This window comes from Enterococcus sp. AZ177 (assembly GCF_050544585.1).
GTDB lineage: Bacteria > Bacillota > Bacilli > Lactobacillales > Enterococcaceae > Enterococcus_L > Enterococcus_L plantarum.
Genome location: NZ_CP172944.1, coordinates 1728949 through 1786619, shown reverse-complemented (window position 1 = coordinate 1786619; position 57671 = coordinate 1728949). Strand labels below are relative to the sequence as shown.

General features: G+C 35.4%; 59 protein-coding genes, 1 tRNA gene and 1 pseudogene (1 of these 61 running past the window's edge). 44 read left to right on the top strand and 17 right to left on the bottom strand.

All coding sequences use genetic code 11. The features are described from left to right. Positions 1–202 precede the first annotated feature (202 nt). The 7 genes and pseudogenes from IGJ34_RS08720 (at position 203) to IGJ34_RS08690 (ending at position 4737) form a co-directional block, all read left to right on the top strand. Positions 203–1570 (top strand): Nramp family divalent metal transporter, encoded by a 1368-nt coding sequence (locus IGJ34_RS08720; protein WP_430597238.1) that lies wholly within the window; start codon positions 203–205, stop codon positions 1568–1570. A 116-nt stretch (positions 1571–1686) separates the two neighbouring features. Further along, positions 1687–2211 carry a ribosome maturation factor RimM gene (gene rimM / locus IGJ34_RS08715; protein WP_111247820.1) on the top strand — a complete coding sequence of 175 codons (525 nt, stop codon included), beginning with the start codon at positions 1687–1689 and terminating at the stop codon, positions 2209–2211. Next, complete coding sequence (gene trmD / locus IGJ34_RS08710) at positions 2201–2950, top strand: tRNA (guanosine(37)-N1)-methyltransferase TrmD (RefSeq protein ID WP_181429478.1); 750 nt, start codon at positions 2201–2203, stop codon at positions 2948–2950. Before rimM ends, trmD begins: the two co-directional genes overlap by 11 nt. A 144-nt stretch (positions 2951–3094) precedes the next feature. Continuing rightward, a complete protein-coding gene (rplS, locus tag IGJ34_RS08705; RefSeq protein ID WP_010761540.1) occupies positions 3095–3442 on the top strand; it encodes a 50S ribosomal protein L19 in 348 nt (115 codons plus the stop codon). Positions 3443–3726: 284 nt separating this feature from the next. Further along, positions 3727–3825 (top strand): annotated as a pseudogene (locus tag IGJ34_RS08700) (cold-shock protein); the annotation flags it as partial. Between the two features lie 86 nt (positions 3826–3911). Continuing rightward, positions 3912–3988: transfer RNA gene (locus IGJ34_RS08695), tRNA-OTHER, on the top strand. 371 nt (positions 3989–4359) lie between these two features. Next, a complete protein-coding gene (locus tag IGJ34_RS08690; protein ID WP_069654773.1) occupies positions 4360–4737 on the top strand; it encodes a YxeA family protein in 378 nt (125 codons plus the stop codon). 129 nt (positions 4738–4866) lie between these two features. On the opposite strand, the gene IGJ34_RS08685 is transcribed toward IGJ34_RS08690, so the two are convergent. From IGJ34_RS08685 to IGJ34_RS08675, 3 genes are all read right to left on the bottom strand, one after another. Beyond that, positions 4867–5298, bottom strand: coding sequence for a hypothetical protein (locus IGJ34_RS08685; protein WP_240485875.1), 432 nt, complete (start codon positions 5296–5298; stop codon positions 4867–4869). A 653-nt stretch (positions 5299–5951) separates the two neighbouring features. Further along, positions 5952–6170: a DUF378 domain-containing protein gene (locus IGJ34_RS08680; protein WP_430597237.1), complete on the bottom strand. Its 219-nt coding sequence runs from the start codon at positions 6168–6170 to the stop codon at positions 5952–5954. Positions 6171–7249: 1079 nt separating this feature from the next. Further along, positions 7250–9667 carry a hydroxymethylglutaryl-CoA reductase, degradative gene (locus tag IGJ34_RS08675; protein ID WP_430597236.1) on the bottom strand — a complete coding sequence of 806 codons (2418 nt, stop codon included), beginning with the start codon at positions 9665–9667 and terminating at the stop codon, positions 7250–7252. A 184-nt stretch (positions 9668–9851) separates the two neighbouring features. Between IGJ34_RS08675 and IGJ34_RS08670 the strand changes: the two genes are divergently transcribed. From IGJ34_RS08670 to IGJ34_RS08655, 4 genes are all read left to right on the top strand, one after another. Beyond that, entirely contained in the window at positions 9852–11003 is a 1152-nt protein-coding gene (locus IGJ34_RS08670; RefSeq protein WP_206850157.1) for a hydroxymethylglutaryl-CoA synthase, read from the top strand. Positions 11004–11266: 263 nt separating this feature from the next. After that, complete coding sequence (locus tag IGJ34_RS08665; RefSeq protein ID WP_430597235.1) at positions 11267–12112, top strand: aldo/keto reductase; 846 nt, start codon at positions 11267–11269, stop codon at positions 12110–12112. 35 nt (positions 12113–12147) lie between these two features. Continuing rightward, positions 12148–13110: an aldo/keto reductase gene (locus tag IGJ34_RS08660; RefSeq protein WP_430597234.1), complete on the top strand. Its 963-nt coding sequence runs from the start codon at positions 12148–12150 to the stop codon at positions 13108–13110. Between the two features lie 63 nt (positions 13111–13173). Then, positions 13174–13542 carry a nuclear transport factor 2 family protein gene (locus IGJ34_RS08655; protein ID WP_430597233.1) on the top strand — a complete coding sequence of 123 codons (369 nt, stop codon included), beginning with the start codon at positions 13174–13176 and terminating at the stop codon, positions 13540–13542. 86 nt (positions 13543–13628) lie between these two features. Here IGJ34_RS08655 and IGJ34_RS08650 read toward each other — a convergent pair whose 3' ends face one another. Genes IGJ34_RS08650 through IGJ34_RS08640 form a run of 3 tightly spaced genes read right to left on the bottom strand, consistent with a single transcriptional unit; the run spans position 13629 to position 14461 of the window. Next, positions 13629–13799, bottom strand: a complete 171-nt coding sequence (locus IGJ34_RS08650) for a hypothetical protein (protein WP_430597232.1) — start codon at positions 13797–13799, stop codon at positions 13629–13631. Next, positions 13750–14019 carry an SDR family NAD(P)-dependent oxidoreductase gene (locus IGJ34_RS08645; protein WP_430597231.1) on the bottom strand — a complete coding sequence of 90 codons (270 nt, stop codon included), beginning with the start codon at positions 14017–14019 and terminating at the stop codon, positions 13750–13752. The genes IGJ34_RS08650 and IGJ34_RS08645 overlap by 50 nt, the downstream gene beginning before the upstream one ends. Further along, a complete protein-coding gene (locus IGJ34_RS08640) occupies positions 14003–14461 on the bottom strand; it encodes an SDR family NAD(P)-dependent oxidoreductase (protein ID WP_430597230.1) in 459 nt (152 codons plus the stop codon). The genes IGJ34_RS08645 and IGJ34_RS08640 overlap by 17 nt, the downstream gene beginning before the upstream one ends. Positions 14462–14610: 149 nt before the next feature. Here IGJ34_RS08640 and IGJ34_RS08635 point away from each other — a divergent pair, with 149 nt between their 5' ends. From IGJ34_RS08635 to IGJ34_RS08555, 17 genes are all read left to right on the top strand, one after another. Next, entirely contained in the window at positions 14611–15003 is a 393-nt protein-coding gene (locus IGJ34_RS08635) for a MerR family transcriptional regulator (protein ID WP_069654783.1), read from the top strand. A 187-nt stretch (positions 15004–15190) separates the two neighbouring features. Beyond that, a complete protein-coding gene (locus IGJ34_RS08630) occupies positions 15191–15955 on the top strand; it encodes a carboxymuconolactone decarboxylase family protein (RefSeq protein WP_430597229.1) in 765 nt (254 codons plus the stop codon). An 18-nt stretch (positions 15956–15973) separates the two neighbouring features. Continuing rightward, positions 15974–16957 carry an aldo/keto reductase gene (locus tag IGJ34_RS08625; RefSeq protein ID WP_206850150.1) on the top strand — a complete coding sequence of 328 codons (984 nt, stop codon included), beginning with the start codon at positions 15974–15976 and terminating at the stop codon, positions 16955–16957. A gap of 32 nt (positions 16958–16989) precedes the next feature. Next, positions 16990–17625 (top strand): NAD(P)H-binding protein, encoded by a 636-nt coding sequence (locus IGJ34_RS08620; RefSeq protein ID WP_430598529.1) that lies wholly within the window; start codon positions 16990–16992, stop codon positions 17623–17625. A gap of 13 nt (positions 17626–17638) precedes the next feature. Further along, entirely contained in the window at positions 17639–17977 is a 339-nt protein-coding gene (locus IGJ34_RS08615; protein WP_206836318.1) for a MerR family transcriptional regulator, read from the top strand. 24 nt (positions 17978–18001) lie between these two features. After that, positions 18002–19054 carry an NAD(P)-dependent alcohol dehydrogenase gene (locus IGJ34_RS08610; protein ID WP_206836320.1) on the top strand — a complete coding sequence of 351 codons (1053 nt, stop codon included), beginning with the start codon at positions 18002–18004 and terminating at the stop codon, positions 19052–19054. A 64-nt stretch (positions 19055–19118) separates the two neighbouring features. Next, positions 19119–19310, top strand: a complete 192-nt coding sequence (locus IGJ34_RS08605) for a TMEM175 family protein (RefSeq protein ID WP_206836323.1) — start codon at positions 19119–19121, stop codon at positions 19308–19310. A gap of 93 nt (positions 19311–19403) precedes the next feature. After that, positions 19404–20288 carry a LysR family transcriptional regulator gene (locus tag IGJ34_RS08600; protein WP_206836326.1) on the top strand — a complete coding sequence of 295 codons (885 nt, stop codon included), beginning with the start codon at positions 19404–19406 and terminating at the stop codon, positions 20286–20288. A 114-nt stretch (positions 20289–20402) separates the two neighbouring features. Further along, positions 20403–20930 carry a flavodoxin gene (locus IGJ34_RS08595; protein ID WP_430597228.1) on the top strand — a complete coding sequence of 176 codons (528 nt, stop codon included), beginning with the start codon at positions 20403–20405 and terminating at the stop codon, positions 20928–20930. Positions 20931–20933: 3 nt separating this feature from the next. Beyond that, positions 20934–21341: a cupin domain-containing protein gene (locus tag IGJ34_RS08590; RefSeq protein ID WP_111247119.1), complete on the top strand. Its 408-nt coding sequence runs from the start codon at positions 20934–20936 to the stop codon at positions 21339–21341. A 29-nt stretch (positions 21342–21370) separates the two neighbouring features. Further along, complete coding sequence (locus IGJ34_RS08585; protein WP_206836331.1) at positions 21371–21685, top strand: carboxymuconolactone decarboxylase family protein; 315 nt, start codon at positions 21371–21373, stop codon at positions 21683–21685. A 45-nt stretch (positions 21686–21730) separates the two neighbouring features. Further along, positions 21731–22891 carry an MFS transporter gene (locus IGJ34_RS08580; RefSeq protein WP_430597227.1) on the top strand — a complete coding sequence of 387 codons (1161 nt, stop codon included), beginning with the start codon at positions 21731–21733 and terminating at the stop codon, positions 22889–22891. Between the two features lie 4 nt (positions 22892–22895). Then, complete coding sequence (locus tag IGJ34_RS08575; protein WP_430597226.1) at positions 22896–23246, top strand: hypothetical protein; 351 nt, start codon at positions 22896–22898, stop codon at positions 23244–23246. Beyond that, positions 23234–23608, top strand: a complete 375-nt coding sequence (locus IGJ34_RS08570; protein WP_340689588.1) for a dihydrofolate reductase family protein — start codon at positions 23234–23236, stop codon at positions 23606–23608. Before IGJ34_RS08575 ends, IGJ34_RS08570 begins: the two co-directional genes overlap by 13 nt. Positions 23609–23631: 23 nt before the next feature. Then, positions 23632–24369: an SDR family oxidoreductase gene (locus IGJ34_RS08565; protein ID WP_430597225.1), complete on the top strand. Its 738-nt coding sequence runs from the start codon at positions 23632–23634 to the stop codon at positions 24367–24369. A 182-nt stretch (positions 24370–24551) separates the two neighbouring features. Beyond that, positions 24552–25244: an alpha/beta hydrolase gene (locus tag IGJ34_RS08560; RefSeq protein WP_430597224.1), complete on the top strand. Its 693-nt coding sequence runs from the start codon at positions 24552–24554 to the stop codon at positions 25242–25244. A 728-nt stretch (positions 25245–25972) separates the two neighbouring features. After that, positions 25973–28201, top strand: coding sequence for an ATP-binding cassette domain-containing protein (locus tag IGJ34_RS08555; RefSeq protein ID WP_430598528.1), 2229 nt, complete (start codon positions 25973–25975; stop codon positions 28199–28201). 76 nt (positions 28202–28277) lie between these two features. Here IGJ34_RS08555 and IGJ34_RS08550 read toward each other — a convergent pair whose 3' ends face one another. Continuing rightward, positions 28278–28934 carry a DUF998 domain-containing protein gene (locus tag IGJ34_RS08550; protein WP_430597223.1) on the bottom strand — a complete coding sequence of 219 codons (657 nt, stop codon included), beginning with the start codon at positions 28932–28934 and terminating at the stop codon, positions 28278–28280. A 274-nt stretch (positions 28935–29208) separates the two neighbouring features. Between IGJ34_RS08550 and IGJ34_RS08545 the strand changes: the two genes are divergently transcribed. Further along, entirely contained in the window at positions 29209–30657 is a 1449-nt protein-coding gene (locus IGJ34_RS08545; protein WP_206850143.1) for a DEAD/DEAH box helicase, read from the top strand. A gap of 349 nt (positions 30658–31006) precedes the next feature. Beyond that, positions 31007–32821, top strand: a complete 1815-nt coding sequence (locus IGJ34_RS08540) for a penicillin-binding transpeptidase domain-containing protein (RefSeq protein WP_430597222.1) — start codon at positions 31007–31009, stop codon at positions 32819–32821. 18 nt (positions 32822–32839) lie between these two features. Here IGJ34_RS08540 and efbA read toward each other — a convergent pair whose 3' ends face one another. After that, positions 32840–34546: a fibronectin-binding protein EfbA gene (gene efbA, locus IGJ34_RS08535; RefSeq protein WP_206836350.1), complete on the bottom strand. Its 1707-nt coding sequence runs from the start codon at positions 34544–34546 to the stop codon at positions 32840–32842. A gap of 500 nt (positions 34547–35046) precedes the next feature. Continuing rightward, positions 35047–36165 (bottom strand): 5-methyltetrahydropteroyltriglutamate--homocysteine S-methyltransferase, encoded by a 1119-nt coding sequence (locus tag IGJ34_RS08530; RefSeq protein WP_430597221.1) that lies wholly within the window; start codon positions 36163–36165, stop codon positions 35047–35049. 412 nt (positions 36166–36577) lie between these two features. On the opposite strand from IGJ34_RS08530, the gene IGJ34_RS08525 reads away from it, so the two are divergent. The 5 genes from IGJ34_RS08525 (at position 36578) to IGJ34_RS08505 (ending at position 40953) form a co-directional block, all read left to right on the top strand. Next, positions 36578–37222 carry a hypothetical protein gene (locus IGJ34_RS08525; RefSeq protein WP_430597220.1) on the top strand — a complete coding sequence of 215 codons (645 nt, stop codon included), beginning with the start codon at positions 36578–36580 and terminating at the stop codon, positions 37220–37222. 112 nt (positions 37223–37334) lie between these two features. Continuing rightward, on the top strand, positions 37335–37922 hold the full coding sequence (locus tag IGJ34_RS08520) for a GNAT family N-acetyltransferase (RefSeq protein ID WP_206850133.1): 588 nt from the start codon (positions 37335–37337) through the stop codon (positions 37920–37922). Between the two features lie 353 nt (positions 37923–38275). Next, positions 38276–39265, top strand: a complete 990-nt coding sequence (gene trpX / locus IGJ34_RS08515) for a tryptophan ABC transporter substrate-binding protein (RefSeq protein ID WP_430597219.1) — start codon at positions 38276–38278, stop codon at positions 39263–39265. A gap of 18 nt (positions 39266–39283) precedes the next feature. Further along, entirely contained in the window at positions 39284–40171 is an 888-nt protein-coding gene (locus tag IGJ34_RS08510) for an ABC transporter permease (protein WP_069654814.1), read from the top strand. After that, positions 40168–40953 (top strand): ABC transporter ATP-binding protein, encoded by a 786-nt coding sequence (locus IGJ34_RS08505; RefSeq protein WP_430597218.1) that lies wholly within the window; start codon positions 40168–40170, stop codon positions 40951–40953. Before IGJ34_RS08510 ends, IGJ34_RS08505 begins: the two co-directional genes overlap by 4 nt. Before the next feature lie 29 nt (positions 40954–40982). Here IGJ34_RS08505 and IGJ34_RS08500 read toward each other — a convergent pair whose 3' ends face one another. Together IGJ34_RS08500 and IGJ34_RS08495 are read right to left on the bottom strand one after the other, a co-directional pair. Next, complete coding sequence (locus tag IGJ34_RS08500) at positions 40983–41432, bottom strand: threonine/serine exporter family protein (RefSeq protein ID WP_111247107.1); 450 nt, start codon at positions 41430–41432, stop codon at positions 40983–40985. Between the two features lie 12 nt (positions 41433–41444). Then, complete coding sequence (locus IGJ34_RS08495; protein ID WP_069654817.1) at positions 41445–42206, bottom strand: threonine/serine exporter family protein; 762 nt, start codon at positions 42204–42206, stop codon at positions 41445–41447. A gap of 240 nt (positions 42207–42446) precedes the next feature. Between IGJ34_RS08495 and IGJ34_RS08490 the strand changes: the two genes are divergently transcribed. After that, the gene (locus tag IGJ34_RS08490) at positions 42447–42635 is read left to right on the top strand and encodes a hypothetical protein (protein ID WP_069654818.1); all 189 of its coding nucleotides are present in this window, start codon (positions 42447–42449) and stop codon (positions 42633–42635) included. Between the two features lie 39 nt (positions 42636–42674). On the opposite strand, the gene IGJ34_RS08485 is transcribed toward IGJ34_RS08490, so the two are convergent. Further along, positions 42675–43448 carry a Cof-type HAD-IIB family hydrolase gene (locus tag IGJ34_RS08485; RefSeq protein ID WP_430597217.1) on the bottom strand — a complete coding sequence of 258 codons (774 nt, stop codon included), beginning with the start codon at positions 43446–43448 and terminating at the stop codon, positions 42675–42677. Between the two features lie 150 nt (positions 43449–43598). Here IGJ34_RS08485 and IGJ34_RS08480 point away from each other — a divergent pair, with 150 nt between their 5' ends. Together IGJ34_RS08480 and IGJ34_RS08475 are read left to right on the top strand one after the other, a co-directional pair. Further along, a complete protein-coding gene (locus tag IGJ34_RS08480; protein ID WP_069654820.1) occupies positions 43599–44318 on the top strand; it encodes a response regulator transcription factor in 720 nt (239 codons plus the stop codon). After that, positions 44319–45788 carry a sensor histidine kinase gene (locus IGJ34_RS08475; RefSeq protein WP_069654821.1) on the top strand — a complete coding sequence of 490 codons (1470 nt, stop codon included), beginning with the start codon at positions 44319–44321 and terminating at the stop codon, positions 45786–45788. Positions 45789–45827: 39 nt separating this feature from the next. Here the strand turns inward: IGJ34_RS08475 and IGJ34_RS08470 are convergent, their stop codons facing one another. The 3 genes from IGJ34_RS08470 to IGJ34_RS08460 all read right to left on the bottom strand — a co-directional run bounded on the left by IGJ34_RS08470 (position 45828) and on the right by IGJ34_RS08460 (position 49300). Continuing rightward, positions 45828–46379: a hypothetical protein gene (locus IGJ34_RS08470; RefSeq protein ID WP_069654822.1), complete on the bottom strand. Its 552-nt coding sequence runs from the start codon at positions 46377–46379 to the stop codon at positions 45828–45830. A 4-nt stretch (positions 46380–46383) separates the two neighbouring features. After that, positions 46384–47094 carry a hypothetical protein gene (locus tag IGJ34_RS08465; protein ID WP_206836368.1) on the bottom strand — a complete coding sequence of 237 codons (711 nt, stop codon included), beginning with the start codon at positions 47092–47094 and terminating at the stop codon, positions 46384–46386. 97 nt (positions 47095–47191) lie between these two features. Beyond that, a complete protein-coding gene (locus IGJ34_RS08460; RefSeq protein ID WP_430598527.1) occupies positions 47192–49300 on the bottom strand; it encodes an LTA synthase family protein in 2109 nt (702 codons plus the stop codon). Positions 49301–49606: 306 nt separating this feature from the next. Here IGJ34_RS08460 and IGJ34_RS08455 point away from each other — a divergent pair, with 306 nt between their 5' ends. Continuing rightward, entirely contained in the window at positions 49607–50779 is a 1173-nt protein-coding gene (locus IGJ34_RS08455; protein WP_430597216.1) for a class I SAM-dependent rRNA methyltransferase, read from the top strand. Between the two features lie 81 nt (positions 50780–50860). Here IGJ34_RS08455 and IGJ34_RS08450 read toward each other — a convergent pair whose 3' ends face one another. Further along, the gene (locus IGJ34_RS08450) at positions 50861–51757 is read right to left on the bottom strand and encodes a LysR family transcriptional regulator (protein ID WP_069654825.1); all 897 of its coding nucleotides are present in this window, start codon (positions 51755–51757) and stop codon (positions 50861–50863) included. Between the two features lie 312 nt (positions 51758–52069). Here IGJ34_RS08450 and IGJ34_RS08445 point away from each other — a divergent pair, with 312 nt between their 5' ends. From IGJ34_RS08445 to ybaK, 5 genes are all read left to right on the top strand, one after another. Continuing rightward, positions 52070–54127 carry an FAD-dependent oxidoreductase gene (locus tag IGJ34_RS08445; protein WP_430597215.1) on the top strand — a complete coding sequence of 686 codons (2058 nt, stop codon included), beginning with the start codon at positions 52070–52072 and terminating at the stop codon, positions 54125–54127. Between the two features lie 17 nt (positions 54128–54144). After that, complete coding sequence (locus tag IGJ34_RS08440) at positions 54145–55023, top strand: shikimate dehydrogenase (protein ID WP_069654827.1); 879 nt, start codon at positions 54145–54147, stop codon at positions 55021–55023. Positions 55024–55039: 16 nt separating this feature from the next. Then, entirely contained in the window at positions 55040–56242 is a 1203-nt protein-coding gene (locus IGJ34_RS08435) for an MFS transporter (RefSeq protein WP_111247928.1), read from the top strand. Between the two features lie 14 nt (positions 56243–56256). Next, positions 56257–57012, top strand: a complete 756-nt coding sequence (gene aroD, locus IGJ34_RS08430; RefSeq protein WP_069654829.1) for a type I 3-dehydroquinate dehydratase — start codon at positions 56257–56259, stop codon at positions 57010–57012. A 100-nt stretch (positions 57013–57112) separates the two neighbouring features. Continuing rightward, positions 57113–57601, top strand: coding sequence for a Cys-tRNA(Pro) deacylase (ybaK, locus tag IGJ34_RS08425; protein WP_069654830.1), 489 nt, complete (start codon positions 57113–57115; stop codon positions 57599–57601). A gap of 22 nt (positions 57602–57623) precedes the next feature. Here ybaK and IGJ34_RS08420 read toward each other — a convergent pair whose 3' ends face one another. Further along, on the bottom strand, positions 57624–57671 hold the end of the coding sequence (locus IGJ34_RS08420) for a ribonuclease HI family protein (protein WP_069654831.1). Its footprint extends 348 nt past the window's final position; the window shows 48 of its 396 coding nt (coding positions 349–396); its start codon lies beyond the right edge, outside the window; the stop codon is at positions 57624–57626.

Here is a 57671-nt window from a genome sequence, read left to right as displayed (position 1 = left end):
GTTGTAAGAAGGAACTTATTATGTGTATTATACAAAGAATTATTATGAAAAACATCCTACTTTAGCCCTAAATGAGAAAATTACTAAGTAATTCCTATTTACAAGAAACAATGAGAGGATTATAATTGTTTTAAAGATTAAGGTGTGCCTAAAAATATAATAGTATAAACCTGATGATTTATAGTTGGAAGAAGGATTAAGGATGAAGAAAGAAAAAAATGAAGCAGAGAAGTTATTGGACTATGCAAATGGGCCTAGTTTAGAGGAGATCAATAATACTGTTGATGTACCGAAAAATGCTAATTTTTGGCGAACATTGATGGCTTATAGTGGACCTGGGGCTCTGGTAGCGGTCGGATATATGGATCCCGGGAATTGGATCACATCGATTGCTGGTGGTGCGGAATATAAATATGCATTACTGAGTGTCATCTTATTATCTAGCTTGATTGCTATGTTGCTTCAAAGTATGGCAGCTAAACTAGGTATCGTAACGGGAAGAGATTTGGCTCAAGCGACTAGAGAACATACAAGCAAAAAGACAGGATTTGTATTATGGATCATTACTGAACTCGCAATTATGGCAACAGACATTGCTGAGGTAATTGGTGGCGCTGTTGCTTTACAATTATTATTTGGTTTCCCATTATTGATCGGTGTACTGATTACGACGTTTGATGTCCTTTTATTGTTGCTATTGACGAAACTAGGTTTTAGAAAAATTGAAGCGATCGTAGCGTGTTTGATTGCCATTATCTTTTTTGTGTTTGCGTATGAAGTTGCATTAGCTGATCCAAACATTGGTGAAGTCTTGCGTGGTTTTATTCCTGATACTAGAATAGCTAGTGACAAATCGATGCTATTTTTAGCACTAGGAATCGTTGGAGCAACTGTAATGCCCCATAATTTATATTTGCATTCATCTATTGCACAAGCAAGAAAATTCGATCGTAATGATGATAAAGCAAAAGCAAAAGCTATCCGTTTTACAATTTGGGATTCCAATATCCAATTAACGGTTGCATTTATTGTCAATTGTTTGTTGTTGATTTTAGGTGGTGCATTGTTTTACGGGACAAAAAGTGATTTGGGTAAGTTTGTGGACCTGTATGATGCGTTGAAGAACCCTAATATTGTTGGAAACATTGCGAGCCCTGTTTTGAGTATTCTGTTTGCCGTAGCATTGCTTGCATCTGGTCAGAATTCAACGATAACTGGGACACTTTCTGGTCAAATCGTTATGGAAGGGTTTATTCACTTAAAAATGCCGCTGTGGATGCGTAGAGTCGTAACACGTTTGATTGCGATCGTACCGGTAATTATCTGTGTGATTCTTTATGGCGGCAGAGAATCAGCGGTAGAAGATTTACTGTTATATACTCAAGTATTTTTAAGTATAGCTTTGCCAATCTCAATCATTCCTTTAACGATGTATACAAGTGATAAAAAAATCATGGGCCGATTCGCTAACCCAATGTGGGTCAAAGTTTTGGCTTGGATCATTGCGATTATCTTGACAGCATTGAACTTATTCTTGATTTACGGAACGTTAACAGGAGTAAATGCTTAGAATAGAAAAAGAAAGCGATTCTTATTGGGGTGGCTTTCTTTTTGCATATATAATAGAATTTGGTTTGCAGAAATGGTAGAATGAACAAGACTAAAATTTTGAAATGAGGGTTTTAAGTGACTGAATATTTAAATGTTGGAAAAATCGTCAATACTCAAGGCTTAAAAGGCGAAGTACGAATAATTTCCCAAACGGATTTTCCAGAACTACGCTATAAAAAAGGATCAGTTTTGACATTATTTCAAGAAAAAAAGGCACCAATTGAATTAACGATCAAAACGCACAGAAAACATAAAAATTTTGATATTGTAACATTTGAAGATCATCTTTCTATCAACGATGTTGAGAAATATCGTGATGGGATACTAAAAGTGTCAAAAGATGGTTTGAAGGATTTACCAGGAGATGAATTTTATTATCACGAAATCATTGGGTTGACGGTTATCGATGAAAACGATGAAGAACTTGGTAAAATCAAAGAAATTCTTTCACCAGGAGCAAATGATGTCTGGGTTGTTCAAAGACCGAAAAAAAAAGATGCATTGATTCCTTATATCGAATCTGTTGTTAAGTCTGTTGATATTGAAGAAGGAGTCGTTCGTGTAGAAATTCCAGAAGGTTTGATCGATGATGAAAATTGATGTGTTAACGCTTTTTCCACGAATGTTTGAAGGTCCGATGGGGGAATCAATCATTGGAAAAGCTGTAGAGAAAAATTTACTGGAAATCAATGTTTCTAATTTCCGTGATCATTCTGATAATAAGCATCAGTCGGTTGACGATTATCCTTATGGTGGTGGAGCAGGAATGCTGCTAAAAGTTCAACCAATTTTTGACAACTTAAGAAGAATCGAAGAGGCATCACCAGAAATTAAAAAACGTGTGATCTTGCTAGATCCAGCGGGGAAACGTTTTGACCAAAAAATGGCGGAAGAGTTTTCCGAAGAGGAGCATTTAATTTTTATTTGCGGCCATTATGAAGGGTACGATGAGCGGATTCGTTCTCTTGTTACGGACGAAGTTTCATTAGGAGATTATGTTTTAACTGGTGGAGAATTAGGTGCAATGGTCATGATCGATGCAACTGTTCGTTTACTTCCAGATGTTTTAGGAAATAAATTATCTGCGCAAACAGATTCTCATTCAACAGGATTGTTGGAACATCCACAATACACACGTCCAGCTGAATTTAATGGAATGAACGTGCCAGAAGTCCTAACGAATGGCAATCATAAATTGATTGCGGAATGGCAATTGAAAGAATCATTGCGTAGAACGTATTTAAGACGTCCAGATATGCTGGAAACTCTTGAACTTGACGATGAAATGAAAAAATTCCTTGCAGAAATCATCAAGGAAGAAAAGTCCCCAAGTGAATAGAAATCGAACCATCTTTAAAGAAAAATTCCTTTACAGCTTAGATGAGCTATGTTAAACTATTTCAGTGAGTGCAAAGCGCTCAACTATTACGATATTCCGCTGTGGCATAGGCCATAAGAATGTTTGGAATGAGGAGAAAAAAGAATGAATCCATTAATTCAAGAATTAACACAAGAACAATTACGTACGGATATCCCTGCGTTTCGTCCTGGAGACACTGTTCGCGTACATGCGAAAGTAGTTGAAGGAACACGTGAACGTATCCAATTATTTGAAGGAGTTGTTATCGGACGCCGCGGCGCTGGTATCAGCGAAACTTATACAGTACGTAAAATTTCAAACGGTGTTGGTGTGGAACGTACTTTCCCATTACACACACCACGTGTTGCTCAAATCGAAGTAGTTCGCTATGGTAAAGTTCGTCGTGCGAAACTTTATTACTTACGTGCATTACATGGTAAAGCAGCTCGTATTAAAGAAATTCGTCGTTAAAAACTTGTTATTAATTAACAGTGAACCCCTTGTTTATCAAGGGGTTTTATTTTTTTGCTCGTTTTCTTAAGTGTTGTTTGGATTTTAAAATATATTTTTCCAAAAGCAAAAGGGGGCAAAAAAGGGGCAAGGGGCTATGAGCCCTTTTTTATTTTACCGTTGTACTCGTGTTACATAAAAAAAACAATCTAATTTGAGTAATATATTCACACTGTAAAACTCCTTTTGCCAAATGCTATAAATTACAAAAAAACGTATCATATTCATATTAGGAGTAAACGTATATGAATAAAGGGACAGTAAAAAGGTTTAACTCAGACAAAGGTTTTGGTTTCATCACTGGTGAAGCTGGTAATAACATATTTGCACATTTTTCAGTAATCCCACACTGAAAACCATATATACTAACCAAGAACACCCATCTATGTTTTCTTACAATCATCAGCTGCCCATTTATTGGGCGGTTTTCGTACCCTTAGCTCAGTTGGTCAGAGCAGACGGCTCATCATAACCGTCCGGTCGCAGGTTCGAGTTCTGCAAGGTACATTATAGTAAGTGAGTACATGCTTTGCACAGCCAAACTTATTAGTATATACTAATCATATTCTAATAAAGTGGTATTATGAATACTCCTTGTAAAATGCCGTCCATGCGATCGGGCGGCATTTTATATTTGATGAAAAACTGCTATTAAGTTGTACTATTAGTAGGTATTATATGCCTGTCCACTTTGCAAGAGTGATTCAGTATGCCGTCTCTAACAAGGCGGTTTTTTTGTGAAAAGAATTTATAATTTGATACACCTATAGTGAAGCTATTTATAGAATAAAGTTACAAAATTGTTAGAAGAATACATGGTTAAAATTGTTTCCGTAGTGTTAAACTATACTAAATTAAATTATATGAGGTGAATCATTATGAATAAAATACTTGGATTGATTGGTCTTATTGCATTATGCGCTATTGGTTACTTTGCTTTTGATTACTACAACCAAACATATAATACTACGGTAGCGTATGCGAAGGTCCCAACGGATGTTCCTGAAATTTCAGACACTCTGGATATTGATGGTAAAAAGGTAAAAGATACCTACTCTTATAAGTACAATGTCACATTCGTGAAAGAAAACGGAGACAAACAAGAGATGGATTTTGAGTTGTTCGGGAAAAACCCAAAACCATTTGAATCAGGGGCATACATTAAAGCAGAAATAAGCAAAGAAAGAGTAAATAGTCCAACTCAAATTTCGGAAAATGAAGTTCCGAACAAAGTGAGAGAAGAACTCGATAACTAAAATTTAAGTGAAAAGACCCTAGCGTTTCCGAGGGCCTTTTATTGTGTTCGGGAAAATCCTGACAAACCTAACTGATTCATATAAAAATTAACCTTACGATAATATACGCAAGGAGGGGAGAAAATTATTTTATGCAATTGATTTTAATGATTTTAAGACAAATTCACGAATAAAACTATCAGGATTGCGAACGAAGAATTTCTCTATAACCAGATGATTTCTACTGTTGTAATAACCATGAACAGATACTTCATATTTGCCTTCATCTAAAAATAAAATTAAATTTGCTAACTCTTTTTTTCTAACTATACAGTTGATATTCTCGAAAGAGCGAAGTGTAAAACGAATTTTGGTATCTGGAAACATTTTAATTACTCTAATTTTATCAATTACACCTACATAACTATTCTTTTTAATAAAGTGCACCTTCCTTACATATAAGTAAAATATAAACTTATCCAATTCGACCTCGTTTATTCCCTTTTGTCCACTACACTGTGAATAGTACTGAAACTCTTCGTAAGATAATAATCCTGCTTCACACTTGTCAATTATGTTCATGTCTTTTCCCCTCTTTTTTTAGTAACCAATCATCGAATGGATAATCAATTTTTCTGGTTTCCATTTTAAAGTCAGTTAACTTGTAGACTTTGCTAGTAGATAGTAGCGAATACTGATTCGGATAGATGTATTCAAAGACTATGAAGTGATCAATTTTTTCTAACAGAAATGCTGCAAGGTAATCTCGTTTCTTTACAGGAGGAAAAGACCAAAAATTGTAAATAGTTCCTTCTATGTTTATTCGCTTAGAGGGTAACTTCCTAAAGGGAATAAGATGAAACGAGTAACAATATTGAGCTGGTCGTATATGCTCGTTAAGATGTACAGTTTTTACATATCTCATTATCATCACCTTGAGAACATTATACGAACTTTTGTTCTCTTTGTCTAGTAGAATAAGATATTTTACAACAAAAGTTTAAAGAAGCTATAACAGAAGAAATATTAGAAGAGGCAGAACAAGTAAAAGAGCAGTTTGACGAGATTAAAACAAACAAGACGTAGAACGCATACAACTCCGTAATACTCTTCAAACTACCCACGAGATGAACAAATTCTAAAGTATCCTCGTATTTTTTGAGATGAGATTTTTTATTTTCTGAAAAAGAAAAAGCAACCACCTTTTTCGGTAGCTGCTGCAGAGTAACGATTATTTACATTGTATCTACTTTATCTTTATTAGCAATCAGTGGAAATAATTTTAAACAATAAATCGCAGATATACCTACTAATACATACACAATTTTAGCAAGGATAGTAGTTGGTCCACCAAAGATTGCAGCTACTAAATCAAATTCAAAGAGTCCGACCAATAACCAATTCAATCCCCCAACGATAACTAATGCTAATGCAACTGAGTCTAAAGCTTTCATAAGTATTCCTCCTTCTTTAATATTTTTAAGTATAAGTCATAAGGAAGAATTTTTCATATACAATGCTCATGAGAATTATCTTTTTGAAAAATTTAATTAATATGATAGTATGTTTTAGGTGTTTTTTTCGTTTAAATAATCTTTTTTGATGGGATGGTTTGTAGATAAAGAAAAAGTACTTCAGAGGCCTGAGATAAAAAAAGTTTGGGGCCACTTAAGGTAAGGATTAGTTGATATAGGAATCTCACAAGTTTTACAAAGTTCTAACATCCAGCATGAGATTGCAGATAAAACTAGTAATAGCTATGTAGTTTGGCATACATAGCTTAAGGTTGAAACGAAAGGAGCTATCTTAACTCCAGCTAAAGTGCAAAATAGAGGATCGGTTCCACCAAAAGCTATTTTTCGTAGCAGAGGAAGCTTATTCAATAATCCAGAGTAGTGGATATAAATGAGAAGTATGATGACAATACTTCCCCTTTTTTTATTGTTGACATATGATGCAAATACACTTTAAAACTTACGTGTATTATATGGTAAAGCAGCCCGTATTAAAGAAAATCGTTGTTGAAAACGTGTTAGTAATTACCAATGAATCCCTTGTTTATCAGGAGCTTTATTGTTTTGTCTTTTTATTTTTTTAATATTATATTAGACACATTCATCTATTCTTTGCATGTATCATCCGTTATAAGGTAGCTAAACAAAAAAACGATGAACGATAAACCCTATGACGAGTGAAAAAATAAAGTAAGATAAAGCAATATATAGATATAATTTCTCCCTTGTTGTTTTGTACTTAATGAATGATAAGATACCTAAAGTAAAGAAAATTATTGATAAAATCACACTTCTCACCTCAAAACTAATTGTAACAGCTTAAAATAAAAATTAGCAAAAATTAGGGGTTTCGACAAAGTAAATTCTAATGGGAGAGAGAATAGAAGGTAAGAAGGCATATTGTTTAACAGTAAGGTAGTATTTTTAGATGTTTTGATGATGACAAGGCAACTATAAAAACCGAAACAAGGAGCTTAAGAAGATCAGTTCCTGGTTTCGGTTTATTTTTGTTTGCTCTATTATTGTCTCAATTCTAATAGAAATGCCAAAGCTTTCTCTTGATTCATCAAGCCAGTTTTTAGCTTTTCTGCGATGATGTCTACTTCTGGACCTTTTGCGCCAACGGACATAGCCAAAGAACGAGCTTGTAAAGACATATGACCTTGTTGGATGCCTTCTGAGACTAAAGCGCGTAAGGCAGCCAAGTTTTGTGCTAACCCAACAGCTGCGATAACTTCAGTCAATTCTTTTGCATCTGCGACATTTAAAATTTCTAAAGCAGCTTGGGCTTTTGGTAAAACACTAATAGCACCACCAACAGTTCCAATCGCTAAGGGGAATTCTATTTCGCCTTTTAAGCCATGCTCAGTCAGTTTCCATCGACTTAATCCGTGATAGCCATTTGTAGAGGCATAAGCATGTGCTGCGGCGGCTACTGCGCGAGTATCATTACCAGTTGCTAAAACTACAGCTTCGATACCATTCATAATGCCTTTATTGTGTGTGGCAGCACGATAGGGATCTAATTGGGCAAATCGAGAAGCTGCCACAATTCTTTCTGCAACGAATCTGCCAGCTTCTAAATCACCTGTCTTACTTAAACTACCAAATGAAATGTCACACGTCGCTGTGACAATAGATTCCGTTGCATAATTGCTTAAAATACTAAATAATTGTTCATTTTCTAACCGTTGACGGAATAAATCTGCGACCCCTTCTAAAATGGAATTCAGGATATTAGCGCCCATAGCGTCTTTCGTATCAACGAGTAAATCTACCGATACAAAGTTAGTGTCTTCTGGGAAATGACGAATTTGAATTCTTTTTAAACCCCCGCCTCGTTTTACGATAGAGGGATAACTTTTTTCAGCTTGTTTGAAAATCTCATCTGAAAGCTGGTTGATGTTTTCTTCTAACAACGCAGGCTCTGTAACATTCATAAAAACGATTTGCCCACGCAAAAGGCTTTCGGTTAATTCGCTTTGAATACTTCCAGAATTTCGAATCATTTTAGCACCATTGCTGCATGCAGCAATAACCGAAGGTTCCTCTGTTGCCATCGGAACTTGATAGGTTTTATTATTCACTAAAATTTCTGGAACAATTCCCATTGGCAAAGCCATTTCACTGATTTGATTTTCAATCAAGTGATTTGCAGTATCTGCATCTAAAGATACGTTTTCCAATTCTTGTCTGCTATCTGAAGAAAGATGACCCGTGTCTTGTAAAAACAATAAGCGTTCTTCTTTTGATAGTTGATAAAACTTTTTATCAGTTTCTCTTTTTTGTGGGCGTTCTATTAGTATAGCAAGTCCAAGACCACCACCAACACAGAGAGAAGCAACACCGTACTTAGCATCCTTATCTTCTAATTGGTATGTTAAAGTGGTTACGATTCGAGTCCCAGAAGCACCAATCGGATGGCCTAAACTAATACCACCGCCCCATATATTGAGTTTTTCTTCGGGAATGTCCAATTCATTTTGAACAACAATGGAAGAGGCGGCGAAAGCTTCGTTGATTTCAAATAAATCAATGTCTTCAATCGTTAAATCATTGCGTTTCAATAAGGTTTGGATGGCTTTAATAGGGGATATGCCCATTATGCTTGGATCGATCCCAACTTCTGTAACATCTCTAACAATAGCGAGGTAAGGGATTTGATGTTCTTCAGCGAACGATTTTGACGCTAATATCATGGCTGAAGCTGCATCGTTGATGGTTGATGCGTTACCTGCTGTGACAGAGCCATCTTCTTTAAAAACTGTTTTTAATGTACTTAATTTTTCGACAGTAGTCTCTTTTCGGACACCTTCATCGTATTCAAAAATAGTGTCATCGATAGAAAGAGGAACGATTTCATTCACAAACTTTCCTTCTTTCTGAGCTTTAGCCGCTTTCATTTGTGATCGAGTTGCGAAGGTATCTTGCATCTTACGAGTGATAGAAAACTGTTCAGCAACATTTTCCGCTGTCAATCCCATCGCTTTTCCGCTAAATGCATCGGTTAAACCGTCTACCATCATAGTTGGAACGGGTTTTGAATAAGTATCCTCTTCTTTGTATGTGATGGCAGGAGCAGTTGTCATACTCTCGGTTCCACCAGCTATAACAACTTCAGCGTTACCTAATTGAATCGCTTGTTTGGCTAAGCTGATTGCCTTTAGACCTGATCCACACACTTCATTAACGGTGAAAGCGGGTACGTCAAAGCCTAATCCGCTATTGAGTGCAATTTGTCTTGCAGGATTTTGTCCATTTCCTGCTTGTAATACGTTACCAAAAACTACTTGGTTTATATGTTCAGCTATTGGTGCATTTCTTTTTATTAACTCTTTTGTAACAGCTGTTCCCAGCTCCACTGCTGATAATGATTTTAATTGCCCTCGATACTTACCTATAGGTGTTCTCAAGGCGTCGATAATTACGATTTCCACGACGTCACCTCCAATATGAAATATACCATGCTTTGTGAAAAAATAATACTCTATAAATCAGATTAAAAAAACTTCTGAAATTCTTTAACAAATTTTAAATTATTCTTATTTCTACCAATCTTACCTGAAAATATGATAAATTATAGTAGGTAATGAAAGAGAATAATAATAGAGGAGATATAAAATGAACGTTGGCATAGATAAAATTAGTTTTTTTGTCCCACCATTTTATGTGGACATGACCGATTTGGCACTAGCAAGAGAGGTGGACCCGAATAAATTCCATATCGGAATTGGGCAGGATAAAATGGCTGTTAATAAAAAAACTCAAGATATCGTGACCTTTGCTGCAAATGCCGCAAAGAATATTTTATCCGATGAAGATAAAAAGAAAATCGATATGGTGATTGTCGGGACTGAATCTGGTATTGATGAGTCAAAAGCTTCTGCAGTGGTCTTACATCGATTGTTAGGGATCCAACCATTTGCTCGTGCTTTTGAGGTAAAAGAGGCTTGCTACGCAGGAACAGCGGCATTACAATATGCACTCGCACATATTAAAACGCATCCAGAAAGCAAAGTGTTGGTTGTTGCTTCTGATATCGCAAAATACGGATTAGCTTCTGGCGGTGAGCCAACACAAGGAGCTGGAGCAGTGGCTATGCTCGTTTCAGCTGACCCAAAAATAATCGTAGTAAACGATGATAGTGTGGCGCTAACGCAAGATATCTATGATTTTTGGCGTCCAGTTGGACATGATTATCCAATGGTAGATGGGCAATTATCTAATGAAACGTATATCCAAGCATTTCAAAAGATTTGGGGAGAATATCAGCTTCGACATAAGAAAACAACTGCTGATTTTGCAGCGTTAGCTTTCCATATCCCGTACACGAAAATGGGAAAAAAAGCGTTGTTGGCAGCTTTAGAAAATGAGTCGTCAGAAGAGCAAGAACGAATTTTAACAAAATATGAAGCAAGTATTGTCTATAGTAGACAAGTAGGTAATCTTTACACTGGTTCGTTGTATCTTGGATTGATTTCGTTATTAGAGAACGCTCAATTGAATGCAGGAGAACAAATCGGCTTATTCAGTTATGGTTCAGGCACTGTTGCAGAATTCTTTAGCGGTAATTTAGTTGAAGGATACCAAAAGTATTTATTCACTGATCTTCATCAAAAGCAGTTAGCGGAACGAAAAGGATTATCCATTGTTGAGTATGAAAAGATGTTTGAAGATACTTTGGATACAGATGCGGATAGTGAGTATGATGATTCACTTCTGTATAGTATCGCTTCTATTTCAAATACGGTTAGAGCATATAAAGAAAATTAACGTACAAAAATAGTAAAGATGCTTTTTAGGCATCTTAAGGATACTAATAAAGTATTATACTTTTATAAATTCAAGCTGTAACATCATTCCTATAGTGGATGTGTTGCAGCTTTTTAGTACCTTACAACAGATTTATAACCATGATCATTATTATTTTTAAAACATAATATGCTTGACTTGAAGTGAACTCTAAGTGGTAATTTAAAAATGTAGAAAAGAGAATAGCGTATCACAAGGTTATTTTTACTAGGAGGAATACAATTATGGAAACAGTTACTTTATCAAATGGTGTTGAAATGCCGATTTTAGGATTTGGTGTTTATCAAGTACCAGACTTAGCAGAATGCGAACGAGTTGTCAGTGAAGCGATTCAAATAGGATATCGCTTGATTGATACAGCCCAAGCTTATGGAAACGAAGCGGCTGTGGGGCAAGCAGTTAAAAAAAGTGGCTTGCCTCGTGAAGAATTTTTTATCACAACAAAGGTTTGGATCACAAATGCTGGGTATGAAAAAGCGAAAGCTTCTATTGAAGAATCTTTGAAGCTATTACAAACCGATTATATTGATCTTTTGCTGATTCATCAACCATTTAATGATTATTATGGCACATATCGAGCAATGGAAGAATATTATAAAGCAGGGAAATTGCGTGCAATCGGTGTAAGTAATTTTTATCCGGATCGTTTTATTGATCTTGCAGAATTCAGTGAAATCACACCAATGGTCAATCAAGTGGAAACACATGTATTCAACCAACAAATTGAACCACAAGCAATCATGAAGGAATACAATACTCAAATTGAATCTTGGGGTCCTTTTGCAGAAGGAAAAAATGATTTCTTTCATAATCCAACATTAAAAGCAGTAGGTGAAAAGTACAATAAATCAGCTGCACAAGTGGCATTACGCTATTTAATTCAACGAGGAGTGGTCGTTATTCCCAAAACGGTCAATAAAAACCGTATGGAACAAAACGTTGATGTATTTGACTTTGCATTAACAGAGGACGATATGAACGAAATCTTAAAATTAAACCAAAAAGAAAGCTTATTCTTCTCTCATTATGATCCTGAAACAGTGAAATTTTTAACAGGATTAGCAAGATAATCGAAACACTTTTTTCTATTTAAGGAGGCTATCTGATGAAAAAAAGAATTTTAGGTAAAAATCTTGAAGTGTCAGCGATTGGTCTAGGTTTGATGGGGATGGATCATGCTTATGGCAAACCAGCAGATCGAGCTGAGATGATTCGTTTGATTCAAGAATCGGTTGAACTAGGCGGGAATTTTTTTGATACAGCAGTTGTTTATGGTGAAGAGAATGAAAAAGTGTTAGGGCAAGCAACCAAGGAAATTCGCAATCAAGTGGTCATCGCAACCAAATTTGGGATTACCGGGCAACAAAGGATTGGGAATAGTTTAGAAAATATTTTAGATAGCCGACCAGAATCAATTCGTCTGCAGGTAGAAGGGTCACTGCGCCGTTTGCAGACAGATTATATCGATTTGTATTATCAGCATCGAATTGATCCAAACGTCGCTCCAGAAGATGTAGCAGAAACAATGAATCAATTAATCAAAGAAGGAAAAATTCTACACTGGGGCTTGTCTAATGCACCAGAAAATCATGTAAGAAAAGCCCATGCAGTGAGTCCAATCACAGCGATAGAAAACCAGTATTCAATGATTTGGCGAGAACCTGAAGCAGAGATGTTTAAAATTTGTGAAGAATTAGGGATTGGCTTTGTAGCTTATAGCCCTTTAGGAAATGGTTTTTTGAGTGGTAAGTATGCTAAAGAAACCAAGTATGAGGAAGGCGATTTCCGTAGCTTTATGGGACGTTTTAAACCTGAGGTAATGGAAAAAAATCAGGTAGTCTTAGATCTTTTAACTGATGTTGCGGCAAGTAAAAGAGCCACATCAGCACAAATTGTTTTAGCTTGGGAATTGGCGCAACGCGACTTTATTGTTCCTATTCCAGGTACTACGAAAGTACATCGATTAAAAGAAAATCTTGGTGCGATGAATATCCTAATAACAAATGAAGAGCGTCTTCAAATTAATCAAGCATTAGCTGAAATGACGATTGACGAGACTCATTTTTAACATTGCGGCTTCCACGAATTTTTGTTTTTTTCATAATAGCGAAGGAAGGATGTCAGAAAGTCTATGGATGATAAGCAACAAATCATTAGAATATATCGTCAAGAAAATCAAGCGATGGTTGAGAAGGATTTACCAATATTAAAAAAGATTTTATCTGATGACATGCATTTGATTCATATGACCGGATATGACCAAACAAAGCAAGAATGGTTAGAGCAAATTGAGAGTGGACAAATGCGTTATTTTTTATCAGAAGAAGAGGCAATCAAAGAGATACAAATTGAGGGAAATCATGCAAGCTTTATTGGACAAAACAAAGTAGATGCGCGAATTTATGGCTCACGAAACACATGGAATTTAGAAATGAAAATGATTTTTGAAAAAAAAGCAGGAGCCTGGGTGATTGTTCGGCAAGAGGCAAGCATGTATTAATAGAAATGTACTAAAAGTAAGTCAGAAACGTTCTGAAAATGACATTTCTGACTTTTCTTATTCTATCATTCAATGCATCCGAGTAATTAAAAATCAGTCGAAGCGGCCAATTCAGTTTGCTTTTTAAAATCTGCCACTCGTTTTTCCAAGGTTTGAATTGTACTATCCAAGGCTTGTGATCCTAGAACCATCCGTAATGGAGCAGGTTCAATCGCCGCATTTTTCAAGAATTCTTGTTGCCATTCTTTCTGGATCACCAGCGGCCAATCCATTTGCTGGGTCTAACATAGCTAGAAAGGCATGCGCTGGATTATTGTCATATTCAGGCATCAACTCAGCAACTTGTGTACTGCCATAGCGGAATTCTGTACGAGCACCACCAGGTTCAACAATCGTTACGCCAATATTAAATGGTGCCAATTCTTGAGCAACAGACTCACAAAAACCTTCAATTCCCCATTTAGTCGCATGATACATAGAATTTCCAGCAAAAGCGACTTGTCCACCAATATGAAGAAAGTTGAATGATGCGTCCAGCTTGTTGTTCACGCATAAATGGAGTCACAGCACGTATCATTTGAATAGAGCCTGTTAAATTGGTTGCGATAATTTTAGCTACATTTTGATCGGTTAATTCTTCCGCCGCTCCAAATAATCCGTAGCCAGCATTATTTACCAGCACATCGATTGCGCCATATTTTTCATAAACTTTATCTACCAAGGTTTTGATACCAGTTGCATCGGTTACATCTAAAAATTCTCGATCAAAGGTTTCTGGATATTGTGCCATTAATTCTTGCACAGTTGTATCCTTGCGTACCGTCCCGATAACAGTTTGTCCATTCGCCAATAATTGCTTTGTTAATTCTATGCCAAATCCACTACTGACACCAGTAATTAGCCAAGTTTGTTTTTTCATATTGCATTCCTCCAATTGTTCATTCTGAGGCTAGTTTATCTCTTTAAGTGCACTCTAAGTCAATAAGAAAGTTTGTAAAAGAGTCTAAATTTGTTTTATAATGAAAAAGAAGTAGACGAGTTAAGGAATGGGTAGAGGAGGAATAGGGCATGAACATAAAGAAAGTAAGTGAATTAAGTGGAGTTTCTGCAGATACCATCAGATATTATGAGCGAATTGGGTTGATTCCACCTGTGAAACGTAATGATAATGGGATTCGCAATTTTGATGAAGAAGATTTGCGTTGGATTGTTTTTAGTAGACAAATGAGAAATGCGGGCTTATCTATTGAATCATTAGTGGAATATTTAACCTTATTTCAAGTGGGAAATGAAACAGTGCCTGCTCGTAAAGAAATTATTGCGGATCAAATTGGGGAATTGAAAGAAAAAGCCTCGGAATTAAATACAGCTATTGAACGGTTAGAGTTTAAATTAGCCAACTATGATGAGCATATGATTCCAGCTGAAAATGCCTTAAGAGATTTTAATATGAATAAATAATAGAAAATGAATGGCTTCTAAATCGAGTCTTTCTTCTAAATTTTTTAGAGGAAGTTTGATTTTAGAAGTTTTTTTGTTTATTTTAGCAAATCCCTTGACTTGGAGTGAACTTCAAGAGCTAAACTGTTGTTGTTAGTAAGAAAAAGTGCTCATTTATCATACTGCTTTTAAATCGAGGAGGAATGCTATGTTAATCAGTCAAACTGCACAGAAGAATCATGATGAATTATTTCCAAACCATGAGTCAGCATTAGCTAAAACGGATCCAGAATTTATTGAAATTTTTGACAATTTTACGTTCGATGAAGTGTTTCAGTACTCAAACCTAGATGTAAGGTTACGTATGAAAGTAACGCTGGCCTCTTTAATCGTAATGCAATGTGTTAATGAGTACAAAGCAATGATGAATGCAGCTTTAAATGTGGGTGTTTCAGCAGTTGAGATAAAAGAAATTGTCTATCAAGCAGTGCCATATGCCGGTTTAGGGAAGGTGTTCGATTTCTTACACGCGACCAATGAAGTGCTGACCGAAAGAGGCATTTCACTTCCTTTGGAAAAACAAGGAACAACCACCAATGAAAATCGTTATGAAAAAGGCTTGGAAGTTGTACGGGAAGTTGCTGGAGAGGCTGTGGATCAGATGCTCACAACGATGCCGGAAAATCAAAAATATTTTGCTACATTTTTAGCTGATAATTGTTTTGGTGATTATTTTACAAGAAATGGGCTAACATCGAAAGAACGTGAATTACTGATTTTCACAATGCTGGCTTCAATGGGTGGAGCGGATGCACAACTAAAAGGGCATATTCGCAACAATCAGCGTGTTGGCAATGAAAAGCCACTATTGATCGAAACGATTACCGTTCTACTACCATTTATCGGCTATCCAAGAACATTAACCGCATTAAATTGTATCAATGAAATATTACCCGAAGAAAACGAAAAATAAAATAGAGGAGGAAATACAATGGAATATGTAAAATTTGGCAATACAGGAATGGAAGTTTCAAGAATTTGTTTAGGGGCAATGGGCTTTGGTGATCCGAATAGTGGCTTTCACGAGTGGGTTTTAGAAGAGGAAGAAAGTAAAAAAGTTATCAAAAAAGCGTTAGATTTAGGGATTAATTTCTTTGATACTGCCAATGTTTATTCATATGGTGCAAGTGAACGAATTCTTGGTAAGGCACTGAATGAATATGCGAATCGTGATGAAATCGTGGTGGCGACAAAATTATTTACTACCATGAAAAAAGACGTTCCAAACAGTGGTGGACTTTCAAGAAAAGAAATTTTCCATCAAATTGATGCGAGTTTAGAACGTTTAGGGATGGATTATGTTGATTTATACATTATTCATCGTTGGGATTACAACACCCCAATTGAAGAGACGATGGAAGCTTTACATGATGTCGTGAAATCTGGAAAAGCCCGTTATATTGGTGCTTCTGCGATGTTTGCGTGGCAGTTTGCTAAAGCCCAAGCAGTAGCTGAAAAAAATGGTTGGACAAAATTCGTTTCCATGCAAGATCATTTGAATTTGTTATATCGTGAAGAAGAAAGAGAAATGCTACCGTTGTGTGAAGATCAAAAAATTGCGGTGACACCTTATAGTCCATTGGCCTCAGGTCGCTTAACCCGTGATTGGAGCGCGCAAACCAAACGTTTTGAAACAGATAAAACAGCGAGGTCAAAATATGATACAACAGCAGATCAAGATCGTATCATCGTTGAAAGAGTTGCTGAAATTGCGGAAAAACGTGGAGTGGAACGTGTCCAAGTGGCACTTGCTTGGTTGCTTCAAAAAGGGCCAGTTGTCGCACCGATTATTGGCGCAACAAAAGAAAGTCATTTGACGAATGCGATTCCTGCATTGGATTTAATTTTGACGGAAGAAGAAGTGCACTATCTAGAAGAACCTTATGTTCCTCATGTCATTGTTGGTCATAAATAAAAAAGAGAGTGATTTAGAAAGAGGGATTTAAGATAAAAATACTAATTTTAGGTGCAGCAGGTCAAATTTCAAAAATGGTTACAGAATTGATTTTAACAGAAACAGATCATGATCTTGTTTTATATGGTCGCAATCTTTCAAGTCGGATTTCTGTGAAAGATCCAACGAGAGAAGTCATTATTGAAGGTGATTTTAATGATCAAGACAAATTGAAACGAGCCTTAATTGGAGTGGATATTGCGTATTTAAATGATATGAGTTCACCAGCTGCAACCCAATCAATTGTGAAAGCAATGGAAGATTCAGGGGTAAATTATCTAATAGGAGCGAACGTTTTAGGTATTTACAACGAAGTTGCGGGGACTTTTGGGCGCTGGAATGCTAATATGGTTGGTTCAGCTACCCATAACTATTTAGCAGCAGCAGAAGCGCTAGAGCAGTCTTCATTAGATTATGTTATTTTAAGATTAACTTGGTTATACAATCAAAAAGGCAATGAAGACTATGAATTGACTCAAAAAGGCGAACCATTTATTGGTGCTCAAGTTACAAGAGAAGCTGTGGCTAGACTGATTATGACGATTATTCATGAGCCAGTTAAATACGCGAAGACCAGTTTAGGTGTAAGCGAGCCTAATACTGATTGGGCAAAACCCTCTTTTTATTAAGGACGTTCAGCATATGAATAGTAAAGAAGTAAGCCAACAAACCAATACGTCAATCAATACCATTCGTTATTTTGAGCGAATTGGTTTGATTCCACAGGTAAAGAGAAATCATGATGGATTACGAGTGTTTACTGAAGCTGATGCGGATTGGATTCGTTTCATCAAACAAATGAGAGAGGTTAATCTTTCTATCGAAGGATTGATTGAATATGTAACTTTATCTGTTCAAGCAGAAAAAACAGTTCAAGCTAGAAAAGAGCTGCTGACTGAACAAAAAAATGATTTGCAAGAACAAATCAACCGATTAGAAGCAGCAAAAACTGAGCTTCAAAGACGGATAATAGCAAAGTAAATCTAAAATCGAAGGAGTTCTCATATGTGTGAAAAATGTCAAACAAAAGTATTACAAGCAACGGATAGTAATTATGCTTCTTTTGAACGATCTGTGATTGAAAGAAGAGCATTAAAACCAGATGATGTGGCAATCGATATTAAATATTGTGGCATTTGTCATTCAGATATTCATCAAGTCGACAATGATTTCGGCGCAGGCGCTTATCCAATGGTTCCAGGTCACGAAATATCAGGGATTGTTTCCGCAATTGGCGATCAAGTGACTGATTTTAAAGTGGGTGATCGTGTTGGTGTGGGGTGTTTTGTCGATTCTTGTGGAAAATGTGAGTACTGTCTCAGAGGAGAAGAACAATTTTGTGTTCAAGGGGTAGTCATTGTGTTTAACTCAAAAGATTATGATGGAAACCTGACTTATGGTGGTTATAGTCAAAGTATTGTTGTAAAAGATCGTTTTGTGATTCATGTCCCCGAAAGTCTTGATTTGGCTGAGGCAAGTCCACTTTTATGTGCTGGAATCACGACGTATGCGCCAATGAAACGTTGGAATGTTGGACCTGGTAAGAAAGTAGCAATCATCGGAATGGGCGGTTTAGGTCATATTGCTGTGCAATTTGCACACGCATTAGGTGCTGAGGTAACTGTTTTAGGGCATTCCGAAAGTAAAAAAAATGAAGCACAACAATTTGGAGCGGACGCGTATTATTTAACTAGTGATCCAGAAACATTTAAGCAATTAAAAGGCCAGTTTGATTTTATTTTAAATACAGTCGCAGTGAGTTTAGATGTTGACTTATATTTAAGTTTATTAACAGTTAATGGAGCGATGGTTTATGTCGGATTGGCTACAGAAGCACAAACTTTCCATGTGGGAAGTCTATTCGGCAATCAAGCAACTATCACAGCTTCCAATGTTGGTGGAATTCCTATGACACAAGAAATGATCAACTTTGCTGCCGAAAAAAATGTGTTACCTAGAATTGAAATGATTACGGTGGATCAAGTTTCCGTTGCGTATGAACGTGTATTAAATAGCGATGTTAAATATCGCTTCGTAATTGATATGGAAACTTTATAGAAAAGAAAAAAATTCTCGATGAATACCTATCATTTTAAAGACCACTTGTGAAAGGAAAAGAAGATTGAGTAAAGAACGCTTAACGACTTTTATCGATGCTGTATTGGCAATCGTCATGACAATTCTAGTTTTAGAATTAAGAAAGCCGAATCCTGTAACTTTAAATGGTTTTCTAGATTTGAAGGAAAATTTTTTCGCTTATATATTAACTTTTTTTTGGCTAGGTACAATGTGGGTCAACTTGCATAATGAATGATATTCTATCAAAAGAATCAATGGTCGGACCGTATGGGCGACCATCATTAGTTTGATGTAAAATAGGCGTGTAAGCTCAAAAGGAGAACCGAAAATGGAATTAAGAGAACTACGATATTTTTGGACAGTTGCAGAAGAAAGAAATTTTTCAAAAGCAGCAAAAGTACTGCATATTACACAACCGACTTTAAGTCGACAAATCAAAGAATTTGAGGATGAATTAGGTGCGCCACTATTTATTCGTGAAAAAAAGCAATTGACTTTAACTGAAGAAGGGTATTTTTTAAAAGAGCGTGCAGCAGAGATTCTAACTTTAGCCGAGCAAACCGAACGTGAATTTGAAGCGCAAAGTAAGAGCTTTTTAAGTGGACATTTTTCAATAGGTTGTGTTGAAGCAGATAATTCAGATACGATGGCGATGATGTTGGAGGAATTGGTAAGTGACTATCCTCAAATAACGTTTAATATTGTATCTGGTACGAGTGATGATATTAGCGATAAATTGGAAAAAGGAATTTTGGACTTAGCTATTTTATTAGAGCCAATTGCTACACCAAACTTCGAAAAAATTATTTTGCCAAGAGAAGAAAAATGGGGATTATTGGTGTCTAATGATTCATTTCTTGCGCGAAAAACAACGATTCATCCTGATGATTTAAAAGGGGTTCCATTATTAAGTTCAAATCGATCAGAAGTTCAGTCGATGCTTGAAAGTTGGCTTGGAAAATCCTTAAATACGTTAAATGTGGTCGGCACATTTAATTTGATTTTCAACGTTTTTTCTCTAGTTGAAAATCGTGTGGGCTCTGCCTTAACAATTGAAGGGGCAACGACTAACGGCCAGCATGAGGAACTAACATTTGTCCCATTAGTTCCCGAGGTTAAAACAAATTGTGTTCTTGTTTGGAAGAAAAATCGGATTCAAACGCCAGCAGTAAAAGAATTTATTCAGCGATTTAATGATGCTTTTAAGGCATAGTTGTTGAGTGAGTTAGGCATTAGACGCATAATGTATCAGGTTGTATCATTTACTTGTCAGTAGATGATGCAGCCTGTTTCTTTGTACAAGTAAAGGATAAAAGAAGGTGATCACGTGACCGCAATCATTTATTTTTCTCGAGCTTTTGAAAATTTGGTTGATGGAAAGAAAAAGAATTTGTATATAGGAAATACAAAACTTGTAGCACTAAAAATTGCTGAGGAACTCAATGCTGAAGCAGTTGAAATTATCCCTAAAATAATGTACCCAAAAGAGTATCAACGTGTAGTTATGCAAGCAGAACAGGAAAAAGAAACGAACGAGCGACCAATATATCAGCCAATAGACATAAATTTAGAGCACTATCGAGCAATTTATTTAGGTTATCCAAATTGGTGGGGGACCTTACCAATGGTTATGGCAACTTTTTTAGAGGAACACGATTTTTCTGGAAAAAATATTTATCCTTTTTGTACACACGAAGGCAGTGGAATGGGGAATAGTATCAGTGATCTACAGAAATTATGTCCGAATTCTAGGATTCATATTGGTTTACCTATTCGTGGTTCAAGAGTTGAAAAATCAGATATTGCAATCAATAATTGGCTGAATCAAGAGCAAAAAAATGGAGTGGAGGAATAGAAAATGGCAAAATTTGAAGAAGTAAAAAACGGTGTTATTTTTCCTGTAGGTGAAAGAAATGACGCATATGCACAATACTTTATCGGTCAAAGCTATTTAAAAAACTTAATTGCAGATCCTAACATCAGTGTAGGTGTGGGAAATGTTACATTCGAACCTGGTTGCCGCAATAATTGGCACATTCATCACAATGGATTTCAACTATTATTAGTAACGGGTGGCGAAGGTTGGTATCAAGAAGAGGGGAAACCAGCGCAATTTTTAACTTCTGGAGATGTTATCGTTACCCATGATGGGGTGAAACATTGGCATGGTGCGGCAAAAGATAGTTGGTTTGAACATTTAGCCATTACAGCTGGAACACCAGAATGGTTAGAACCTGTTTCAGATGAACAATACAATCAATTATAAAAATAAATCAAAGATGGGAGTCCTACCTAATGAAAAAACAAACAGCTGGCAGAGATCAATTAGGTTCGTTTGCACCAAAATTTGCAGAATTAAACGATGATGTATTATTTGGTGCAGTTTGGTCTAGAGAGGAACAACTTTCAGCACGTGACCGTAGCTTGATTACCTGTTCAAGCTTATTAACTCAAGGCGTACCACAATTAGAAGCACATATGAAAATTGCAAAACAAAATGGTGTATCGAAAGAAGAAATGGTGGAAATGATCACGCATTTAGCTTTTTATACAGGTTGGCCGAAAGCGTGGTCGGCTTTTACTTTAGCAAAAGAAATATTTGGTGAATAAAAAATAATAACTGTCTTTTGCGTAGTTTAAAAAGGAGACGACGCAGTGAATAAAATAACGAAAATTTCGCTACTATCTGTGTCATTACTTGTAGTATCAGGCGGAGCAATTGCTGCGAATATTCCAGCAATTATGGCAACTTATCCAACTATAAGCCCAATCCTGATTGAATTGATTACGACAATTCCTTCTCTGTTTATTATCTTAACAGTACCATTTAGTCATAGCTTTGCTAGACGGTTTGGATACAAATTTACAGTTCAATTAGGAATCGGAACTGTACTAGGTGCAGGAATTATGCCAGTTTTTTTACAGTCTTTTTGGTTTCTATTTTTTAGTAGAATATTATTTGGCATTGGAATCGGATTACTCAATCCTCTACTCTTTTCTATAGCAGGAAAATTGTATAATGGGAAAGAACTGTCATCTGTTATTGGTTTTCAAAGTTCATTTGAAGGGATTGGCGGAATGATCATCACGTTTACAGTTGGTCAACTACTGATAATGAATTGGCGTAGTTCATTTTTTGCGTATCTGCTAGCGCTACCGATTTTTGTACTGTTTACATGTTTTGTTCCAGATGTTTCAATAGTAGCGGACCATCAAAATGAGTCAGAGGATCAGAAAATCATGCCATCAACGTATGCTTACATTGCTTTGTTGATTTTAGTTGTAACTATTTATATGTCAGTAACAGTGAAAATCACCTCTTTATTACTTGAAAAAGGTTTAGGAGATGCTACGGATGGTAGTAATTTGATGGCTTTGGTTGGTTTAGGAGCCATGACTGCTGGAGCGTTATTTGGGTCAATCGTGACCATAACAAAAAAATGGACAGTACCGGTTGCATTTTTTATTTTAGGGATCTTGATGTTTATGATAGCCTTATCTCATGATTTAACCTCAATTTCAATTGCTGTCATTTTATGCGGTTTTTCCTTCCGTACGTTCATTCCATATTTATTTAACGAAGTAACTCAAAATAGACAAGGAAATTCGCAAAAGAGCACATCTTTATTGTTGATAGGTTTCAATATTGGAGCGGCTTTTGCACCTGTAACGATTTCTTTATTAAAAAACATGCTTTCTTCCAAAGAAAATACGAGCATTTTTATTGCAGAAGGTATAATCATGATGTTAGTAACGTTTTGTACTCTGATTACCAATGGAAAAAAAGTGAAATGTCACAATAAATGGGAGAAATAATAGAATGAAAAGACCAAAGATCATTTGCCATATGCTGACGTCAATAAATGGAAAAATCAGCGGTGGTTATATGAGTTCAAAGTATGCTACTTCTGGTAGCATGGCTTATGAAATAACCAATAATGCTTATCAAAGTCAGGCATGGTTATGCGATAGAGTTACAATGGAGAAGAATTTTACTGATTTTCACAAACCTGTGTTAAAAAAATTACAACACCTTACCCTAGAACCGATTATGTTGCACAAGAAAATGCAGAAATGTATATTGTTTCAGCAGAGCCTTCAGGTAAAGTTGGTTGGACAACTAATACAATTTAATATGAAAATCGTACGGAAGCCCACATTATCGAAATAGTAACAGATAAGGCTAGTGATGAGTATATTGCGTACCTTAGAGAGCATCAAATTTCGTATGTTTTTGCTGGAAGCAAACAAATTGATTGTACACTTGCTTCAGAAAAACTATTGGCTTTATTTGGTATCAAAACATTAATGGTTTCAGGTGGCGGTTATATCAATTGGTCATTTTTACAAGAAGGATTGATTGATGAAGTAAGCATTGTGATGACACCAGTAGCTGATGAGCGAACGGATACTAATACTATTTTTGGGCGAGTAGAGACTTTACCAGAACTAGCACCAGTTGGGTTTAAATTGAAGTCAGTTGAGATCATTGAAGAGGATACATTATGGTTAAGATATTGGGTAGACAAATAATAAAAGTAAAGGGAGCCAAAATTATGAAGAACAATGTAAAAGATAAAGTGGTCATTATTACAGGTGCTTCATCTGGAATAGGAGAAGCAACAGCAAAACTATTGATTAAGAACGGCGCAAAAGTCGTTTTAGGTGCTAGAAGAGAAGATCGCCTGAAAGAGCTTGTCAAAAAATTCGGTGGAAATAGTGCATATGCTGTTACGGATGTGCGTAATGTGAAAGATGTAGAAAAACTAATACAAGTTGCAAAAGATCATTTTGGTAAAGTTGATGTCCTTTTTGCAAACGCAGGAATTATGCCGGCGTCCAATATGAGTGAATTAAAGATAGAAGAGTGGAATGACATGGTCGATATCAACATTAAAGGAGTGCTTAATTCACTCGCAGCAGTTTTACCAGAATTCGCTGCACAAAAATCAGGGCATGTGATTACAACAAGCTCAATTGCCGGATTGAAAGTGTTCCCTGGTAATAGTGTTTATACTGGAACGAAACATGCAGTCCGTGCGATTATGGATGGTTTTCGTATGGAATCTGCCATGGAAGGTACTAACATTCGCACAACTACTCTTTATCCAGGGGCGATTGCAACTGAATTACTAGATACTATTTCAACACCAGAAGTAAAAAGTGGAATGGAACAATTTTATCAAATTGCTATTACACCAGATGCTGTCGCACAAACAATTTTATTTGCAATCTCTCAACCCGATTCAGTCGGAATTACTGAAATGACGATATTACCAACAAAGCAAGCATAAAAATAATAAATAAAGTAAGATAGATGAATCAACCATCGTTTTACTTTATTTTTTTGTCGATAGAAAGAATTGAATGCTAAATTTTCATTAAATTTAGAGAACATATAAACAATGCGTGTGCCTATTCAAGGTAGAATAAACAGTATATAACGATTTCAAGTAAATATACAAGAAGGTTGGCTATGATGAAAAAACGAGCGATATTGATCATTCATGGATTTGGAGGCAATGAACATGAAATTCTCTATCTACATGAATACTTAAAGCAAAATAATCTTCCATCATTTTGGATTCAATTAACTGGACATGATGGAGTTAAACAACATTTTTCAAAAGCGACATCTGACCAATGGATAATGGATGTGAAACGTAAACTAGATGAACTAGAGCAACTATATACTCATATTACATGCATAGGCTTTTCAATGGGAGGCTTATTGACAATCCAAGCATCAGAGAGAGAATCAGTGGATCAACTCATTTTATGTAGTACACCTATCTATCTTTATAATGTTAATGTCATCATGCAAGACATCGCGGAAGGGATACTTTTAAAAAAACAAGAGAAACTGACTTATTATTTTCGTTCTGCCAAAACAACGTCCATTCGTTCCTGTTATCAATTTTTATTGTTGCTTCAAAAGACAAAGAAAAAATTAAAAAACGAGAGTCAATTAACAGCAAATAAAAAAATGCTCATTCTACAAAATCGACAGGATGAAACAACTTACTACAAAAGTGCCTATTACCTTGCTAAAGCAATAAAAATGAAAGTCTCAGTGAGAATATATGAAAAGGGAAGGCACCAGTTGTTTTTAGGAGAGAATAAAAATGTTGCGGTGAAAGATATAAGGAAATTCATTCTTCAGGACTAACATTGAACTCAATTTTATTTTTCATTATCCTGAATTTCTATTTTCTAAATTTAAAAAGGAATGAATAGGGATTTTTGTTGAACAACTTCTTAGTCAAAAGAAAAGATGAGGGGAAGGATTTCCGATTGAGACAGTTTGGCAGAAAAAGCTATATATTGAGTATTTTGAAGTCAAATTACGTAGTATCAAGATTAAATTAAATAGCTTACAAGTGAGTAGTCTCAGTTACATTGCCAATTCTGATCAAATTGCAATGAATTCAGATTTATATAAGCAAAATGGGATTGGGGGCTAGAGCTTATCTGTGAAGTGTTGAAATTATTCCAGCACTTTTTTTGTAATTCATAATTGAAAATCAATTCTATGTAGCAAACGTATAAGTTGACAAAAAAACGATGTTGTAAAAGTCTTTTTGGCTGAATCACTTTTGCTCCCCCTTCTCGAATAAGTCTTTTCGATGATGTGCTTTTAGAATTGAAAAACGTAAAAACTATTTACATTAGCCCGATTACTTCAACACTCTTCTTGAGTTAAAACTGAATTTTTACAAGTTTTCTCTGGATTTCAAAACGAATAAAAAAGATGGATCACTTTTATTCGTAATACACTTTCCATCGTTCTATAATAAATAGTTAGATACAAGAATTTTTAAGTAGCAAATGGAATAGTGTAAGTATGTATCTTCATAGCATCACGCTGATAGGAGGAATCAAATGGAAAGAGAATAGATCAAAATAAAAAACGCAACACAAAACAATTTAAAACATGTCACGACGAAAATCCCAAAACATCAACTGACAGTCGTAACAGGCGTCTCTGGTTCTGGAAAGTCTTCTTTGATTTTTGACACTTTAGCTGCAGAATCTCGCAGAGAATTGAATGATACTTTTCCAAGTTTTCTACAAAAATATTTACCAAAATATGGTAGACCAGTTGTCGGCAATATTGAAAATTTACCCGTTGCGATTGTAATTGAGCAAAAGAAGTTATCTTCAAATTCCAGATCAACGGTCGGAACTTATACCGATATTTATACTTTTTTACGTTTGCTCTTTTCAAGAGTAGGAAAACCATTTATCGGCTATTCTGATACGTTTTCTTTCAATCATCCTGACGGAAAGTGTCCAGAATGTGATGGTATTGGGACTGTAACGACTATTGATATCCATAAATTAGTCGACTTTACTAAATCACTAAACGAAGGACCGATTGATTTTCCAACTTTCCATGCTGGCTTTTGGCGTTGGAAACGATATGCGGACAGTGGTTTATTTGATTTAGATAAAAAAATAAAAGATTATTCGAAAGAAGAACTAGAATTATTTTTGTATGCACCACAACAAAAATTGGGAAATCCGCCAGAAAAATGGCCTCATACGGCACTTTTTGAAGGATTGATTCCAAGAATGAAACGAAGTATTCTCCAGTCACATGAAGGAAAAAGACACCAAAAACAATTAGATCGCTTCGTTACAATTGAACCGTGTCCGTCTTGTCATGGTACTCGAGTAAATGAACGGGTGAGAAGTTGTAAAATTTTTGGGAAAAGTATAGCTGATGTGGTGATGTTTTCACTGGATGAATTGACTTCTTTTATTGAGAAAATCGATGAACCCCTAGCAGTAGATGTCAAACCTGAAATTCAAAAACGGTTAAAGGCATTAAATGAAATTGGGTTGAGTTATTTAACTTTAAGCAGATCGACAGGCAGTCTTTCAGGTGGAGAAGCGCAACGTATAAGAATTTCTAAATACATTAATAGCGCATTGAATGATATGATGTATATTTTAGATGAACCGAGCGCAGGGCTTCACCCGAAAGATATTGATCGAATGAATAAAGCATTGCTTTCTTTAAAGAATAAGGGCAATACAGTTATTTTAGTAGAACATAACCCTCAATTAATCCGATCAGCAGATTATATTCTTGATATGGGACCAAGGGCCGGAGAAGGCGGAGGAGAACTTCAATTTGCAGGAGAGTATTCTAAATTTCTTCAAGCAGGAACAATCACAAGTGAAGCATTACAGACAACAATACAAATTAAAGAAAAGACTCGTAAACCCAAAAACGTTTTAGAGATAAAAAATAGCACTCTCCATAATCTAAAAGACTTTTCAGCAGGAATACCACTAGGTGTCTTGACGGTTATTTGCGGTGTCGCAGGTTCAGGTAAATCCTCATTAGGTGAGCTCATCCGTCAGACTGCTATTGAAAAAAATCAAGAAATTGTGGCGATTTCGCAAAAAAGTATCGGAATCAACTTACGCTCTACTCCGTTAACATATTTAGATATCTTTGGGAAAATTCGTGAACTGTTTGCCAAAGAAAATGGGATGAGTGCTGCATTATTTAGCTATAATTCAAAAGGCGCTTGTCCAAGATGTCGCGGCAAAGGGGTGATCATTTCTGATATGGCTTTTATGGAAGATATCGTAACCACTTGTGAAGTTTGTCAGGGAACACGTTATGATCCAGAAGTTCTGAAATACAGATACGAAGGTAAAACAATTGTCGATGTTTTAGAAATGACAGTCACTGAGAGTTGCGACTTTTTTTCAAGTCTGTCCTTTAAAAAAGAATTGTTAACATTAATAGAAGTCGGATTAGGTTATTTAAGGCTGAATCAGTCTTTGACCACACTTTCTGGTGGAGAGTTGCAACGTTTGAAGTTAGCAAACCAACTGCATAAAAAGGGAACGATTTATTTATTAGATGAGCCAACGGATGGGTTACATTTACACGATATCAATTACTTACTGAGGCTATTTAATCAAATGGTTGATGAAGGCAGCAGCTTGATTCTATTAGAACATCATTTGAGTATCATCAAACAAGCGGATTGGCTCATTGAAATTGGTCCAGAGGGCGGTGCCAAGGGAGGCCAATTAATTTTTAGTGGAACACCTAAAGAATTATCGATTTCTAGCGATGTAATTACCAAACCCTATTTGTAGATTGCACGTGAAATATAGATTGAGTAATATAACAAGGAATCAAAATTGAAATCAATCACGTTGTAGCCTTAAGCCATCATCGTGATTGATCTTTTTTATTTTTCCAATGTACACTTTTTAAAGATACAAGAAAGAAGGGCAAATAGAGAAATAATAAATTTAATCGTTGCCAAAGACCTCGATAAGGGATACGGACTTGATTAATTATAGGAATTTTAGGTGCAGCGAATAAAAGCATAAAGCAAATAGATAAGAGAAAAATAATGAGAAATAATTGAACAGCTAGTTGTTCTTTTTCTAAATTATAAAGCTTGGTCAAAATATATACAGCAATAAGAAGTGCTACAAAACCTAATCCTGATAAGTAGTCGTGAATGATTGATTCGACATTTATTTTAGTTGTACTTGTTGAGCGATCAAAAATTCCAGTAATAACACAATCACCAATTGCAAAACCAGCCATCATAATACTAAGCCATTTAGCAAGTGGTTTTGATGTATGTTTGAATCGTTCATAAAAACTAGGGATGGTCAAAAGAAATAATCCGCCATCAATCAGTTGCCAAATTTTAAAAACAGTTTTTATTGGGCTACCGTCTTCACCAAAATCACTGATTAACATTGTAATTGGATCATAATCTGGATAAAAATTTGCAAAAACAAAAGGAAATGTCAATTCGCTGATAATAACCGTAATCATAATAAAAAAACCATATTTCTTAATAATTTTCATGAAAATACCTTCTTCTCTTTCAATCATTGTTCTTCATTAGTATACTATAAAATTTGTTTTTTTAAGAAAAATAATGTTTTAATAAATAAAGACTAACGTGAGGTAAAAAAACGAGAATGATGTAGCCTCTTGCAGTTCAATGACTTTTCATGGATAATAGGGAACTGAGTCTAAAAAGAGTTTAGACAACTATGATTACAAATCAGCTCACGCAGAATAAGTCTTTACAGTGTGTAAAATGTTTTGATCGATAAAATAGAAGAATGGGGTAACAATGAACAAAATAAACTTTAGTACCTATCCAATAAGTGACATAATCCTAGAAGCCATTTCAGATTTAGGGTACGAAACACCAACACTCGTCCAACAGGCAGTAATTCCAGCTGTTTTGGAAGGGAAAGATTTGCTAGTTCAATCACAGACCGGTAGTGGAAAAACAGCTAGTTTTGCTATACCGCTTTGTGAAACAGTCGACTGGATAGAAAATAAACCACAGGTCCTTGTTTTAGAACCAACAAGAGAGTTAGCCCAACAAGTGCAAGAAGATATAATCAATATCGGTCGTTATAAAAGAATAAAAGCAACAGCTGTTTACGGGAAAGCGTCTTACGTAAAACAAAAATCAGAATTAAAACAAAAAAGCCATATCGTCGTTGGAACGCCTGGACGAGTGTTAGATCATATTCTAAAAGGAACGCTTCCTCTTGAAAAAATCAATTGTTTAGTAATCGACGAAGCAGATGAAATGTTGAACATGGGATTTATTGAACAAGTAAAAGAGATTATAGCGGCATTACCAGAAGCTAAAAATACGCTGCTTTTCTCTGCGACGATGCCAAAAACAATTGAAAAACTGAGTAGCACGTATTTACGTGAACCAGTTGTTGTAAAAATCGAAGCATCAGAAAAAACAACACCAAAGATTCAACATGCCTTTTTAGATGTAACAGAAGAACATAAATTTGCTGCTTTAGAGGCAGTAACGATCGTTGAAAATCCAGATACATGTATCATTTTTGCTAATACTCAAGAAAAAGTCAATGACACATACGATTTCTTAGTCAAAACAGGATATCCTGTTGGAAAATTACATGGTGGTATGATGCAAGAAGATCGCTTTGACGTAATGGATGCTTTTAGAAAAGGCAAGTTTCGTTACCTTGTAGCAACAGATGTAGCGGCCCGTGGTATCGATATTGAGAATATTACGCATGTTATTAATCTAGATGTTCCATTTGAAAAAGAAAGTTATGTTCACCGTGTAGGAAGAACTGGTCGTGCAGGTAGAGAAGGGTATGCATTGACATTTGTCACATCAAAAGAAGATTCCTTAAAAAAAGAAATCGAGTCTTTTGGTGAATTAACAATGACACGAATCACGCTACCGAATGCTAAACAAGTAGCAAGAAATAAAGCAGCATTTGAGAAGAAAATAACAACTAAGCAAAAGCCAAAGCACCAAAAAGCCAAACGTGTGAATGAAGAAATTACAAAAGTTTATTTTAATGGCGGTAAGAAAAAGAAATTACGAGCACTTGATTTTGTAGGTACTATTTCAAAAATCGAAGGAATCACATCTGGAGATATCGGAATCATCACTATCCAAGAAAATGTGACATACGTTGATATTTTAAATGGAAAAGGCCCACTGGTTATTCAAGCAATGAAAGAAAGAACGATTAAAGGTAAGCAATTGAAAGTACACGTAGCAAGAAAAAAATAAGTAAAGCAGGAACATAACTCAAAGAGCTTTGGGCTATGTTCTTTTTTAACGGTATATTGATCGATTCTTTCTTAACAGACGCGTTAGATGTGACTTCGACTCATTTATCAACTTAGTAGCTTTTTAGAATTTCAAGAGAGAAGAATAGAACAGATAAAAAAAGCCCAACTAAGGAAAAGGGCCGTGTTTTTTTTAATACTCTAATTTTTGTTTAAGAAGCAAAATAGAAGCAGAAAATCGGTAAATAAAAGAGGTAAAATGAATGCATACTCTTCTCTGTAAGATTCCCTGTAAATAGGGAATTTTATGTAGAGATGAACACAAAAACTCAATTTGGAGATAAGCTAGAATGAAAAAAATAAAAGGTATAATAAAGAATCATAATCTTTCAACAATTAAAAATAGAAAACGTGTTGGTGTGATAATTTTATTTTTGACGATGTTGATCTTTTTACTCTTTACAATTAGACTTTCCTATATTCTGATTACAGGGAAAGTTGCAGGAATTTCTCTTTCTGAAAAAACGAAAGAGTTGTATGAAGTTCATGAGACATTAGAAGCAAGACGAGGATCGATTTTGGATAAAGATGGCAATGTCTTAGTCGAAGATTCGAGTGCATTTTCGTTATATGCTATTTTAGATGAAAACTATACTGATTTAGAAGGAAACAAGTTGTATGTCCAAGAAAAAGATTGGCCAACAATTGCTGAAATCTTTGAAAAATATGTAAAAATCGAGAAAGAACTAACATTAAAACAATTAAAACCAAGTGTAAATAAAGAGGGAAAACAGGTTACAACGGTCGAATTTGGGACAAATGGCAAAAATTTGAATTTTGAAACAAAAAGAACGATTGAAGAAGAATTAAAGAAGAAAAAGATTTCAGGTATTTATTTCCGTGAAGAGAAAAAACGTGCCTATCAAGTTGGGAACTTCGCTTCTTATTTTATTGGCTATACCAATCAAGATGATAAAGGCAACGAACAAGGTGTGATGGGAATCGAAGAGGCTTATAATGACAAATTATCTGGTCAAAATGGTTCTCGTAGTTATGAAAAAAATTCTGCATTCGGTGATGTAAAACCGGGAAGTGCGAAAGAGAAAAAACGCGTTGACGGAAGTGATATTTATACGACATTGGATAGCAACTTACAATTTTACCTAGAGGAACTATTAAATGATGCAGCACAAAAATACCAACCTGAGCATATCACAGCTACTTTGATGGAAGCAAAAACTGGTAATATATTAGCGACCTCACAAAGACCCTCTTTTGAATTAGACACAAGAAAAGGGTTAGAAGATCCGAATACAGCCCGTTGGAGCAATATTCTTGTAGAGGATGTCTATGAACCAGGCTCAACGATGAAAAGTATGATGGTAGCAAGTGCAATCGAAGAAAATAAATTCAGTGAAAATGAGCAGTTCCTTTCAGGAAATATCAAAATCGACGATACACAAATCAATGATTGGAATAATGGCGTTGGAGAGGGCAATATGACATTTAGACAAGGTCTAGCTTGGTCAAGTAATGTCGGAATGGTGACACTTCAAGAGCGGATGCCTGATTTATGGCAAGAATATCTAAAAAAATTTGGTTTTGGTCAAAGTACAAATTTCGGGTTGACGGGTGAGGCCACTGGAGAAATCCAGAATAAAACAACAGTCGACAGAGCAATGACATCATATGGACAAGGAATTTCAGTGACTCATTTACAGATGCTTCAGGCTTACACAGCCATTGCTAACGGAGGGGAAATGCTAAAACCTAATATGATCAGTAAAGTTGTTTCTTCGAATGGAAAAGAAACCATCATTCAACCAGAAGTAGTTGGAACACCGATTTCAAGCGAAACAGCTGGAAAAGTCTTGGAGTATATGAAAGATGTTACGATAGATCCTAAATATGGTATGGGGAAAGAATATGCTATGGACGGAATCAATGTCTCCGCTAAAACGGGAACAGCAGAATTCTTTGAAAATGGTATTTATCAAAAACAAGAATATCTACATTCGGTTGTGACGATTACTCCAACGGAAGATCCAAAGTATATTTTTTATATGACGCTAAAAAAACCGTTATTGCAAGGTGTAACAGCGAACGATATTATTTCTGAGGTTTCTAATAATTTAGTAAAACGAGCGATGGTTGCTCGCGATTAAAAAAAACGAACATCCCTCTTAATGAGGTGTGTTCGTTTTTAATGTTTCAAGTAATTGTTCATCTGGAGTAACATATATCGTTTTTTGATTTTCATAAATGACATATCCAGGTTTAGCTCCATTAGGTTTATGGACATGTTTTACTTGTACATAGTCTACGGGAACTTGTGCAGATAAACGATATTTAGAATAATAAGCGGCAAGATTTGCTGCTTCTACTAATGTTTCATTAGATGGATCGCTCTCTTTGATGATCACATGAGAGCCAGGAATATCTTTTGCATGCAACCAAATATCTGTCTTTTTAGCTGTTCTAAGCGTCAATTGATCATTTTGCAGGTTGTTACGCCCTACAAGAATCAGGCTACCGTCAGATGAGTAGAACTCTTCTGGTTTGCTTTTCTTTGGTTGTTTCTGTTTTTTTGCACCGCGGTTTTTAACATAGCCTTGTTCGATTAATTCTTCACGAATCATTTGAATATCCATTGGGCCTGCTATTTCCAATTGTGATAGGACGGACTCTAAATAGCGGATTTCTTGATTAGTCTGTTCAATTTGGCCATGCACCACTTTAACAGCATTTTTCAGTTTTTGATATTTTTGAAAGTACTTTTGAGCATTTTGATTTGGTGTAAGTGCTGGGTTCAGGTTTATTTTCAACAACTTATCTTCTTCGTAATAGTTTGGTAATTCAACGAATGGAGCACCTTTTGGAACTTGAGCCATAAAAGTTGTTAAAAGTTCACCATCTCGACGATAATTTTCTGCATGTTCAGTATCGGCTAAGGTTTGTTGGAGTTTTACCAGTTTACTTTGATTTCGCTTCAGTTCATTTTCAATTTTATGGATCAGTTCGCCACCTTGTTGCTTAACGCGGTCTTTTTCTGCTTTTCCACCATAAAAAGTATCGAGTAATTCACTGAGGTTCACAAAATTTTCTTGCTTACCTTCAAGTGATGAAAATGGAAGAGGGGTAAAAAATTCTTTTTTCTCTGTGATTGTTAACGTGGGTGCGAGTTCATGTTCAAGAGAAGACCAAAATGACTGCCACACAAGCATTTTTTCATTAGGACGTTCATTTAAACGAAAGGCAATCTCGTCAGCAGTATCTTTGCCCAACCCTTGAAATTGACTTTGTAAATAGCTTCCATTAAGTTCACTTGCTTTTGAAAGAATTTCAAAGACTTTTTCTTTACTTGATTCGAATGGGTTTTGTTGGGTTTGTTTCGGTGGATCGATGTATTCAACCCCTGGTAACAACGAGCGATAGCTATTTTGTGAACTACCAATATGTTTGATAGCATCTAAAATTTTGCCGTTTTCTTTGTTGACCAAAACAATCGTGCTGTGTCTGCCCATTAATTCAACAATCAGAACAATATTTTGGAGATCTCCGAGTTCATCTCTTTTAGTGAAGGTAAAGTGGATCACACGATCATTTTCGACTTGGTGAATCTGTTCTAAGATAGCACCCTCAAGAAATTTCCGTAACATCATGACAAAGTTTGGCGGTGTATCTGGATTGGCATAAGCGATTTCGGTTAGCTGGACTCGAGCATAACTTGGATGAGCTGATAATAGTAATTTATGATTTTTTCCCATAGTCCGGATCACTAAAATAATTTCATTTTCGTATGGCTGATGAATTTTTGAAATTCGGCCGGTGGCTAAAGTCTCTGATAATTCGGAGACCATTGCATGAGTAAATACGCCATCAAATGACATAAACATCCCTCAATTCTATATACATAATAATACCATTATAGCGGAGTTCTTTTTATTTATAAAGGAAGTGAGGAATAAAATCCTGATAATATGAAATGAATGAATCGCTTTAGTAAATAAATACGCTTTCTTTTTTAATATAGTTAGTGTAGATGAGCCAGTTGGTTTAAATGAAGTTGAGGAAGTCTATGCCAAGTAAGCACAGTTATTTTATTATCATAAGCAGTCGGAATAGTTTAAGGGCTTGCCTAAGGTTGATTTATGAAATATCCGTTGCGATTCGTGGCTTGCATCATAGGATTACCTATATGGCACATTTAGTAAATCGATAAAGTAAAAAAATAATGAAATTTGTAAAGAAAACTAAACAGATTTTTACTGTTTAAAAGGGTGCGAGACAAAAGTAAAAATCACTTTTGTTTCACACCCTAAATGCGAATAAACAGTGGGAGCAGGAGCAAAAGCCTTTGAAAATAAGCTTCTGTTCCATCCTCCTTTAGTTAAGCGTCTTGCCAAACACCTTTAGCTATATCAACGACTAGTCGAACTTTAGCCCATTGCTCTTCTTCAGTTAGGTGATTTCCTTCGTGTGTCGATGCGAAACCGCATTGAGGAGAGAGACAAATTTGATTTAACGGCACAAATTTGCTCGCTTCTTTGATACGCTTTTCAACGCTTGAGACGTCTTCAAGTTCACCCTTTTTAGTGGTGATTAGTCCTAGAACGATTTTTTGATCTTTTAATTCCTTCAAAGGTTCAAAACCACCCGAACGTTCATCGTCATATTCTAAAAAGAAGCCGTCAAATGCTTCAATAGAAAATAAATTTTTGGCGATTGTTTCATAAGAGCCGTTATAAAGCCAATGGGATTGGAAATTACCTTTACAAAAATGAAAGGTAACAGCAAGATCAGCTGGCTTGTTTACTAAACATTTTTCAGTTACGTCTTGGAAAGCATTCAATAGTTGATCAGCATCCAGACCGTTATTCGAAATCAATTCACGAAAGCGATCATCAAATAATCCACCCCAGCTTGTATCATCTAATTGTAAGTAACGACAACCAGCATCATAAAAAGCTTGGATTGCGTCTTGATAGGTTTTAATTAAATCTTCTTTGAACGTTTCTAAAGAACTATAAATAGGATTCTGATTGTATTGTTTGGATAAAATCAGTGAATCTAAAAATATCATATTGGGTCCAGGAATGGTCTGTTTAGCCAAAAGAGGCGACGCATATTTTTGAGTGAAACGAAAATGATCAAGAAACGGATGATCTTTTGAAAAAGATAGTGGGCCACTTACATATGTTCCTTGAGCGTCTGTCGTAATACCAAAAGCAGTTGTTTGGAAATCATAGACAGTAATACCATTTAAGCCTGCAATAAAATCTAAATGCCACCAACGTCGGCGAAATTCACCATCCGTTACAGCATAAAGTCCAGCATTTTTTTGTTTCTCAATTAAATCAATGATTGCTTGATCTTCGATGGTTGTTAATTCATTTTTTGTAATAGTCCCGTCAAGGAAAGCCGCACGTGCTTTTTTCAAATAGTCAGGGCGTAAAAAACTACCGACAATATCATAACGGAAAGGGATTCTTTGCTTGTTGTTTGGCATAAATAGTCCTCCATTTTTTAGTTAAATTTATAAAAATATACATAATAAATCAAGTACACTCAGTAAAAATAACGGATAACTGAACGAGCTTGTTCGTGTTTTATAGGTTCTTCTTCTTTTTTTCACCTTCTATCTTTTCATCAGCTGAGATTCTCTCATCATTTTACTAAAATAGCACGATATTTTTTCATCGTATTTTAATTTATCGATCTTTAGTGAAAGTATAGGTTAGGAATACTAGTTTGTCAATGAGTGAAACCATTTGCTATTATTGTTCTTTTTTAACATTTATATAGATTGAAATGAAAAAAATCTATTTTTTATTAAAAATAGCTGGAGCATTATTTGTTATACTAGGCAAAGGAAAGAAGTACTAGTATAATGGGATTATACGTAGTAGAGGAGAGACAAAATGAAGAAAGATTTTATCAATGTTAAAGATAATATTATAGAATTCATTAATAGACAGAAGAAACTGACGGCAATTATTTTAGTTGTAATAGTTCTAGTTATAATAAGCTTGTTCATGGTAGTACCTAAAGTACAGGCGAATATTCGTGCTTCTGAAATTAAATCTTTAGTAAACCAAGAGAATTTATCAAAAAAGGCAAATTATTTAGATCCCAAAACAGCAGATAAAGAAATTAGTGAAAAAACAGCAATGACCGTTTTATTTTCAGTGCCAAGTGGCCGTACTTATGGTAACGTGATGAATGTATTAAAAGACTCAGAACTAATGAAAGATTTTAACCGTAGTATTTACCTTTATCCGATGGTTTATGATGTAGAGAAAATCGAGCAAAAATACAAAATCAAAAAAAATGAAGTAGCGATTGTTTTCTTTGAAAACGGAAAAGAAAAAAATAGAATTTCTATTGATGAAAATTTTGACACAAAAAAGATGCTTATCCCATCTTTGAATCAGTTGTCATTGTCTAGTATAGTAGAGCCATCTGCTACATCAAATTCAACAACAAGCACTACAAGTGAACCAGCGACTAGTGAATCTGAGCAAATGTTAGATCAATCTGTGGAAGCTGATTCAGTAGCACAATAAAATCAATTTCAGAAAGAAGGGCTTGATATGAGAGAATTTATTCTATTCAGTTTATTGGGACTTTTTGTGATAAAACCTAGATTACAGCGTGTGTATGTAAGAAGTGAACGACGTGACAAGTTTTAAATGGCGGACTTTGGCGACAGATTTAGCTAAAAAGAGGACTCGGTCTAAGCCTGAGTCCTCTTTCAATCGTACGACACCAAAAAAAGTTCGATTGTCTGAAACTATTCGGTTGATTCCTTTTGATACGCTTCGTGAGGAGTCTTTAAAATGGTATCAGGATCCAGAAAGTATGCGGAACATCGTAGGAGTAAGAATTACGTACACAAAAGAACAAATCCAACAAATGTATGAGTGGCAAAATGATCATGGGTTACTTTATTACATTGAATATAAAAAAGATAAAAAAACTCAAATAATAGGGGATGTCTGGCTCGCTGAAGATGACTATGCCATCGTGATCGACAAAGCATTTCGTGATCAACATATTGGACGGATGGTCACAAAGTACTTTATCTATAAATCAAAAAAAATGGGTCGAGATTTTATGACTGTCAGTGAGATATTCAATTGGAATAAGGCATCGCAAAAGATGTTTACACGTTTAGATTTTTTTCCTTTTAAAGAAAATAAAGACAGTTGGAGCTACCGAAAACGATTAAAAAATCTCAAAAAGGATAAACACAATTTGAAATAATTACTGTTAAAAACGGTTTTAGACTTGACGAATAAATTCTTTTTAGTGTACACTGATTGCAACAGAAACTATAGGAGTGATTACATGAAAAGACTATCAAAACCAATGAAGCAATCGAATAATTCATGGCAAAACTGGCGTAGATAGTTGTATGTATGATACTCTCGTAGATACAACTTTAGATGATAAGTTCTAAATTTTGTATCTATGTCGGCTTATTCAAGATGATTTTTTGACCGCATAGATGAGTTTTCTATGTGGTTTTTGTTTATATAACAACGACCGCTCCTTTTTAGGATTTGTCGTTGTTTTTTGTTTTGACTTATTTATATGTTTAGAGAGAGAGGAAAAAGATGAGAATAAATCGTTTATCAGTCATTGTAGCAATTATTGTTGTATTTTTGATAGGGTCATTTTTTATCGAGAAGCAAGAAACGGTAAAGCAAAATATACCGACAGTCGGAGTTTTGCAGTTTGTTAGCCACCCTGCGTTGGATCAGATTTATAAAGGGATTCAGGCTGGTTTAAAAGAAAAAGGATATGAAGATGGTAAAAACATGACGCTTGCTTTTCAAAATGGTCAAGCAGACCAAAGTAAGCTAGCAACAATGAGTCAGCAATTAGTACAAGAAAAAAAATCCGATGTCTTGATCGGAATCGCAACACCAGCAGCTCAAGCACTTGCTAATACAACTTCAGAAATACCAATCATACTTGGAGCCATTACGGATCCTGTTAGTGCTGGACTAGTCAAAGATAATCAAAAACCAGGTGGGAACATTACGGGTGTAAGTGATAAATCACCTGTCACCGCTCAGTTTGAGTTAATAACGCAAATCTTACCAAAAAGGAAAAAAGTCGGCATCTTATATGCTTCATCTGAAGAAAATTCCAAATACCAAGTGGAAGAGGCAAAAAGAATCGCTGAAAAAATTGGAATGACGGTAAAAACGTTCGCGGTTCCATCCAGTAACGAAATCGCGCAAACCGTTCAAGTGATGACGAGCGAAGTTGATTTCATCTATATTCCTACAGATAATACAATAGCCAATGCCATGCAAACTGTCGTCAGTGAAGCTGATAAAACAAAGACACCGATTATTCCTTCTGTTGATACAATGGTTGAACAAGGCGGACTTGCTACAGTTGGAATCAATCAATTTGATCTTGGTGTCCAAACAGGTAAGATGACAGCAGATATTTTATCAAGAAAAGCTAAGCCTGCAACAACACCGATTTATACCTTTAAAACAGGAGATATTATCATCAATCAAAAACAAGCAGACAAACTGGGAATATCAATCCCTGAAAATGTCACATCAAAAGCAAAAATCATAGATTAAACACAGGGAGAGGATCAAATGATAGTTTCAGCAATTGGACAAGGAATGTTATGGGCAATATTAGGGTTAGGAATTTTTATGACCTATCGTATTTTAAATTTTCCAGATATGACAACAGAAGGTTCGTTTCCACTGGGAGGGGCAGTTTGTGTTACGGCTATCACATCAGGAATCCATCCTATTTTTGCAACGTTATTAGGTGTTTTGGCAGGTATGTGTGCAGGTCTTGTGACTGGATTACTCTTTACGAAAGGAAAAATTCCAGTAATATTAGCAGGAATTTTGGTGATGTCCGGTTTGAATTCGGTTATTCTTTATGTGATGCAAACTCCAAATTTATCGTTGTTGAATAAACCTAAAATTCAAGATTTCTTTTTACAATTAAATTTACCAAACTATTATGATATCGTATTTTTAGGCGTTATATTTCTAGCAATCATCATTAGTTTATTACTCTTTTTCTTTAATACAAATTTAGGACAAGCGTATATTGCAACCGGTGATAATGAGCATATGGCACGCTCAATCGGAATTAAAACAGATTCTATGAAAATATTAGGATTGACGTTATCGAATGGTGTGATCGCTCTATCAGGCGCACTAATCGCTCAAAATGACGGATATGCCGATGTCAACAAAGGAACAGGTGTAATCGTTATTGGTTTGGCATCGATCATCATCGGTGAAGTGTTGTTTGGAGAATTGACTTTTGCAGAACGCTTAGTAGCGATTGTTGTTGGAAGTATTATTTATCAATTACTTATATTATTAGTCATTAAACTCGGTTTTGATACAACATACTTAAAAATCTTCTCAGCTGTGATCTTAGCTGCATGCTTAATGATTCCGCAATTGAAAAAAGCATTAAATTTACACTTTTTACCACAAAAGGAGGGTGAAAAATGACTACAGTTTTAGAACTTAAAAATGCCACTAAGCGGATTGATAACGGATTAAATGAAACCAAAATGATTTTAAATCATGTGAATTTGAAAATTTCTCAAGGCGAATTCGTCACGGTTTTAGGTGGTAACGGAGCCGGTAAAAGTACCTTATTTAATAGTATTGCCGGTACAGTGACACTGAGTGAAGGGGATTTGTTTGTCCATGATCAAAATATTACAGCGTATTCCGAAGAAAAACGAGCAAAATACTTATCACGTGTTTTCCAAGATCCCAAAATGGGCACAGCACCAAGAATGACTGTTGCTGAAAATTTACTTTTAGCACTTCATCGAGGAAAGAAACGCGGCTTAAGATTACGCAAGTTGAATGATGAACGAACGTTTTTCACAAAAATCTGTCGTGAAGTCGGAAATGGGTTAGAAAATCATTTGGATACGCCAACGGGTAATCTCTCAGGTGGACAAAGGCAAGCATTAAGTCTGTTGATGGCTACATTGACAAAGCCTGAGTTGCTTCTTTTAGATGAGCATACTGCAGCGCTTGATCCTAAGACATCTAAGCAATTGATGCAACTTACAGATCAGCGAATCAAAGAAGGTGAATTAACTTGCTTGATGATCACGCACCGTATGGAAGATGCGCTACATTACGGTGATAGATTAATTGTTCTGCAAAAAGGACAAATCATCAAAGACTTAAACAAAGAAGAAAAAGAAAAACTAACATTGCAAGATTTACTATTATTTTTCGAAGAAGAAGCGGAAGAAATAACAATTGATTAAACAAAAAAGATCATCTAAGTAATTTTTTATTACTTAAATGATCTTTTTTTATCTAAACTATTTTTTAACAGACGTTCGATAATACCCGTTACCATAAATCCAGCGGCAATTGCTCCTGCCGTCATGATTACCTTGATGATAAAATGAACACCGCTGACATAATCACCTAAAACAATACTTCTTACGGCTTGATAAGCAGGTCCGCCTGGAACTAAAGGTACGAGGCTAGGGATGTTAAAAATCGTCATAGGCATTTTTTTTCTACGTGAAAAATAAATACTCAACAGACCAATTCCGATCGCACCAAGAAAATTCGCAAAAATCACACCCGCATCTAGATTTTTAGTAGACCAGTAAATCATCCAACCGACAGCGCCCGTAATACCACAGGTATTTAAAACTTTTCTAGGAACATTTGTAACGATCCCAAACGTAACCGTACTTAAATAGCTAAACAAACAATGAATAACGACTTCCATTTTCAGATCTCCTTACATGAATAATTTAAATACAATGGCGATACCAATCCCGATGGAACCAGCGACAAATATTGCTTCGGTTGCACGTGCTGTTCCACTTAATAAGTGACCAGCCAAGATGTCTCTAAAGGAATTGGTGATGGCAACACCTGGAACAAGCGGCATCACGGCGCCGATAATAATATTATCAATATTTTCTGCCAAGTGGAATTTCACTGCTAAATAAGCGAATAAACCAATAATAAAGGCTGCTAAAAAATCATCTAAAAATTTGATATTTAGCCAATTCTTAGTGAAATATGCAACACTAAATCCAATCATTCCTATGAAAAAAGTAGCTAAAAAATCATGCCAATTTCCACCAAAAATGTACATCAAGGTACAACTGACAAGTCCTGCTGCAAAAATTTGTAACAGCACAGAATAAGTTGGTGCTTCATGATTAATATTTCTAAGCTTTCGATTTAATTCTTCCAAAGATATTTCTTTATCCGCGAATTTTCGTGATAGGTTGTTAACAATTGCGACATTTTCTAGATTGATACTTCGTTCAGTAACATTTTCTAATTGAGTATAATTGCTAGATCGAAACCCCATAAAAAGTCCGGTTGCCGTAACATAACTTACACTTTCTTTTTGACCAGCATTTTCTGCGATGCGATTCATCGTATCTTCAACACGATAGACTTCAGAACCACTTTCAGTCATGATTTTACCTGCCATTAAACAGGTATCTAAAATAAGTTGTATATTGGTTTGATTTTTTTCACACATGAACAAAACCTCCTTACAGTAAATTTACAGTAAGGTAAGTGTATCATTTTTTTGTGTTGTGTGAAATGGATAGAATACGTTATCAACGGAAAAACGAAGTCATAATGTTTAGAGTTTCCTTAGAATTATAAAGAAACACTAAAAAATTGTACGAAAATTCACAGATACCTAAAAGTTCCTTGCTTTTTCGAATCAAAAGTCCTATCCTTATAGATAACAAACCAAAGGGGTCTAGATATTATGGATAAACAATGGTCACTTTATTCAGTAAGCAGTCTGATTTTACTTGTATTGCTAAAAAGGACATTCGATCAGGGACATATAGGATTAAGTGCATTATTACTTTTTCTCTTACTGATTCAAGTGACAGGAACCGTTATCTGTGTTCATCAAAAAAGACATAAAAAAGAAATCCCAACTTCCAAATAGGAAGCGGGATTTTTTATTTTTACTGTAAAAATTAAAATACTAAATCAAATCAAAGTGTTTCAAGGCATGAACTATTCCGCCGTCAGTATTTTTCTTAGTGATAAAACTAGAACGTTCTTTTAACTCTTTACGAGCATTCCCCATCGCAATTTTATTGTCGCAAGCTTCAAACAAAGCTAAGTCGTTGATACCATCACCAAAAGCAAACGTGGGAACGGTGGGTAAATTTAATGTTTTAAAGAGATTGTTAACCCCAGATCCTTTAGAAACACCTTTTCTGACAGTGTCGATTGAATAAGGGCCGTTACGATAAAAAGTCATTTCTGGAAAATGCTTCAAATAGTGTTCATCACCATCTTCAGATAAAACAAGCATCATATTAACGGTTTTATCTTTTAAGCTCGATCGGTCAATGATGGGCGATTCTGAATGGATAAAAGCATATGCATTAGTTAAAATCTCGCTGTGACCTGAACACCAAATGTGCTGATCATTATAAAAGGAGATTTCATGACCTAAACTTTTGACATGTTCATACATTTTTAGGCATTCTTCGTAGGTAAACTCATCTGAATAGACTTTTTTTCCTTCAACTTGAATAAATTGACCATTCATAACGATTGCGGAATCAATACCGCTGTCATGCATAATGTGTTCAATCTCTACAATCGTTCTTCCGGTTGCGATAAGAGGCAAGACATTATTAGCTTTTAACGAACTGATAGCTGATCGTATTTCTGGCGTAATTTGTGATTTGTCGTTTAATAATGTTCCATCTAAATCGAAAAATGCAACTGCTTGGATATTTTTCATGAATTTTCAACGTCCTTTCACACTTAATAGTATCAAAGATTGAACAAAAGACAAAGCTTTTTTGAAGAAAGATAGAAGTTATTGGAGCTTGATGATTTTTAGAGTATAATATAAATGACGTTAATCTTAAAGGGAAGAGGCGATTAAATAATGAATGTTTTAATGATAGAAGATAATGAATCAGTTTCAGAAATGATGCAAATGTTTTTCCTAAATGAAGGGTGGGAAGCGACCTTTAAATATGATGGCAAGGATGGATTGGATACTTTTTTGGAAAATCCTGAAAAATGGGACATGATCACACTAGATTTGAATTTGCCAACGATGGATGGTATGGCAGTTTGCCGTGAAGTACGGAAAATTTCAAATACCGTTCCAATTATAATGCTGACTGCTAGAGATTCAGAAAGCGATCAAGTAATCGGGCTAGAAATGGGCGCTGACGACTATGTGACAAAACCATTCAGTCCATTGACATTGATTGCACGTATCAAAGCGCTGCACCGGCGCTCCGAGATTGGCGAACATGCAACAGATGGGACTGTTCGTTCAAATGACCAGTTTGATGTGGAGACAGATCACTTTAAAATGAACACAAAGACCAGAGAAGCATACCTGGATGAAAAATTGATTGATGGTTTAACGCCAAAGGAATTCGATTTACTGTATACCTTAGCGAAAAAACCAAGACAAGTATTTTCACGGGAACAGTTACTTGAAATGGTTTGGGATTATCAATATTTTGGCGATGAACGAACGGTAGACGCACACATCAAAAAATTGCGTCAAAAAATTGAAAAAGTTGGGCCGCAAGTGATTCAAACTGTTTGGGGTGTTGGGTATAAATTTGACGATTCTGGAGTCGCTTAAATGAAATATTTATACCAACAGCTATTAGCGTTCTGGGGTGTGATTATTTTAATTATCCTAATTGTAGGGACCTCTTTTACGCAATTAACAAAAAAAACGTTGCAAGATAATAATTATGAACAACTTAGAGGCTATGCAATATCCGCTTGGAAAGCAAAAGATTCAATCAACAGACTTCCTGGAATGACAGATCAAGATATTTGGAATACATCGTTTAGTTTATTTGAAGGTTTTTTAAGTAATCAAGATGTTCAGTTTGTTTTTTATGACAGGGATATGAAAGTGCAGTATCCTTTGAACACTGAAAAAAAAATAGACGATTCCGTCATTAAAGAAAATTGGGCAGCACTCATGGAAGGACAGCAAGAATATGCAACCATCAACAAAGATATTTATGGAAATAATCATATCTCTTCTTATGTGATGATGCCGGTCAGTCAGACCAACGTCCAGTCAAATGAAAATGTCATCATAGGTGCATTAGTTATTACGCAACCAGCCAAGAACGTTTCTGATAGTATGGATGCGATCACAGCGAATCTCTTCAAAGGTTTTATCATCTCCAGCATTGTCGGTTTGATTTTAAGTTATTTCTTTGCTAGTTTTCAAGTGAAGCGAATCAATCGTATGAGAAAGGCCACGAAGGAAATCACAAGTGGTAATTTTGATGTTAAACTGGTTACACACGATAAAGATGAATTTGATGATTTAGCGGAAGACTTCAATAAAATGGCTGAGTCACTGAAAGAGTCTAGGGAAGAAATCGATCGTCAAGAAGATCGTCGTCGCCAATTCATGGCAGATGCTTCTCACGAGATGAGAACCCCTTTAACTACAATCAATGGCTTGTTAGAAGGGTTGCAATACAACGCGATTCCAGAAGGTCAAAGAGAAAAAGCCATTAAATTGATGCAAAATGAAACCTCTCGCTTAATTCGGCTTGTAAATGAAAACTTAGACTATGAAAAAATTAGAACCAATCAAATTAGTATTGTCGTTAAAAAATTCAATGCAACTGAAACATTAAAAGATATTCTCACTCAATTAGAGGGAAAAGCTGAAACGGCTAATGATAAGCTTATTTTAGAGGCTGATGACGCAATTGATGTTTATGCGGATTATGATCGTTTTGTTCAGATAATGGTGAATATTATTCAAAATGCGATTCAATTTACTCAGGATGGTGAGATTCGTGTTCACCTGCAAAAAGGATATTTAGAGACAATCATAACAATTTCAGATACAGGGATCGGTATGACAGAAGAGCAAGTTCAAAATATTTGGGACCGCTACTACAAAGTAGATCCTTCTAGAAAAAATACAAAATATGGTGAATCTGGACTAGGTTTATCGATTGTTGAGCAATTAGTTCGTTTACACAAAGGTAAAATCCACGTTGAAAGCCAAGAAGGGAAGGGGACTAGTTTTACTATTTCATTTCCTGACGTTGAAATAGAAGATGTAACATAAAGAAAAACCAGTTAAACAGAAAATGTTTAACTGGCTTTTTTAAGCTGTCTTAATAATTTTATCCATATAAGGACTTTCAGCTATTTGAATATCATTCGTCAAAACAAGAATCGCTTTTTGTTTTTCTTTTGCGATTTTTTGTAGTAATGGTAATAGTTCTTGTCTTTGACCTATAGATAAATCTTGGAAGATATCATCAATAATAATGATGTCTTTTTCTATTAGTAGTAACTGAACTAACTGAAGCTTGATTTGTTCAAATGTGGTCAACTGTTCTTCTGATTTATTTAAAATACTTTCAGTCAGACCAACATAATCAAACCACTCATTCAGCGTTTTCTTTTTATTTCTTTCTTTTATTGAAGAACCAACAAAAAGGTTGTCCATGATTGAGAGATAAGGCAAAAAGGTATTTTCAGATAGAATAAATCCAACAGCCATCGACTGCTTCATACTAAATGTTTTATCGATAAGAAAGTAAAAATCAGCCTGAATGCTACTCTGATCTTCTAATACAACCGTCATATGTTGTTGTTGGAACAATTCTTTAAAGCTGTCTTCGGTCCAATTTTGTGCTAAAGTAAAATTCATTCACTCACATCCTATATGCTTTTTGCGATTTCCTGAAAAGAAAAGAAGTTGAAATTACTGTAATACCAGTTGTAATGGATAAAAGGAGGAAACAATTTTTAAAAAAAGCTTTGAAAATTGTTGCGATTGGCAAACTACCTATACTCATTGATAAAAAATGAGTATCTCCTGAAGTATTCGTCACTGAATTAGGGGTACTTTCAACTAGAACTTGCGAAGAGAAAAAGGGCACTCTTTTGATTCCCATAACATTTGCAAGTAGGGGTCTAACGTAAACTAAAATATATTCATATGTATGCTGACAGACAATAAGGAACACCGCTGTGGTCAATATGCCTGCTGATATCGGAATAAGACTTTCAAGTATCGATTGTTTGATGACAAAACGATTTGAAAAGCCCATAATACGCCATTTTATCATATCCTGTTTTTTTAATTTTAACGAAACGATTAGTAATGTTGTGATCAGTATGATCCAAAGAAACAAGAGAATAATATACAAAGAAGAGTATTGCTGCATAATTTTTTGATAATTCAAATGATAGTCGTTATTGTTGATTAGTTGACTCACTTGATTATAAAAGTTTTTTTCGATATCCCGAAGGTTTAAAATACTCGTTAATACAAATAGAAATAAAACAGAGCAAGCACCAATACCAAAAGAAAGTTTTTTATGGTAAGAAACGCTAGCGAAAGCGTAACGAATATTTTTCAAATAGTTTCACCTCACTAAACTAAGTATAAAAGAAGAATATGAATAAATTATGAATAAGATATAAAAAAGCTTGAGTAATTTACTCAAGCTTTTGTGATTATTTTCCAGATTTTAGATAATCTTGGTAAGATTCAGTGTGGTATTTATCAACGGTAGAAGTATTATTATTTTTACTATAAATACTTGTTGATTTTCCCCCTTTATCCTCTTCGATTTTTTCTAATTGTTTTAATTGATCTTTGTAATTATAATCATCTGGATTTACTGGTGTTAATCCACTATTTGTATAGAAGCGAAGCAAGTCCCCATTTGTTGTTTGATCAGACATTTCAAGTTGTAAATTCGCTTTGTCTTTTAAGGCATGTGCTTCTTGTTTTTCTTGTTCCGTTGGTTCTTCGATTAAACGACCAGTGGCTGTTTCATAGATACTAGAGCCAAGCATCGTATATTTTGGAGACACATAATTCCCATTTCTAAAAGCCACTAGTTGGGCGTTTTCTTTAGAGAACAAGTCTTGTCCCATTTGAATATAGTTTTTAGTATCAATACCCATTAAGTGTAATAGGGTAGGTAGCGCATCGATTTGACCACCATACGTATGATTGATTCCACCATTTGATTGACCTGGTATGTGAATCATATAAGGAACGCGTTGCATAGTTGAATTATCAAAATCGTTCCATGTTGATTTTGTCTTTCCAAGCAATTCTGCTAAGTTTTGATTTCTAGAAGTTGAAACGCCATAATGATCACCATAAAGAACGATCACAGAGTTTTCGTACAAACCAGAAGCTTTTAAATAGTTAAAGAATTCTTCAACTGCTTTATCAAGATAGTTTGCTGTAGCGAAATAACCGTTGATTGTTTCATCAGAAGTTGTAGCAATCGGGAATCCAGCTTCGTCATTTGTAAATTGAGAATAAGGATAGTGGTTAGAAACAGCAATAAATTTAGAATAAAATGGTTGTTGTAAATGTTCCAAGTATTGTGCAGATTGTTGGAAAAACGGTTTGTCATGCAAGCCATATTGGAACGAGTTATCTTCATTAACATCATAGTAATTAGCATCAAAGAAATAATTGTAACCTAAGTGTTTGTATGTTTCATTACGATTCCAGAAGTTACCAGCATTCCCATGGAAAACAGCACTTGTATAACCCGCTTCCTGACCTAAAATAGCAGGAGCTGCTTCAAAGGTATTTTTACCACCGACTTGTGTGAATAAAGAACCTTGATCTAAGCCAAATAATGAATTTTCGAACATTGTCTCAGCATCACTTGTTTTTCCTTGTCCAACTTGATGGAAGAAGTTATCAAAACTATAGGTGCTATTACTATGATATAAGCTGTTGATAAAAGGAGTAACAACATGTTCAACACCTTTTTCATCTTTTAACTTGTAATCAATCAAAAATTGTTGGAAACTTTCTAAATGAATATAAATGACATTTTTACCTTTGGCTATACCAAAAGTATCTGGATTCGGCGCTGCGTAATGATCTTTAACGTAATCGGAAACAGCATCCATATCATTTTCACTAGCTTCTGCGCGTACTTGGTTTGTTTGGTAAGTTGTTACACCATCATAAACAGTAAAGGCATTTAATCCTAAAAATTTAACAATATAGTCACGGGAAAATTGACGTCCTAATAGTTGAGGGCGAGCAGTTTCAGCTAAAGTTAAGTTTGCTACAAAGAATAAAGCAGATAACATACTAATTGAAACAGCAACGCGAGCTCTAACTGGACGTTCGTCCATCTTGATTTTTTTAGTAAGCAACAAAATACCGACGATAATAAAATCAAGCCAATAAAGCACATCATAAGGTCTAAATAAACGCAGAGCACTTTCGCCAAGACCGCTCGCAACTTTTCCAGCACCAAGCATAGTATTGACAGTGATAAAATCAGTAAATTCTCTGTAATAGACAACATTAGAAAATAACAGTAAAGACATTAAGAAATAAATAATCATCATCGTACTATAAGAAGCTTTCTTTCTTCGAACAAATAATGCAATTGACAACAAGAAAAATGTAGAAGCAATTGGATTAATGAAGAGAATGAAATATTCAAACGCATTTTCGATTCTCAAATGAAAATCAACTGTATAAGCAAAAATGTTTTTTAGCCAAATCAACACTGCAACAAATCCAAAAAGACCTAATCGAGTGTTTAAAAATTTAGGCATATGTATTTTTTTTATAATATTCAAAGTAAACGTATCCTTTCCAAAGTCAAATCTAAAAGAAAGCTACTGAAATCTTTTCAAAAGCTTTTCATATACTCCTACAATTCTACTCTCTCTGTTATTCTATGTCAATTTAAATCAGGATAGAACGAAGGAAAGTTAATAAAATTTTACTTTTCTTAACAGAATCAAAAAGTTTAACAATTCATGTATACCTAACGACAGAGGAATCATTTTTTGATATACTAGCCAAGGATGAAGATGTAAACAACTGAATTGTTGCGCATAAAAATTAAATTAGGATAAAGGATGTAACAATAAATGAATATAATGGTAACAAAAAAATCAGAAAAAAAGTTTAAAGGCAGATATCCGCTGCTTCAAAAAGAGGATTTACTTGATGTTCCTAAGTCGTTTTCAGCCGAGTGGATAGATTTCGTTGATAGCAAAGGGCAATTCATTGCAACTGGCTATCTTGGCGAGCAAAATAAAGGCATCGGCTGGCTAGTAAACTGGCAGGGATGTATGGATTTATCTTTTCTAGAAAGTTTATTTGTAAAAGCTAAAAATCACAGAGTAGCCTATGAAAATAATGAATCAACTACTGCTTACCGCTTATTTAACGGAGAAGGGGATGGCCTTGGTGGCTTGATTATTGATCGTTACGATGATTTCGCTGTATTTTCTTGGTATAATGAAACGTTGTATCAAAAGAAGGAAGAAATCATTCAAGCATTTAGAAAAAGTTGGCCAGAAATCAAAGGGGCGTATGAAAAAATTCGCTTTTCATCTCATTCGTTACCAGAATCACAAAAATTATTCGGCTCAGATGCTCCTGAACCGCTTTTAGTTTACGAAAATGGCGTCACATATGCTACTTATTTGAATGATGGACTTATGACTGGGATATTTTTGGATCAAAAAGAAGTTCGTGGTCGCTTAATTGAAGGGATAGTTGCAGGAAAAACAGTACTGAACATGTTCAGTTATACTGGCGCATTTTCGGTTGCCAGTGCGATGGGCGGCTCAGCCACGACAACGAGTGTTGATTTAGCCAAACGCAGCTTACCGAAGACAAAAGAGCAATTTGAAGTGAATCACTTGGCTGTAGAAAATCAAAAAATCGTGGTGATGGATGTCTTTGACTATTTCAAATACGCGGCACGAAAACAATTATACTATGACGTCATTATTCTTGATCCACCAAGTTTTGCTAGAAACAAGAAAAAAGTTTTTTCAGTTGCAAAACACTACGGCGATTTAGTAAAGGATTCTGTTGATATTCTAAAAAAAGAAGGATTGTTAGTGGCTTCGACAAACGCGGCTAATATTTCTTTAGAAAAATACAAAAAAATGATAGTTCAATCTTTAGAAGAAAAACGAGTTCGCTATCAATTCAAAGAAACCTACCAACTACCGAGTGATTTTAAAACAAATAAACAGTTTGAAGAAGGCAACTATTTAAAAGTCTTTTTTATTGAGATAGAAAAATAAAAGCAGGCTGTGACAGAAGCGAATAATAGAATTTAGGGTGTGAAACAAAAGTAATGTTTACTTTTATCCCACATCCTTTTTTTACTGATAGAACATATTTTGTGCATACGGCACAATAAATTCTTTGAACCGTAAGGCAGCAGGTGACAGAAAATGATCTTTTTTTGTTGCTAAATAGATATAACGGGGAAAGAAATTGTCTTCAAGAGCAATCGTTTTAACGTCATAAGCTGAAATCGAAGGGATTTTTGGCATTAAAGCAATCCCGTAATCATAAGCAACGAACCCTAACATTGTATGATCTTCTTCTACTTCACATACAATAGTTGGTGTAACAGAAGCAGCTGTTAGCATTTTATCAATATAAGGACGCAAACCGCTTCGGTCATTAAAATAAACAAATGGGTAATCACTCGTTTCTTTTAACGAAATACGATCATAAGTAGCCAAGGGATGTTCTGAAGGAACAACTAGTACGATTTCTTGTTCTGTCAAAATCTCATAATTAAGTTGTTCATCTTCTTTTAGCTTAGAAGTAATGGCAATATCAACATCTTCTTTCAGGAGTAGATCGGTCATATCAGAAGAATTACCTTGAAATAAGTTAAAACGAATTTGCTCGTTGCCAGGATAAGCTGAAAATTCTTTCATTAACATCGGTGCTAAAAACGAACCAGCAGTATAGATAAAACCAAAATCAATCAGCCCTTTTTCTGGACTGACTAATTCTTTTAACGCACGTTCCCCTTTAGCTAATTCTTCTAAAGCAGTAGAAACATATGTATAGAAAAATTTTCCATATTTTGTTAGTTGGATATTTCGCCCTTTTTTTTCAAATAGTTGGGCGTCAAGCTCTTTTTCCAATTCGGACATTGAGTGACTTAAATTTGGCTGAGTCGTATTTAATAATTTAGCTGCATGGGTCATATGTTGGGTATCAGCTAACATTCTAAAAAATTCTAGTTGTCGCAAATTCATTTATAAAAACTCCTTATCAATCATTCATACATAAGTATAGTTTATCAATAAATAGATAAAGATGCATTAAAAAACAATCCACCTTTATCTATAAATTTTGTTTATACAAAACATGAAAAACATTCATTGGAATTTATTGGTTTTATGGATTAAAATAAATTCATAGTAATTGTGAATTATTTAACAATGTGAGGTTGAGTTAAGTATTTTTCAGGAAAAACGAAGACAATAAAAAGTGTCGTCATTTCTTTTTCCCTATTTCTCTATCGAGGCTAAAAAAGCTCCCTTCACATTTAAATTTAGGAGGTAACCATGAATAATTATCAAGCAATCTTTGAACCTTTAACTGTAAAACGAATGACTTTAAAAAATCGTGTTGTTATGCCACCAATGGGAACAAACTTCGCTAACATGGACGGAACGTTCAGTATGCAACATGTTTCATACTATGAACAACGTGCCAAAGGCGGAACAGGATTGATCACGCTAGAAAACGTATGCATTGATTATCCGATGGGGACTAATGGTGCTCGTCAATTAAGAATGGACAATGATCAATACATTTCAGGTTTATGGCATTTCAATGAAAAAATGCACGCATATGGTGCCTGTACTTCAGTTCAAATCAATCATGCGGGAGCTTCTGCATACGGATTACGTTTAGATGGAGAGCAACCCGTTTCGGCATCGAACATTCCTTCTAAAAAAGGCAATCCGATACCACGACCACTGACCGAAGAAGAAATATATGGTATTGTGGATCGTTATGCTGATGGTGCGCTAAGAGCGCAACGTGCTGGATTTGATTGTGTAGAAATTCACGCAGGACACTCGTATCTCTTAAGTCAATTCTTATCTCCATTGTATAATAAACGAACGGATAAATTTGGTGGAAGTCCTGAAAATCGTGCACGTTTTACAAAATTAGTGGTTGAAGCTGTTAGAAAAGCTGTAGGACCATTTTTCCCAATTTCGCTTCGTTTTAGTGCGGATGAATTATTAGAAGGTGGTAATACATTAGAAGATACAATCGAGATTTTAAGCTATTTTGCAGATGAAGTGGATATTTTGAACGTATCTGCTGCATTGAATGACAGTTTACAATATCAAATCGATAAAATGAATTTAGAGGATGGTTGGCGTGCTTACATGTCAAAAGCGGTCAAAGAACGTTTTCCAGATAAAGTAACAGTAACGTCTGGAAATATCCGCAGTCCTAAACGGGCGACAGAAATTCTAGAATCAGGAGATGCGGATTTGTTGGCAATGGGCCGAGGGTTGATTGCTGAACCCAATTGGGTCAATAAAGTGGCTAACGGACAAGAAGATTTACTAAGAAAATGTATCTCTTGCAATATTGGTTGTGCGGATCATCGGATCGCAAAAGCACGTCCGATGCGTTGTACTGTCAATCCAGACCTACATTATGAAGATGAGTATAAAATGAAACCCGTTTTACATCCAACAAAAATGGTCGTTATCGGTGGTGGTACGACTGGACTTGAAGCTGCGGCAACAGCGGCTGAAGTTGGTGTGAGCGTAGAGCTTTTTGAACAAAAAAATTATTTAGGTGGATTAGGGCATGAAATCGCTCGGTTCCCAGATAAGAAAAGAATCGATGATTTTATTACGTATGAAATCAATCGTTGCAAAGAATTGGATAACTTAGCGATTCATTTAAATCATGCAGCAACTTTAGAAGATATACAAGCAATTGGACCAGACATTATCGTGAATGCTACTGGAGCAAAACCATTATTACCACCAATCAATGGATTAAAAGAACAATTAGATAATCCAAACAGAAAGATCTTTTCTATTTTTGATATTTTAGATGATATGACGAAATTCCAAGAATTTGAAGGAAAAGAAGTTGTTGTAATCGGCGGCGGTGCAGTTGGTTTAGATGTTGTAGAATATTACGCTGAACGTGGTGCTAAAAAAGTCAGCATCGTTGAAATGCAAGGGGAGATCGGAAAAGATCTTGACTTGATTACAAAGCTTGCAATGATGGAAATCGTTGAAAAATTTGGAGTAGAAGTGCATGTAGAAACAAAATTGACGGAAGTTAGAGAAAATAGTTTTTTAGTTGAAAAAGATGGAGAAATGATGGAATTACCATTTGATTTAGGTTTCGTATGTCTTGGCATGCGCGCAGAAGCACCAATGATTCGTGAATTGGATCAGTATGCTAGAAGTAATGGCGCTGTACTTTTAAATATGGGGGATAGTAAAGTTGCTAGACGAATCATGGAAGGAACGAGAGAAGCGCGTGATATCCTTAAAACAATCGAAGTGCTAGAAAACACTCGTACACAAAAGATGTTATTTGAACAAACAAAAAGATTACAAGCAACAAAAACTATATAAAGTGAGGGAACTTAAAAATGACAGAAAGAATTGACGGACACACACTATTGATCAGTTTGATTGCAACACCAATACGCCATAGTTTATCACCAACTATGCATAATGAGGCGTTTGCCAAGTTAGGTTTAGACTATGCATATATGGCTTTCGAAGTAGGAAATGAAGAATTAAAAGATGCCGTTCAAGGGATTCGTGCGTTAGGCATTCGCGGTTCGAATGTTTCAATGCCAAATAAGCAAGCTATCATTCCTTATTTAGATGAGCTTTCACCTGCTGCAAAATTAGTCGGCGCAGTAAACACTGTGACGAATAAAGATGGAAAAGGGCATTTAGTCGGACACGTGACTGATGGGACAGGCGCAATGCGTGCATTAAAAGAAGAAGGCGTAGAAGTTGAAAATCAAATTATTACGATGACTGGTGCTGGAGGTGCTGGAACCGCAATTGCAATCCAAGCAGCATTAGATGGCGCAAAGGAACTACGTATTTTTAATATCAACGATCAACATTACAAAAATGCTGAAGAAACTGTGAAAAAAATTAATGAAAACACTGAGTGTAAAGCTACTTTAACGGATTTAGCTGATCAAGTGTCATTCAAACAATCAATCAGTGAAAGTGCTATTTATATCGATGCAACAGGTGTTGGCATGAAACCATTGCAAGAAGAGAGCTTGATTAATGACCCAGAAGTGATTCGTCCAGATTTAGTTGTTTTTGATGTTGTCTATATGCCAAAAGAAACAAAACTATTAAAATTTGCGCGCGAACATGGTGCAAAGAAAACCATCAACGGTTTAGGGATGATGCTTTATCAAGGCGCTGAAGCATTCAAGCATTTCACTGGGGAAGATATGCCTGTTGATTATATTAAAGAATTACTATTTAAGGACTAACAGTTAGGAGAAAACGATGAAAAACAAATACACACCGACCGCTATCGGTCTATATATCAATTATATTGTCCACGGTATGGGCGTTATCATTATTTCACAAAATCAAAATTCATTGATGACCCAATGGGATACAGACTTGATGGGGATCGCTAAAGTTATTTCAATGTTAGGAATCGGACGTCTGATTGCCATCATGATTTCGGGTCGTTTATCGGATAAATTCGGACGTAAACCATTTATTTATTTAGGAATGATTACCTATGCAGCTTATTTCTTTGGAATATTATATAGTCCAAGTGTTGAATTGGCGATGTTTTTTGCAGTAGTTGCCGGAATTTCTAATTCATTCCTAGATTCTGGAACATATCCTGCTTTGATGGAATCATTTCCTAAAACAGCTGGGACTGCAACTGTACTGTTGAAAGCCTTTATTCAAGGTGGACAATTTGCTCTTCCATTGATCATTAAATTTTTAGCTTCAAATCACTTATGGTTTGGTTGGTCATTTATGATTGCTGCCATTTTACTTGGTGTGAATGCCATTTTCTTATGGAAACAACCATTTCCAGATGCAGATGCAAAACTAGCGGAAGAAACGGAAGAAGCCTTTGAGCAAGCACCAACCGTTAAATTTAAGTCAAAACCTAAGATGGCTATTGAAGGGGTTGCTTTTGTAATCTATGGTTTTATTGCACAGGCAACGTTCTATCTCATTAGTCAATTTATTGGAACCTATGGTGAACAAGTCGCTGGTATGGCACAAACAGATGCGGGCGTGTTAGTTTCTTATTATTCTATTGGCTCATTATTATGTGTAGCTTTTACTGCAATTATGGCTTCTAAAGTTCGTTCAGTTTATTTAGTTGTGATTTATACATTCGTTTCATTTTTGACGATTGCTATTATGTGGTTATTCCCAACACCACTCGTTTGTATGATTGGTGCAGCCCTAGTCGGTTTCTTTGCCGCAGGTGGCGTGTTACAATTAGGGTTGACTGTTATGGGTGAAATGTTCCCAGCTGGTAAAGGAACAATCACAGGGATTTATTATACATTTGGAAGTATTGCTTCATTTGTTATTCCAGTAGCAGCAGCTCAAATTGCTAAAACCAATGTTCGGGGTATCATGTTATTCGATACAATCATTGCAGGAATTGGTTTTGTTTTAGCCGTAATTATTTTTATTCGTTATCGCCAAACGGTCGATACATCTAAATAGGAGGATACAAAAATATGAGTACAGTTAGAGTTAAAAACGTGACTCTCGGAAGTGGGAGTCCTAAAATCATCGTTCCTCTAGTAGGTAAAAATGAAGTAGAACTAATTGAAGAAGCCAAACATTTAGTAACAATCGATTGCGATTTAGTTGAGTGGCGTGTTGATTTTTTTGATCAAGTAGCTGATTTTCAAGCAGCTGCTAATATGTCAAAAAAAATCGCAGAAATCTTAACAGATAAACCCGTACTTTTCACGTTCCGAACAAAACAAGAAGGCGGAGAAATTGCATTTTCAGATGAACAATATTTTGGTTTGTACAAAACAGTTATTGAAAATGGTATTATTGATTTATTGGATGTTGAATTGTTTATGGATGAAACATATGTTCAAGAAACGATCAAAGCAGCGCACGAAAAAAACATTAAAATCGTGATGTGTAATCATGATTTTGATAAGACACCTACTAAAGAAGAAATCGTTTCAAGATTATGTCGCATGCAAGAAAAAAATGCTGATATCTGTAAAATCGCTGTAATGCCACAATCGTCAGATGATGTATTGACTCTTTTGGCAGCTACAAACGAAATGAAGTCGGTACATGCGGATCGACCAATCGTTACCATGTCTATGGGACAATTAGGAATGGTTAGTCGGATGTGTGGAGAGACTTTTGGTTCCGCAATGACTTTTGGAGCCGCTAAAAAGGCATCCGCTCCAGGTCAAGTTCCAGTGGAAGAACTTCGTGAAGTGCTAAAAACGTTAGCATTATAATCAAAAGACTAGTTGGAAACGAGAGTGCTCATTTCTAACTAGTCTTTTTTTCTTGCATCCATGGATTTCTTTGATAAACTTAATCTTGAGGTGAACAAAGATGGCTAAGAAAAAGAAAATACAAAAGACAAATGCAATGAGAATTGTCGAACAACATAAACTTACATACAACGAATATGAGTTTGAATGGAGTGAAGACCATTTAAGTGCGGATAGTGTTGCCAAAAAAATAGGAATAGAAGATGGAAAAATCTTTAAAACATTGGTCACTATAGGAAATAAAACGGGACCTGTTGTAGCTGTAATTCCAGGTAATAAAGAATTAGACTTAAAAAAATTAGCAACTGCAAGCGGCAATAAAAAAGTAGATATGTTACATTTAAAAGATTTAGAAGAAACAACCGGCTATATTAGAGGTGGCTGTTCTCCAATTGGAATGAAAAAACTGTTTCCAACTTATCTGGCTGAAGAAGCTAATCACTTTGACACGATTATAATATCGGCTGGTAAAAGAGGGCTGCAGATAGAGTTGTCTCCATTGTCGATTCTTCAAGTAACAAATGGAAGAATGGCTGATTTAACTACGTAAAATAATGTGTTTTTCTAAAATATTACGAGTATTTTTGTAGCGCCTGTTTTGCTAGAGTATCTGCACCTTT

Excerpts from the sequence above, each read along its gene's own strand:
- IGJ34_RS08720 (WP_430597238.1), top strand. The coding sequence starts at position 203 with ATGAAGAAAGAAAAAAATGAAGCAGAGAAGTTATTGGACTATGCAAAT.
- trmD (WP_181429478.1), top strand. The coding sequence starts at position 2,201 with ATGAAAATTGATGTGTTAACGCTTTTTCCACGAATGTTTGAAGGTCCG.
- rplS (WP_010761540.1), top strand. The coding sequence starts at position 3,095 with ATGAATCCATTAATTCAAGAATTAACACAAGAACAATTACGTACGGAT.
- IGJ34_RS08690 (WP_069654773.1), top strand. The coding sequence starts at position 4,360 with ATGAATAAAATACTTGGATTGATTGGTCTTATTGCATTATGCGCTATT.
- IGJ34_RS08685 (WP_240485875.1), bottom strand. The coding sequence starts at position 5,298 with ATGAACATAATTGACAAGTGTGAAGCAGGATTATTATCTTACGAAGAG.
- IGJ34_RS08680 (WP_430597237.1), bottom strand. The coding sequence starts at position 6,170 with ATGAAAGCTTTAGACTCAGTTGCATTAGCATTAGTTATCGTTGGGGGA.
- IGJ34_RS08670 (WP_206850157.1), top strand. The coding sequence starts at position 9,852 with ATGAACGTTGGCATAGATAAAATTAGTTTTTTTGTCCCACCATTTTAT.
- IGJ34_RS08665 (WP_430597235.1), top strand. The coding sequence starts at position 11,267 with ATGGAAACAGTTACTTTATCAAATGGTGTTGAAATGCCGATTTTAGGA.
- IGJ34_RS08660 (WP_430597234.1), top strand. The coding sequence starts at position 12,148 with ATGAAAAAAAGAATTTTAGGTAAAAATCTTGAAGTGTCAGCGATTGGT.
- IGJ34_RS08655 (WP_430597233.1), top strand. The coding sequence starts at position 13,174 with ATGGATGATAAGCAACAAATCATTAGAATATATCGTCAAGAAAATCAA.
- IGJ34_RS08645 (WP_430597231.1), bottom strand. The coding sequence starts at position 14,019 with ATGTATCATGCGACTAAATGGGGAATTGAAGGTTTTTGTGAGTCTGTT.
- IGJ34_RS08640 (WP_430597230.1), bottom strand. The coding sequence starts at position 14,461 with ATGAAAAAACAAACTTGGCTAATTACTGGTGTCAGTAGTGGATTTGGC.
- IGJ34_RS08635 (WP_069654783.1), top strand. The coding sequence starts at position 14,611 with ATGAACATAAAGAAAGTAAGTGAATTAAGTGGAGTTTCTGCAGATACC.
- IGJ34_RS08630 (WP_430597229.1), top strand. The coding sequence starts at position 15,191 with ATGTTAATCAGTCAAACTGCACAGAAGAATCATGATGAATTATTTCCA.
- IGJ34_RS08625 (WP_206850150.1), top strand. The coding sequence starts at position 15,974 with ATGGAATATGTAAAATTTGGCAATACAGGAATGGAAGTTTCAAGAATT.
- IGJ34_RS08615 (WP_206836318.1), top strand. The coding sequence starts at position 17,639 with ATGAATAGTAAAGAAGTAAGCCAACAAACCAATACGTCAATCAATACC.
- IGJ34_RS08610 (WP_206836320.1), top strand. The coding sequence starts at position 18,002 with ATGTGTGAAAAATGTCAAACAAAAGTATTACAAGCAACGGATAGTAAT.
- IGJ34_RS08600 (WP_206836326.1), top strand. The coding sequence starts at position 19,404 with ATGGAATTAAGAGAACTACGATATTTTTGGACAGTTGCAGAAGAAAGA.
- IGJ34_RS08590 (WP_111247119.1), top strand. The coding sequence starts at position 20,934 with ATGGCAAAATTTGAAGAAGTAAAAAACGGTGTTATTTTTCCTGTAGGT.
- IGJ34_RS08585 (WP_206836331.1), top strand. The coding sequence starts at position 21,371 with ATGAAAAAACAAACAGCTGGCAGAGATCAATTAGGTTCGTTTGCACCA.
- IGJ34_RS08575 (WP_430597226.1), top strand. The coding sequence starts at position 22,896 with ATGAAAAGACCAAAGATCATTTGCCATATGCTGACGTCAATAAATGGA.
- IGJ34_RS08565 (WP_430597225.1), top strand. The coding sequence starts at position 23,632 with ATGAAGAACAATGTAAAAGATAAAGTGGTCATTATTACAGGTGCTTCA.
- IGJ34_RS08560 (WP_430597224.1), top strand. The coding sequence starts at position 24,552 with ATGATGAAAAAACGAGCGATATTGATCATTCATGGATTTGGAGGCAAT.
- IGJ34_RS08550 (WP_430597223.1), bottom strand. The coding sequence starts at position 28,934 with ATGAAAATTATTAAGAAATATGGTTTTTTTATTATGATTACGGTTATT.
- IGJ34_RS08545 (WP_206850143.1), top strand. The coding sequence starts at position 29,209 with ATGAACAAAATAAACTTTAGTACCTATCCAATAAGTGACATAATCCTA.
- IGJ34_RS08540 (WP_430597222.1), top strand. The coding sequence starts at position 31,007 with ATGAAAAAAATAAAAGGTATAATAAAGAATCATAATCTTTCAACAATT.
- efbA (WP_206836350.1), bottom strand. The coding sequence starts at position 34,546 with ATGTCATTTGATGGCGTATTTACTCATGCAATGGTCTCCGAATTATCA.
- IGJ34_RS08530 (WP_430597221.1), bottom strand. The coding sequence starts at position 36,165 with ATGCCAAACAACAAGCAAAGAATCCCTTTCCGTTATGATATTGTCGGT.
- IGJ34_RS08525 (WP_430597220.1), top strand. The coding sequence starts at position 36,578 with ATGAAGAAAGATTTTATCAATGTTAAAGATAATATTATAGAATTCATT.
- trpX (WP_430597219.1), top strand. The coding sequence starts at position 38,276 with ATGAGAATAAATCGTTTATCAGTCATTGTAGCAATTATTGTTGTATTT.
- IGJ34_RS08510 (WP_069654814.1), top strand. The coding sequence starts at position 39,284 with ATGATAGTTTCAGCAATTGGACAAGGAATGTTATGGGCAATATTAGGG.
- IGJ34_RS08505 (WP_430597218.1), top strand. The coding sequence starts at position 40,168 with ATGACTACAGTTTTAGAACTTAAAAATGCCACTAAGCGGATTGATAAC.
- IGJ34_RS08500 (WP_111247107.1), bottom strand. The coding sequence starts at position 41,432 with ATGGAAGTCGTTATTCATTGTTTGTTTAGCTATTTAAGTACGGTTACG.
- IGJ34_RS08495 (WP_069654817.1), bottom strand. The coding sequence starts at position 42,206 with ATGTGTGAAAAAAATCAAACCAATATACAACTTATTTTAGATACCTGT.
- IGJ34_RS08490 (WP_069654818.1), top strand. The coding sequence starts at position 42,447 with ATGGATAAACAATGGTCACTTTATTCAGTAAGCAGTCTGATTTTACTT.
- IGJ34_RS08485 (WP_430597217.1), bottom strand. The coding sequence starts at position 43,448 with ATGAAAAATATCCAAGCAGTTGCATTTTTCGATTTAGATGGAACATTA.
- IGJ34_RS08480 (WP_069654820.1), top strand. The coding sequence starts at position 43,599 with ATGAATGTTTTAATGATAGAAGATAATGAATCAGTTTCAGAAATGATG.
- IGJ34_RS08475 (WP_069654821.1), top strand. The coding sequence starts at position 44,319 with ATGAAATATTTATACCAACAGCTATTAGCGTTCTGGGGTGTGATTATT.
- IGJ34_RS08470 (WP_069654822.1), bottom strand. The coding sequence starts at position 46,379 with ATGAATTTTACTTTAGCACAAAATTGGACCGAAGACAGCTTTAAAGAA.
- IGJ34_RS08455 (WP_430597216.1), top strand. The coding sequence starts at position 49,607 with ATGAATATAATGGTAACAAAAAAATCAGAAAAAAAGTTTAAAGGCAGA.
- IGJ34_RS08450 (WP_069654825.1), bottom strand. The coding sequence starts at position 51,757 with ATGAATTTGCGACAACTAGAATTTTTTAGAATGTTAGCTGATACCCAA.
- IGJ34_RS08445 (WP_430597215.1), top strand. The coding sequence starts at position 52,070 with ATGAATAATTATCAAGCAATCTTTGAACCTTTAACTGTAAAACGAATG.
- IGJ34_RS08440 (WP_069654827.1), top strand. The coding sequence starts at position 54,145 with ATGACAGAAAGAATTGACGGACACACACTATTGATCAGTTTGATTGCA.
- IGJ34_RS08435 (WP_111247928.1), top strand. The coding sequence starts at position 55,040 with ATGAAAAACAAATACACACCGACCGCTATCGGTCTATATATCAATTAT.
- aroD (WP_069654829.1), top strand. The coding sequence starts at position 56,257 with ATGAGTACAGTTAGAGTTAAAAACGTGACTCTCGGAAGTGGGAGTCCT.
- ybaK (WP_069654830.1), top strand. The coding sequence starts at position 57,113 with ATGGCTAAGAAAAAGAAAATACAAAAGACAAATGCAATGAGAATTGTC.